Here is a 57,671-nt window from a genome sequence, read left to right as displayed (position 1 = left end):
GCGCAGGAAAGTACCGCGCAATGGCGCCAAGCATGGCGCGTTGCTGGTCTTCCAGGCTATGGCGCAATTTGCGCAGGTGGCGGTCATAGCCCCCGTGTTGCAGGTAATCGGCGATCGCGGCCTGGGCGGGCATCGAGGCGCACAGCGAGGTCATCAGCTTCAGGCGTTCTACTTTCTGTGCATAGCGCCCGGCGGCGACCCATCCCACCCGGTAACCGGGCGCGAGGCTCTTGGCGAACGAGCCGCAGTGCAGCACCAGACCCTCGGTATCAAACGCTTTCGCCGGCTTTGGCGCGTGCTGGCCGTAATACAGCTCGGCATAGACGTCATCCTCGATCAGTGGCACCTCATGTTTGCGCAGCAACTCCACCAGGTCCCGTTTGCGTGCCTCGGGCACCGTCGCGCCGGTGGGGTTCTGGAAACTGGTCATGCTCCAGCAGGCCTTGATTGGATAGCGTCGCAACGCCTGCTCCAGCACCTCCAGATCAATGCCGTGCTGCGGGTGCACGGGAATCTCCACGGCCTTGAGCTTCAGCCGCTCAAGCACTTGCAGGCAGGCGTAGAACGCCGGCGCTTCGATGGCCACCAGATCACCCGGCTCGGTGACCGCCTGCAGGCACAGGTTCAAGGCTTCCAGTGCGCCATTGGTGATAAGCAACTCTTCCATGGGCAGCATTTGCCCGGCAACCATGTAGCGCAGCGCGATCTGCCGGCGCAGGGACGGGTTGCCGGGCGAGAGGTCGCTCACCACCATGCGCGAGTCCATGTCGCGTGTTGCGCTGGAGAGGGAGCGGGCCAGTCGTTGTAAGGGAAACAGAGCTGGGCTGGGAAACGCCGAGCCAAACGGCACGGTGTCAGGGTTCTTGATGGATTCCAGCACCGAGAACACCAGCTCGCTGACATCCACCTCGGTGGACTCGCTCACCTGTGCCGCCACCGCCGGCCGCAGGTCAGGCTCCGGCGCACGGTCGCCCAGCCCGGCCAGACTGAAGGTATCGTTGACGAAATAGCCCGAACGCGGCCGTGCCCGGATCAAGCCTCGACGCTCCAGCAGGTAATACGCCTGGAACACGGTCGAGGGGCTGATGCCGTGGGTCTGGCTGGCGTAGCGCACCGAAGGCACACGCTGGCCGGCGGCGAGCACGCCGGAGCGGATCAGCTCGGCAATGTCATCGGCAAACTTTTCATAACGCTTCATGGACGGCTCGCGCAGGCCGGTGCAGCGGGGACAGGGTTGCGCCGGGAGGTCGGAATGGCCGGACTATGCGCGTGCGCGGCGAATTAGTACAGAAGCAGATTGGCGAGCAAAAAGAGGATCAGAGGCCGCGCACGCTGGACCGTGCCGCACTCCGCTCAACCGCCGCGGTCCATAGCCCACTGAAGTCGGACAAGGAACAAACGCTGATGAACGCCTGGTGGGAAGAAGTCGTGGAAACGCTGCAGTCCGAGTTCTCTGACATCACGGACGCCGGACAGATCACGCGCGTGACCATACGCCTGGTGATCGCCGCGCTGTTGGGCGGCATTCTGGGTTTCGAGCGCGAGCATAAGGGCAAGGCAGCGGGGGTGCGTACGCACATGCTGGTGTGTATGGGCGCCGCGCTGTTCGTGCTGGTGCCGCGCATGGCGGGCGCCGACGACGCTGCGTTGAGTCGAGTGGTGCAGGGCATTGTGGCGGGCATTGGCTTTCTGGGCGCAGGGACGATCCTCAAGGGCGGCGACCTCAACACCACTCAGGTCAAGGGGCTGACCACAGCGGCGGGCTTGTGGATGACCGCCGCTATCGGCATCGCCGCGGGCATGGGCCGTGAGATGACGGCGGTACTGAGCACCCTGCTGGCGCTGGGTATTTTCAGTTTGATGCCGCGCATCGTCAGGAAGTTTGAGTCCCCGGATGAGCGCGCCAAAGACCCTGCTCGCAGCACGGGAGGCGATGCGCAAGAGCCTTGAAAAGGGGTGTAGTGGGAGGCAGATCAGGATCAAAAGCTTCCCGGCTGAAGCCGGTCCCACGTGTTGCGCGCCGTTAGTGGGACCTGCTTCAGCCTGAAAGGGATGCGCATCCTGTGGACCGGCTCAGCCGCGAAGGTATGCGCAAACTGTGGGGCCTGCTTCAGCCTGAAGGAGATGCGCCTCCTGTGGGACCGGCTTTAGCCGGGAAGGGCTGGTTACTCAGCGAAGGTGTCGTTGAGGATCACAGGCGACTCCGGGCTGGGCGGGTCGCCCACCGGTGGTTCGATCACCGGGGGCATGACCGGCGAAGGCGGCTCTTCGGGCTTGGGCACCGGCAGCTCGGGGTCGTCGATATTCGGATCGGGGGTTTCGGCGGGTACGGGAATACTCATGGTGTCACCTTCCTTTGCAGAGTCGAGCATGCGAAGTCGAGAAGCGTGCCGAGCGGCTGTTCATTGCCACTGCACCACACGCAAGGTTGGACCGCTGCGCTCTGCCAATGATTCACTCAACCGGTCGGTGACCGTGCCGATCCAGCAGGCGCCATCCAAGCCGCAAGCCCCGCAATAGCGCACACCAAGTTGGTCAAGTGTCACACAAGCTCTTTGAACTTTTGCCTGCGGCTGGCGTTCGGAACCTATGCTGCCACGTCCGGATGCGTTGATCCCGTGGCTATCTCTTATGTGATGGACAATGACGCTGAAGCAATGGGCGCCCCCCAGCGGGCGTCCCTGGGCGTGAGGAGTGATGCTCGATGAATGTGACTGATGATCAGCCATACGGTCCGGATTCCCTGGCCAACGATGTTCTGCACTCTACCCACCCTATACCCCTGACCCAAGCCCTGCAGTTGCCGCGCATCGTTATCGAGGACACCCAGCCGGTGATCGATAACGGTCAGCTTGCGGCCAAGGCCGTTGTCGGTCAGCCGGTTACGGTTACCAGCAAAATCTACGCAGACGGCCACGACAAGATGGCGGTGCGCATTCTTTATCGCGCGGTGGATGAGCAAGAGTGGCAATCGGTGCCCATGCGTGAACTGGGCAACGACAGCTGGATCGGCGAATTCACACCGCCGACCTTCACCCGCTACGTCTACCGTCTGGAAGCCTGGATCGATCAGTTCGGCAGCTACCGCTACGAACTGGAAAAGAAGTACGCCGCGGGCGTGAGTATCGATCTGGAGCTCGAAGAAGGGCGCTTGCATCTTGTGCACGCCGCCGAGCGCAGCTCGATGGAGCTGCGTGGTCAGCTCGACAGCCTGATTAAGCGATTGGGTGAGGCCTCTGACAACGAGGCTAAAGTCTCTCTGCTGCTGAACAGCGAAACCGCCAGCGTAATGGCCAAGGCCGACAATCACGCATTCCTCAGTCGCAGCCTGGAATTTCCGCTGGACGTGGAGCGCGAGCTGGCGCAGTTCGCCAGTTGGTATGAACTGTTCCCGCGCTCGATCACCGACGACAAGAAACGCCACGGCACTTTTAAAGACGTTCACAGCCGCCTGCCGATGATCCGCGACATGGGCTTTGACGTGCTGTATTTCCCGCCAATTCATCCGATTGGCCGGGCCCACCGCAAAGGTCCGAACAACTCGTTGACCGCCGGGCCGGATGATCCGGGAAGCCCGTACGCGATCGGCAGCGCAGACGGCGGGCATGACGCCATTCACCCGCAACTCGGTTCCCGCGAAGACTTCCGCGAGCTGGTCGCGGCTGCAGCCGAACACGGCCTGGAAATCGCACTCGATTTCGCCATTCAGTGCTCGCAGGACCACCTGTGGCTCAAAGAACACCCGGGCTGGTTCTCGTGGCGCCCCGACGGCACCATCCGTTACGCGGAAAACCCGCCGAAGAAATACCAGGACATCGTCAACGTCGACTTTTATGCGCCGGATGCTATCCCGAGCCTGTGGACCGAACTGCGTGACGTGATCCTCGGCTGGGTGAAGGAGGGCGTGAAGATTTTCCGCGTCGACAACCCCCACACCAAACCGCTGCCGTTCTGGCAGTGGATGATCGCCGACGTGCGCAGCAAGCACCCGGAAGTGATGTTCCTGGCCGAAGCGTTCACCAAGCCGGCCATGATGGCGCGCCTGGGCAAGGTCGGCTACTCCCAGAGCTACACCTATTTCACCTGGCGCAACACCAAGGCCGAATTGAGCGAGTACTTCACCCAGCTCAATGAATCGCCATGGCGCGAATGCTACCGTCCGAACTTTTTTGTTAACACGCCGGACATCAACCCGCCGTTTCTGCATGACTCGGGTCGCCCGGGTTTTCTGATCCGCGCGGCGCTGGCAACCATGGGCTCGGGCCTGTGGGGCATGTATTCGGGCTTTGAACTGTGCGAATCGGCACCGGTGCCTGGCAAGGAAGAGTACCTGGACTCGGAGAAGTACGAGATCCGTCCTCGCGACTTTACCGCGCCCGGCAATATCATTGCCGAGATCGCCCAGCTCAACCGCATCCGTCGTCAGAACCCGGCGCTGCAAACCCACTTGGGCTTGAAGATCTACACCGCGTACAACGACAACATTCTGTACTTCGGCAAGCGCACGGCGGACGGCAGCAACTTCATCCTCGTCGCCGTGAACCTGGACCCGCGCAACGTGCAGGAAGGCCATTTTGAATTGCCGCTATGGGAAATGGGGTTGCCGGACGACGCTGCCACGCTGGGCGAAGACTTGATGACCGGCCACACCTGGACCTGGTATGGCAAAACCCAATGGACACGCCTGGACCCGTCCTACCAGCCTTTCGGCATCTGGCGCATCAAGGCCACAAACCAATAATTCAAAGGATGTGGTCATGGCAAAGAAACCTCGCAACGCTGCCTTTATCGAAGACCCGCTCTGGTACAAGGATGCGGTGATTTACCAGGTTCACGTGAAGTCGTATTTCGATTCCAACGACGATGGCATCGGTGACTTTCCGGGCCTGATCGCCAAGCTCGACTACATCGCCGCGCTGGGCGTCAACACCATCTGGCTGTTGCCGTTCTACCCGTCGCCACGGCGCGACGATGGCTATGACATCTCCGAGTACCGTGGCGTACATAGCGACTACGGCACCATGGCCGATGCGAAGAAATTCATCGCCGAGGCACACAAGCGCGGTTTGCGGGTGATCACTGAGCTGGTCATCAACCACACCTCGGACCAGCACGCCTGGTTCCAGCGCGCGCGTCATGCCAAGAAGGGCTCCAAGGCGCGGGATTTCTACGTCTGGTCCGATGACCCGCAGAAGTATGACGGCACCCGGATCATCTTTCTCGACACCGAGAAGTCCAACTGGACGTGGGACCCGGTCGCCGAGCAGTACTTCTGGCACCGTTTCTATTCCCACCAGCCTGACCTGAACTTCGACAACCCGCAGGTGATGAAGGCGGTCATCGAGGTCATGCGCTATTGGCTGGACATGGGCATCGACGGCCTGCGTCTGGACGCGATCCCTTACCTGATCGAGCGCGATGGCACCAACAACGAAAACCTGCCGGAGACCCATCAGGTCCTCAAGCAGATTCGTGCCGAGATCGACGCCAACTACCCGGACCGCATGCTGCTGGCCGAAGCCAACCAGTGGCCGGAAGACACGCAGATGTACTTCGGCGATCGTAAAGGGAAAGACGGCGACGAATGCCACATGGCCTTTCACTTCCCGCTGATGCCGCGCATGTACATGGCGGTGGCACAGGAAGACCGCTTCCCGATTACTGACATCCTGCGCCAGACCCCGGAAATTCCGGAGAACTGCCAGTGGGCGATATTCCTGCGTAACCACGATGAGTTGACGCTGGAAATGGTCACCGACCGCGAGCGTGATTACCTGTGGAATTACTACGCCTCAGACCGCCGCGCGCGGATCAACCTCGGCATTCGCCGTCGTCTGGCCCCGCTGCTGCAGCGTGATCGTCGCCGGGTCGAGCTGCTCAACAGCATGCTGCTGTCCATGCCCGGTACGCCGACGCTGTATTACGGCGACGAAATCGGCATGGGCGACAACATCTATCTGGGCGACCGCGACGGTGTGCGCACGCCGATGCAGTGGTCCATCGACCGCAACGGCGGCTTCTCCCGTGCCAACCCGGCGAGCCTGGTGCTGCCACCTATCATGGACCCGCTCTACGGCTATCAGTCGGTCAACGTCGAAGCCCAGGATCACGACCCGCATTCGCTGCTCAACTGGACCCGACGCATGCTTGCCGTGCGCAAGCAGCAGAAAGCCTTCGGCCGTGGCACCTTGAAAATGCTCTCGCCGAGCAACCGCCGGATCCTGGCGTACACCCGCGAATACACCGGCCCCGACGGCAAGACCGAAATCATCCTTTGTGTTGCCAACGTCTCGGCAGCCTCTCAGGCGGCCGAGCTTGAACTGTCGCCCTACGCCGGGACCGTTCCGGTCGAGATGCTTGGTGGCAGCGCCTTCCCACCTATTGGCCAGCTCAATTACCTGCTGACGTTGCCGCCTTACGGCTTCTTCTGGTTCTTGCTGGCCTCGGAGAATCAAATGCCCAGCTGGCACGTTGAACCGGCCCAGAGCCTGCCGGACTTCCCGACCCTCGTTCTCAAACAGCGCCTAGAAGAACTGCTCGAAGAGCCGCTGCGCCAGACCATGGAGCAGAACTCGCTGTCTGCCTACCTGCCCAAACGCCGCTGGTTTGCCGGCAAGGGCACGGCCATCGACAACATCCACATCGCCTATGCCGTGCGTTTCGGCACCACGGTACGTCCCGTGCTGCTGAGCGAAATCGAAGTCACCTCGGGCGGCGAAGTGGTGCGCTATCAGCTGCCATTCGGCCTGTTGCCCGAGGACGACATCAGCAGCGCCTTGCCGCAGCAGCTGGCGTTGTCGCGCGTGCGCCGTGGCCGTCAGGTCGGGCTGATCACCGATGCGTTCACCCTTGAGCCGTTCATTCGCAGCGTCATCAAAGGCATGCATGAAAACACCGTGCTGCCGACGCCGGACGGAGAGCTGCAGTTCCGCAGCACTTCCCAGCTGCCGCCGCTCGGGCTCAATGAGGATGCCGAAGTGCGCTACCTCTCGGCCGAGCAGTCCAACAGTTCGGTGGTGGTCGGCAAGAAGCTGGTGCTGAAAATGATCCGTCGTGTGGCGGCAGGCACTCACCCCGAGCTGGAAATGGGCGCTTACCTGACCGAAGCCGGTTACCCGCACATTTCTCCGTTGCTGGGTGCAGTGGTCCGCGTTGACGGCCAGGGCGAGGAAAATCTGCTGATGATTGCTCAGGGCTACCTGAGTAACCAGGGCGACGCCTGGGAATGGACGCAGAACAACCTGGAACGTGCCGTGCGTGACCACATGGCCCACGGGCAGTCCACCTCGGAGCAGCAGGCCAATGCGCTGATCGAACTGCATGACTTCGCCGGTCTGCTGGGCCAGCGTCTGGGTGAAATGCACGTGATCCTCGGCGCGCCCACCGACAATCCGGACTTCAAAACCGAAGTCACCAGCGTCAAGGACAGCGAAGCATCGGCCAAGAGCGTCTCGGCGCAGATCGAACGCGCGCTGCAGTTGCTTGAGCAGCACCGTGACTCCCTCGAAGCGCAGGATCAGCAACTGATTGCCGAGCTGCTGAGCAAACGCAAAGCGCTGCTGGCACAGGTCAAAACCCTGGCCAGACAATCGGTGGGCGGTCTGAGAATGCGCGTCCACGGTGACCTGCACCTGGGGCAGATGCTGGTGGTCAAGGGCGATGCCTACCTGATCGACTTTGAAGGCGAGCCGGCCCGTCCGCTGCAGGAACGTCGCGCCAAGTACAGCCCGTTCAAAGATGTCAGCGGCGTGTTGCGCTCCTTCGACTACGCTGCGGCGATGGCGCTGCGCAATGCGCAGGCGGCAGACACCTCGGAGCAGGCAGACGCTGCGCGTCGGCAAGTGGCCGAGACGTATCTGAAGCAGGCGCGAGAAGCCTTCCTCGACGGCTACCGCAAGGCGACCGTAGGCGTAGCCCACGATTGGAAAGATGCCAAAGGGGAGGCCGCCGCACTGGCGCTCTTCACCCTGGAAAAAGCCGCTTATGAAGTGGCCTACGAGGCCGAGAATCGGCCGACATGGTTGTCGGTTCCGCTTCAAGGCCTGCGCGGGCTTCTAGACCTGTCTGATGGAGAATGAAAATGAGTGCGTCTGACCAATTCGGTAACGGCAACCACGCCATATTGCCCAGCGCCGTCGATCTGGACGCGTTGATCCGAGCGGAGCACCGCGACCCGTTCTCGATGCTCGGCCCCCACAGCGATGGCGCCGAAGGGCAGGTGATCCGTGCCTACCTGCCCAATGCACTGGCCGTGCGCGTGCTCTCGCGCGACGGCGAGCGCGAACTGGGCGAGCTGGGCATGACTGACAAACCGGGCTTTTTCGCCGGCCACTTCCCGGTGCGTGAACCCTACCTGCTGAAAATCACCTGGGCCACGGGCGAGCAAATCACTGAAGACCCTTACAGCTTCGGCGAGCAGCTTGGCGAGATGGACTTGTATCTGTTTGCCGAGGGTAACCACCGCGACCTGAGCAGCGCCCTGGGTGCGCAGGTCAAGAACGTCGATGGCGTTGATGGCGTGCGCTTCTCGGTGTGGGCACCGAACGCCCGTCGTGTTTCGGTGGTGGGCGACTTCAACAGCTGGGACGGCCGTCGGCACCCGATGCGTGTGCGCTACCCGAGTGGCGTTTGGGAGATTTTCATCCCGCGCATCGGCCCGGGCGAGGCTTACAAGTACGAAATCCTCGGTCAGCACGGCATCCTGCCGTTGAAGGCCGACCCCATGGCACTGGCGACTCAATTGCCGCCTGCTACTGCTTCCAAAGTCGCGACGCCGCTGGCTTTTGAATGGCAGGACAGCGAATGGATGCAATCGCGTGGCGAAAAGCACGATATTCATCAGCCGCTGTCGATCTATGAGCTGCACGCCGGCTCGTGGAAGTGGCATCACGGCGGTGAAGATGAGGCGGACCGTCCGTACGACTGGCGCGAACTGGCCGAGAACCTGATTCCTTACATCAAGGATCTGGGGTTCACCCACATCGAACTGATGCCCATCATGGAACACCCGTTCGGCGGGTCCTGGGGTTATCAGGTGCTGTCGCAGTTTGCGCCGAGTGCCCGCTACGGCAAGCCTGAAGATTTCGCCGCCTTTGTCGATGCCTGCCACCGTAACGACATCGGCGTGATTCTTGACTGGGTGCCTGCGCATTTCCCGACCGATGTCCATGGTTTGGCCCAATTCGACGGCACTGCGCTGTATGAATACGCCAACCCCCATGAAGGTTTTCACCAGGACTGGAACACGCTGATCTACAACCTGGGTCGCACCGAAGTCCATGGCTTCATGATCGCCTCCGGGATTCACTGGCTGAAGAACTTCCACGTCGACGCACTGCGCGTGGATGCCGTAGCGTCCATGCTTTATCGCGATTACTCCCGCAACGCCGGCGAGTGGGTGCCGAACCGTTACGGCGGCCGCGAGAACCTGGAGGCCATTGATTTTCTCCGCCACCTCAACGACGTGGTCGCCATCGAAGCGCCTGGGGCATTGGTCATCGCCGAAGAATCGACCTCGTGGCCGGGCGTCTCGCAGCCGACCCAACAGGGCGGGCTGGGCTTCTCCTACAAATGGAACATGGGCTGGATGCATGACACGCTCAAGTACATTGAACAGGATCCGATCCATCGCCAGCACCACCATTCTCAGCTGAGCTTTGGTTTGGTGTATGCGTGGTCCGAGCGTTTCGTGCTGCCGATTTCCCACGACGAAGTGGTGCATGGCAAGCATTCCCTGATCGACAAAATGCCCGGCGATCGCTGGCAGAAATTTGCCAACCTGCGCGCGTACTTTTCGTTCATGTGGACGCACCCAGGCAAGAAGCTGCTGTTCATGGGCTGCGAGTTTGGCCAGTGGCGCGAGTGGAACCATGACACCGAGCTGGACTGGCATTTCTTGCAGTACGCCGATCACAAGGGCGTGCACACTCTCGTCAGCGACCTCAATCGGCTTTACCGGACCGAGAAAGCGCTACACGAGCAGGATTGCCAGCCTCAGGGCTTCCAGTGGGTGATCGGTGATGATGCCGGCAACAGCGTCTACGCTTACCTGCGCTGGAGCAAGGAGGGCGAGCCGCTGCTGGTGGTTGCCAACCTGACGCCTGTGCCGCGTGAAGCCTACCGTGTTGGCGTGCCATTCAGCGGCAAGTGGGTGGAAGTGCTCAACAGTGATGCCGAGGTCTACGGCGGCTCCAACTTCGGCAATGGCGGCGGTGTGCGCACGGACGAGATCAAGAGTCACGGCCAGGCGTTCTCGTTGTCTTTGAATCTGCCACCGCTGGGCGTGGTCATCTTCAAGCCGACCGTGGAGCAGCTGCAACACGAGGGGCAGGAGCATCACGAGCATCACGAGCATGAAGAACATCACGACCATCACGAACAGCATGGGCATCAGCAGGACTGATTGACCGTGCGATTGTCGCGATGCAGCGGTGGAACTGAGGTTTGGCTTTTCCACCCCTGCGTTGCGATGCAGACTGAAAACAGTGGGAGCGAGCTTGCTCGCGAATTGCCTTTTATCAACCGATTCGGTCGGGCGAGAACGGCATTCGCCAGTGGCTTAGCTCCCACTGTCGTTTCAGCAACCGACAAATGTTGTCGGACGTTTCTTAGACGAACGTAGCTCTTCGCCAATGAACCTCGCCTCATTTGCATGGTCTGTTGACCACTGCGCGCGCAGTACGCCCGGGTTATGCCCTGGGCTGTCCGGCTGAGTTTCGCCCGCGCCAGATGCCTTTTCCAGCAGTTACAGCGCGCTGTGCGTCGCTGTCCGACCAGGCTTTTACTTCTCGCATGCGGCCCACCCATCGGCCTTCTTTTTCATTTGTCGAAGATTATCCATGCCTATTCCTGCTTCCTACGCCTCCCTTCGCTTGAACACCCTGCCGGGCGCTCGACGCCGTCTGCTCAGCGCCGGCCTGTTGACTACTTTCCTGACCGCTGGCTTCGCCGCCGATGACGCCTTGGCCGAGTCGCCGGGCAAGGACCGTTGGGTCAGTGACACCCTCAGCACCTACGTCCGCAGCGGGCCCACCGACGGTTACCGTATCGTTGGCACCTTGAAGTCCGGTCAAAAAGTCGAGTTGATCAATACCCAGGGCGACTACAGCCAGGTGCGCGGAAGCGCCGGGGACAATGTGTGGATTCCAACGGCTGACTTGCAGGATGTCCCGGGCCAGGCCGAACGTTTACCGCAACTGACGCAGAAAGCTGCTGACCTGGGTGCGCAGTTGAAGACCATCGATGACGACTGGAAAACCAAGGTCCAGGGCATGCAGGAAACCCTCGATTCGCGCAAAAAGCTGGTGGACGAGCTGGAGGCCCGCACCAAGGACCTGAACGCGCAGCTGACCGATGCCCAGTCCGAACTGCGCGCGACTCAGGCCAAACTGGGTGATGAAAACAACCAGGTACTGATGCGCTACATGGTCTATGGCGGCAGTATCGCCGGTGCCGGGCTGTTGCTCGGCCTGATCCTCCCGGCCCTGACCAAAGGGCGCAAGCGTAACGACCGCTGGTTCTGATCCGCCCGGCGAAGCGCGCGTTCAGGCGGACCCAGAGCGCCGAGGCTGACCAGTCCGGCTGAACTGCAGCCGCATCAAGCCGGGCCAGGATCACCTGCAGGAGCGCGCTTGCCTGCGAACGTCGGTGGGTCAGGCAGACACGCATCGCGACGACCACCGCGTTCGCCAGCAAGCCGGCTCCTACAGGGATAATGTCCGCCCGGCAACGTCGGTGTTGGCCCCGGCCCGCCGCAAGCGACGTTGTTGGCCGGGCAACGCCGACTGCAAGCCGAGCCTCGACCATTTGTAGGAGCGCGCTTGCCCGCGAACACCGCCGCAAACGGCCAGGCTGACCGGGCAACATCGACCACAAGCCGGGCCTGGACCCATTGTAGGAGCGCGCTTGCCCGCGAACGTCGGTGGTTCAGGTGCCAGAGTCCTTGCAGCCGGCGCGGTCTGTAGGAGCCGGCTTGCTGGCGAACCGGGCTCGTCAATTGCCGGTCAATCCATGACACGGCGCGTCCAGCGATAGCCCGTTCCACTCCCGACTCATTTCGCGCCAGCCGATGAATCACTCTCTGACCTCCAATCTGCCACCCGCATCGACTGGCAACTTTCGCCGCATGCGCTAACTTAGTGCAGGGCACCGGTGCCCATCGCAATCCTCACCACCGCCACAGGGTCAGACGACCACAAAAGCCCCACGCGAACGAAACCGCCTCACCCCAACAAAAAAAGAGAGCCCGCCCATGAAGTTCGAACCCTTTGCGACCTCGCTGCTTGCGACCGCGCTCACCCTGACGATCTCCTGCGTTCATGCCGCCTCCGTCGCGCCGGCCGCTGCCGAAAACGGCATGGTGGTCACCGCCCAGCACCTGGCCACCCACGTGGGCGTCGATGTGTTGAAATCCGGTGGCAATGCTGTGGACGCGGCGGTCGCCGTCGGGTACGCGCTGGCAGTCGTCTATCCCGCAGCCGGCAACCTCGGGGGCGGGGGCTTCATGACTATCCAGCTGGCGGACGGGCGTAAGACCTTCCTCGATTTTCGCGAAAAAGCCCCGCTTGCGGCGACCGCCAATATGTACCTGGACAAAGACGGCAACGTCGTGCCCGACCTGAGCTCCAAAGGCCATCTGGCCGTCGGCGTGCCGGGCACTGTTTCGGGCATGGAGCTGGCACTCAGCAAATACGGCACCCGCAAGCGCGCCGAGGTCATTGCCCCGGCCATCAAACTGGCGGAACAGGGGTTCACCCTTGAGCAGGGCGATGTCGACCTGCTGGGCACCGCCACTGATCAGTTCAAGGCCGACGCCAAAGACCTCGGCACCATCTTCCTGGACAAGGGCCAGCCGCTGAAGGTGGGCGACACACTGGTGCAGAAGGACCTGGCGAAAACCCTCAAGGAAATCTCCGGCAAGGGCAGCGACGGTTTCTACAAGGGCTGGGTAGCCAAGGCTATCGTCGATTCCAGCCAGGCAGGGAAGGGCATCATCACCCAGGCGGACCTGGACAAATACCAGACCCGCGAACTGGCCCCCATCGAATGCGATTACCGTGGCTACCACGTGGTCTCTGCGCCGCCGCCGAGTTCGGGCGGGGTGGTGATCTGCGAGATCATGAATATTCTCGAAGGCTATCCGATGCAGGAGCTGGGCTACCACTCCGCCCAGGGTCTGCATTACCAGATCGAGGCCATGCGCCACGCCTATGTCGACCGTAACAGTTACCTGGGTGACCCGGATTTCGTCAAAAACCCGATCAGCCATTTGCTCAACCGTGACTACGCCGCCAAGTTGCGCGCCGCCATCGAACCGCAGAAAGCCGGCATCTCTCAGAACATCAAACCCGGGGTCGCGCCCCATGAAGGCAACAACACCACTCACTATTCCATCGTCGACAAGTGGGGCAACGCGGTCTCGGTGACCTACACCCTCAACGACTGGTTCGGCGCGGGCGTCATGGCGAGCAGCACCGGGGTGATTCTCAACGACGAAATGGACGACTTCACCTCCAAGGTCGGCGTGCCCAACATGTACGGGCTGATTCAGGGCGAGGCCAACGCCATCGCGCCGGGCAAGTCACCGCTGTCATCGATGAGCCCTACCATCGTCACCAAAGACGGCAAGACGGTGATGGTCGTCGGTACTCCGGGCGGCAGCCGCATCATTACCGCGACGCTGTTGACCATGCTCAACGTCATCGACTACGGCATGAATATTCAGGAGGCGGTCGATGCACCGCGCTTCCATCAGCAGTGGATGCCTGAAGCGACCAATCTGGAAACCTTCGCCGTCAGCCCTGATACCCGCAAAATCCTCGAAAGCTGGGGTCACACCTTTGCCGGTCCGCAGGACGCCAACCACCTGGCCGCGATCCTCGTGGGTGCGCCGTCGCTGGGCGGAGAGCCCGTAGGCAAGAACCGCTTCTACGGGGCGAACGATCCGCGTCGCAACACCGGGTTATCCCTGGGCTATTAACCGACCAGATCAGCCTTGGTCAAAGCCTCATCGGATGAGCGAATTATGAGCATCCGATGAGGCGCGCTGGTTGGCGTGCAGGCTGGGGGCGCGCGGGGCAGGATTTCCTCATGCGGCTGCAGCTTTAAGATGTTATGTTATAACCCGAACGCAGGCGACTGGCTCGCCTGCCGGTTATCGCATTTCAAGAGCCCACCGCGTATGCAAACCCTGGCTGTCCCGCTACCAGACACCGCTGTCACCGCCCCTCATTCACGCCGCCTGCACTCCATCGACGCGCTGCGTGGCCTGATTATCGTGTTCATGCTGCTGGACCATGTGCGTGAAACCTTCTTTCTGCACCATCAGGTCAGCGATCCCATGGACGTTGCCCACACCAGCGTCGAGTTGTTCATCAGCCGTACCCTGGCGCACTTCTGTGCGCCGCTGTTCGTGTTTCTCACAGGGCTGTCTGCCTGGCTGTACGGCGAACGGCACGGGGGCAGGGGCGCTGTCGCGGGTTTCCTGTTCAAGCGCGGTCTGGTGCTTATTACGCTTGAACTGACCCTGGTGAACTTTGCCTGGACGTTCCAGTTTCCCCCGACGGTGATTTACCTGCAGGTCATCTGGGCGATCGGCCTGAGCATGATTGCGCTGTCGGCACTGGTTGCACTGCCGCGCGGGGTGCTCGCGGCGTTGGGGCTGGCGATCATCGCCGGGCACAATCTGCTGGATGGCGTGCATTTCGCTGTGGGTTCGGCGCTGCACATTCCGTGGGCGGTGCTGCACGACCGCGGCTGGATCGAAGTGGGCGAGACCCTGCGTCTGCGCACTTCATACCCGGTGCTGCCCTGGATAGGAGTGATCGCTGTCGGCTACGCGGCCGGGCCGTGGTTTGGTCGAGAGGCGAGCCCTGAAAAGCGGGAAATCAACCTCATCGCCTGGGGCTTCGGGGCGCTGGCATTGTTTCTCGCGCTACGCGGCATCAACGGTTATGGGGAAAAGCCATGGGTGGCGGGCGAAACCACCACCGATACGCTGATGAGCGTCCTCAATGTCACAAAGTACCCGCCGTCTCTGCTGTTCATCAGCCTGACGCTGGGCATCGGCCTGCTGGTGCTCGCCTGGCTGGAGCGGCAGCAGGACCGGGCGTGGTTGCGGCCGCTGGTGATCTTCGGCGCTGCGCCGATGTTTTTCTATTTGCTGCACCTGTACGTGCTGAAGCTTTTGTACCAGGGCGCCGTGTCAATCTGGGGCAACACCCAAGGGCAATATTTCGGCTTCACCTCGGTGCTGGGCCTGTGGGGATGCGCTGCTGTGCTCACCGTGGTGCTGTTTCCGGCCGTGCGCTGGTTCGCGGCACTCAAGGCACGACGCCGGGACATCGCCTGGTTGAAGTACTTTTAGGCGAGCGTATCCCGATCGCCGCAAGCATTCAGGGCCTGTTGCGCAAGCTTCGCTCCATGCGCGCCAGGCCTTCCTCAAGCATCGGTCGGGGGCAGCCGAAGTTCAGACGAACGAACTGGCCGCAGTCGTCGCCGAACTCAAGGCCGTCGCTCAGTGCGACCCTGGCGTGATTCAGGAAAAACGCCTGCGGGTGTTCCAGTCCCAGGCCGGAGCAGTCCAGCCAGGCCAGGTAGGTGCTTTGCGGCAGGTTCATGGAGATACCCGGGAAGCGGGTCTTGATGGCGTCGGCCAGGTAATCACGGTTGTCCTGCAGATACGCCACCACGTGCTCCAGCCATTGGCTGCCCTCGCGATACGCCACTTCGGTGGCTTCCAGGCCCAGCGCGTTGACGCTGTCCACCAGTCCGAGCCGTCCATTGTTGAAACGCTGGCGCAGCTCCGGGTTTTGCACCACGGCAAAGGCGGTCTTCAGCCCGGCGATGTTCCAGGCCTTGCTCGCCGACATCAGCGTCACGCTGCGTGCTGCGATGACCGGGCTCAGAGAGGCGATGGGGATGTGCTGTCGCCCGTCGAACAGCAAGTCAGAGTGGATCTCGTCAGAGATGATCAACACGTTGCGCCGCTCACAGGCCTCACCGATGGCCCGCAGTTCGTCATGCTCGAAGACTTTGCCCAACGGGTTGTGCGGGTTACTCAGCAGCAGCGCACCGTTCTCCGGCAGGGCGTGTTCCAGTGCGGCGATGTCGGTGGGGTACCGGCCTTGGGCGTCGGCCTGGAAAGACAGGTCGACACGCGGCAAATTCCAGTTGGCCGGGGCTTGCAGCAGCGGGGAATAATTGGGCGTCTGCACCAGCACCGCAGCGGTCGGCGAAACCAGAGCATTCAACGCCATGTTCACGCCAGGTTCGACGCCGGGCAGGAACACCAGGTCTTCGGCTTCGATCTGCCAGTCATACCGTTGGGCCAAGTGCCTGACCAGCGTCTCGCGCAGCGCATGTTGAGGCACGGAGTAACCCAGCATCGGGTGCTCCAGCCGGTTTTTCAGCGCTTGTACGATGGGCGCCGCGACCGGGAAGTCCATGTCCGCTACCCACATTGGCAGCACATCTTCGGGGTACTGGCTCCACTTCTTGCTGCCGGTGTTCAAACGCTGAAAAACGGTGTTCAGATCCATGCTCTGGCCTGTCTTGATCAAAAAAAGAAGGATTGTGCCAGAGAACCTGTGACGAGGCTTATCGGCCGCTCCGGGGACCGTCTCGTTGCCCGGTGATCGCAGGCAACGTCAGATGCATGGGCACGTCAGCGTGGGCAAGTCGTTGCGCAGTTTCAAGCGATTCGTGCTCCGGCGGGGGCTCCGAGACCCGCTTGATAACTGGAGTACGTCCACGTGCGCAGTAAGCATTATCAAGTTGCGCAAGTTGCTGCTCAAAGTTCTAAGCCTTTCAGCAGGTTCAAAGCCTAACTGACTGAATGCAATCAGTCGGTCATGGCTGCTTCAAGTGCGAAGACCCATTGGCACACCCTTTGATGTGCATTCCTGATCGGAGACGGTCAACTAACGGCTGTTTAACTTCATGAATCCATATAGGAATAACCCTCAATGAAAGACATTATTCGCCTGGGCGACCTCACCACTCATGGCGGTGTTGTGCTTCAGGCATTCACGAATACCGAGCTCAACGGCAAGCCCATCGCAGGGGTAGGGCACAACGTCAGCTGTCCGCTGTGCAAAGGTATTTTCCCGATCGTCGAGGGCAGTAGCGTGTACACGGTGAACGGCACACCCGTTGCGCTAAACGGCATGAAAACCGCCTGCGGCGCAGGTCTGATTGCCAGTGGACCGAAGGCAGCCGTCCGCAGTTAGGCGGCGCGCCGCGCGTCTGCCGCAGAGAGCAGCATCCTGCTAACCCATGACAGCGGAACGAGTTTTCAAGCGGTAGCGCAACCCCGCCGTCTGTACGCCTTCTACTTCGAACCGCTGCCTGCGCCGTCGCCATTCTGCTTCGCAGTGACGCGCCGCTTATTAACGTTATACACGGCGCCGTTTGTCGGCCGACACCGACCTCCATTTAAACTTTTCAGGACAAACCTTTGGTCGGGTGCGTTCGCACTTCGCTGAATTTCAGCTTCATGGGTCTCTCTTTATATCTGTGCGCTCTGCTTAGTTGACCGAGCGACAAGCATAGAAAGCTGAACTTACTGTTCTAAACCCTGATACGAAATTAGCCTGAGAAGGGAGTAACACTATGTTCCTGCACAATAAGCGTCTCCAATACACTGTTCGCGTTGCCGAACCCAATCCGGGGCTGGCCAACTTGCTGCTTGAGCAGTTCGGCGGCGCCCAAGGCGAACTGGCTGCGGCCACTCGCTACTTCACCCAGGCACTGGCTGAAGAAGATCCAGGTCGTAAAGACCTGCTGATGGACATCGCCACCGAGGAGCTGAGCCACCTCGAAATCATCGGCTCGATCATCGTCATGCTCAACAAGGGCGGCAAAGGCAAGCTGGCCGAGGGCGTCCAGGCGGAGGGTGAGCTGTACCGTGACATCAACGGCGCCGGCAACGATTCGCACATCACCCAGATTCTCTACGGCGGCGGTGCGCCGCTGGTGAACTCGGCAGGCGTGCCATGGACCGCTGCGTATATCGACAGCATCACCGAGCCAACGGCCGACTTCCGTTCCAACATCGCTGCCGAGGCGCGGGCGAAGATCGTTTACGAGCGGCTGATCAACGTCACCACCGATCCAGGCATCAAGGACGCGTTGGGCTTCCTGATGACGCGAGAAATCGCGCACCAGATGTCTTTCGAGAAAGCGCTGCACTCGATGCAGCCGAACTTCCCGCAGGGCAAACTGCCGGGCATGCCAGAGTTCACACGGACGTATTTCAGCATGTCCAACGGCGAACCCAACGTGCGTGGCCCATGGAACAGCGATGCGGACTTCGAGTACGTCGAAAATCCACAGCCGGCAGTGGATGGCGGCGACGGGACTGCTACGGTGACGCTGAGCGAAGATGATTCAGTCACGCTGACCATGATGAAAGAACGCTTGAAGTCTGACTTGACCGCTGACCCGATGACCGGTGCCGACCTGGGTTCAGGCCTGGCGCAGGGTAAGGACGAGTAAGCGCTACCGAGTAAGCGATATTGATCAAGCGATCCAGCGAGGGTCGGCGGTGGTTCGAATAATACCGCTGGCCCGATACCGGCCCAGGTTGTCCAGGGGCAGGTTTCGCCGATGCACGCCGATTTCACTCATGCCTCAAACAGGGAGCATTGCTGATGAACACAGTCCTCGAAGACTTCACTGCCGTAGAGCCCACTGACGGGATCGATCGCGTCTTTCAGTCGGGTTACGCATCCTGCCTTGACCGGTTTGAGGCCGAAGCGACAACGCTGGAGCGCGGCTTTAAAACGGCTTTGTTTGTACAGCAGTTCAAGGCCGGGCTCTTGCTCAAGCCTGAGCGGGAAGGCCGGCGACTTCAGCAATGAATGGTGAAATACGCATGCCTGTGTGAAAGCCGCGCAGGTAGCGACCGCTCTGGCTTGTCTACCGGTTTGATTTCATAGCTTTTGCCCGCGAACAGCGGGCTTTTTTTGTTGGGCTGGACTGATCCGCGATAACCCGCCACTGTATCGCCCTTTACGCGGCAGCAATGCGCATCCAAGGGCCTGAGGGGCATCAGGAGAGGGAGCAGATTTGAATCAGCTAAAACGCCTTGAAAGCGGAATCAGAGGCTTTGACGCTTTGCTCAAGGGCGGTCTTGTCGCAGGCGCGTCCTATATCGTTCAAGGCAAGCCAGGCTCCGGGAAAACCATCCTGGCCAATCAACTGGGTTTCAATCATGTTCGGCACAATGGCCGCGTGCTGTTTGCCACGCTGCTTGCCGAGCCCCACGACCGACTGTTCCATTTTCTGTCGACGTTAAGTTTCTTCGACCGCAGCGCGGTCGGCCAAAGCATTCAGTTCGTCAGTGCGTTCGACACCCTCGAGAACGACGGCCTGGACGAAGTGGTCAAGCTGCTGCGCAGGGAGATCACTCGCCAGCAAACAAGTCTGCTGATACTCGACGGCCTGCTCAACGCACGCTCCAGGGCTGAAACGCCGCTGGACACCAAGCAGTTCATTTCCGAGCTGCAGGGACATGCTGCATTTGCCGGCTGCACCGTGATGTTTCTCACCAGCTCGCAGCTCGACGATGGCAGCCCTGAGCACACCATGGTTGATGGCGTGATCGAGATGGGCGAGGAAATCGTCGGCTCGCGGACGGTACGCCGTATCAAAATGCGCAAGACCCGGGGCAGCGGAGCGATTCCCGGAGCGCACGAATTCGAGATCAACGATCAGGGCATCTCGATCTACCCGCGCCTGGAAAGCATGCTGATCCGCGCCGATCTGCCGCTGGACGCCCCTCATATCCTGGTCAGCAGCGGCATCGATGCGCTCGACGCGCACATCGGCGGTGGTCTGGTGAGGACTTCCGTGACGTTGATCATGGGCCCTTCCGGTGCAGGCAAAACTTCGCTGGGCCTTCAGTTCCTGGGCCGCTGTTCCGCTGAAGAGCCCGGGTTGTATTTCGGATTCCATGAATCCCCGCAACGGGCCAAGGCCAAGGCGCGCTCACTGGGTCGCGATTTCGCTTCGCTGGAGGCGGCAGGCGCGGTGCATATCGATTGGAACCCGGCATCGGCAGGGCTGATCGATCGGCTGTGTTACGAACTGCTCGAGCGCGTCGAGCGGCAACAGGTCAAGCGCGTCTTCATCGACAGCATCAACGCCTTGAGCCGTACGGCGGCAGATCCGAGCAGGGTGCTGGATGTGCTCGAAACATTACTCGGGGAGCTTCGTGCGCGCGGCGTCACGGTGATGGCAGCCTGGGAGGCGCACCGTTTGATCGACAATCGTGCGGGTGTTCTGATGCCAGACATTTCGGGAGTGGTCGATAACCTGCTGCTCGTCCAGTTCGTGCAGCACCGGACTGAACTTCAACGCCAGGTTTCCATTCTGAAGATCAGAGACAACGCTTACGATCCCTCGCCACTTGAAGTCGTGATGAGCCGTGCTGGAATCACCATGAAGAAGGTCTGAGATATGCGATTCGCAACGGGGAGGTGGCAAAGCGTGAAGCGTCGCCTGACGGTCGCGGCATCATGGGAAGCATTCCTCTGATGGTGACCATTCTGATCGTCGACGACGAATACCTGATTGCCGATATTCTAAGCTTTGCGCTGGAAGACGAGGGTTTCATGACCGTCGTCGCTGGCAGTGGCAACAAGGCACTTGAGGTCCTCGACCGTGAACGGCCCGACCTGATCATTACCGACTTCATGATGCCGGGTATGACGGGGCTCGAACTGGCCGAGACAATCAAGGCCCGCGAGCTCTACGCACGGACGCCAATCATCCTGATGAGCGGGGCCCAGGCCTATCTGGGTGCGGAGCGGCCGGATCTGTTTGCCGAGATCATTGAGAAGCCGTTCGATATCGATCATGTCATCGGGAAAATTCAGGCGTTGTTTGATGACCGTACGTAAGCCCATTGCATAAATGGGTCCTGTATCGGCCTTCAGGGTTGAACGAATCGTTTCAGTGCAGGGTCGATACTGATAACGCTTACGAGACGAGCAGTGGCAATGAATACCTGGTACAGCAAATCATTAGGCGAGGGCACTGTTGTCTACCGTCGCCTTCGCGCACTGAACGAACTTCGCCATCAAGTGTGCCCTGACGCCGCGTCTCCCTATTCGCTGTACATGGACGCCGTCAGCGCGGAGACCATCGTGCTGTTTCATCCGGATCAGATAGTTCTCGCCACCGCGTTTGGTGCGTTGCCCTGTGCGCAACCGCAGATCAACGGCGTGCGCATGATTGATCTTGAATACCGCCCTCTGCCCGTGACACTTCAAAGTGCCCAGGTATTCAGCACTTCGCCAACCCGTGCGCAACCCGGCGTATTTGCAGAGCGGCCCGGTTTAGCGGCGGCTCACTAATAAACTGCGGCGCCACTCACTAGATCGGTCATGGGCGCCGAGGGAAGTTCAGGTCTAATCGCTAAAGGGAGAACAGCATGGCAGTGGCAGTGGTCCGACTTGAAGGTGACGATATTCCGCTGGAACACAGGCAGCCCGGGGTCACCGCTGTATTCCGCGTCAAGAATGATGAGGGTGACGTCGGTTATTTCGATGACGAGGTGGAGGCGGCCAAGTCTGCCGTTGAGTTAAGTAATGCCGAGCAGTCTTCCTGACCGCGAGTATTAATTTCTCGTTTTAACCGTGGTTCTTCCTGATCTTTTTTGAAGAGGTGGGGGTTCAGAGAGCTGCTGGATTTATGTGCTGTTCAAACATTCCCGGACAGGTTGATCACTGCATCGACCAAAGTGTCCGGCGCCTCCTGTGGCACATTGTGCCCTACGCCTTCAATCACCCTCCTGGTCACCTGTCCGCTGAAGCCCCGCACCGCAGACCTGTCATCACGCGGCGACGACACACCGTCATCGGCGCCCGACAAAATGATCGTCGGCACCACGATTGCGGGCCTGGATGCCAGCGCCTGCTCGATCTGCGCATATGCCGGATCGCCTGCCACCAGCCCGTAGCGGTGGCGATAGGAGTGCACCACCACCTCAACGAAGTCCGGATTGTCAAACGATGAGCAGGTGTTGGCGAACGTGGCTTCGGTGAATGCCCACGTCGGGGACCAGAGCGACCACAGCAGGTGGCAGAAATCGCCTCGGTTGGCGGCAAGGCCAGCGCGCCCGCGTTCTCCATGCAGGTAATACTGATACCAGAGCCGGCGTTCGGCGTCCGGCGAGGCGGGGGTATTGGCCTTGGCGATGTCCTGGATGTTGTAACCCGGGTCGCAGCTGACAAGCCCCGTTACCCGTTCCGGCCACAGCGCAGCTACCACACAGGCGGCGCGCCCACCCCAGTCGTACCCGGCAAGGATTGCCTTGCCAATGCCGAGAGCGTCCAGCAACGCCAGCAGGTCAGCACCGAGCGCAGCCTGTTCGCCAGAGCGAGGCGTCGCGGCGTCGATGAAGCGGGTTGGGCCATAACCTCTGAGATACGGCACGATGCAGCGGTAACCGGCATGTGAGAGGCGCGCCACGACATCGTCATATGCCCGGATGTCGTAGGGGAAGCCATGCAGCAGCACGACCACAGGGCCATCAACCGGTCCCTGGTCCAGGTAAGCGATATCCAGCACACCCGCGACGATATTCTTCACGCATTGGCTCCGGCAGAGTTTTGGCTGCGAGCCTCGACGAGGTCTGGCCCGGCAATGGTGATCGGATTAATGACTGAGCGTGAACATCAATTAAAAGGAAGTCAGCTTGATAAGCGCGTAATCACCGATGCAGCGCACTGGGCGCGTGCATCGGCCGATGGTCGACTGATCGAACAGGGCCAGTCCATGGCGCCGTTCAACCGGCGGCCAGATCAGGAAACCCAGGATTCCACGGTGTCGGAACCGTGCTCGGCTTTCCATTCTTTCAAGGTTTTGTGGTTGCCACCTTTGGTCTCTACCACTTCACCGGTGTGCGGGTTTTTGTAGACTTTGACAGCCCGGGCTTTGCGAGTGGTTTTCTCGGGGGCGCTGTTGTTCTTGCCCTGTTTGGACCCGGTGGAGTGGTCCATGATCGAAATGATGTCTTTCAGGCTTTTGTTGTATTCACCCAGCAGCGTACGCAATTTGCCTTCGAATTCGATTTCCTGCTCAAGGCCTTTATCGCCTTTCATGGCTTCCAGGGCAGCCAGTTGGTCGGCGAGGTGACGTTCGAGTTGGCGGTATTCAGCAAGTTTAGACATTGGAACTCCATGTTTCGGTTTGTTGATACTGACGTGCGGCGTTAGCACTGGCGAACATTGGAGCGCACGGTGGCTACTGATGTAACCGTCGACACTGTAGTGCGTGTGACTGCATGGATGCCAGTCCTGACGAGTAACTTTCACTATTTAATTTAGCGTTGGCGCGCCTTGAAACCGGCGTCATTGGAATGCAGCTCGTTCAGCGTTCAGGCAGCGCAAGCTGTTGCAGAGGTGCTATCGACGTCGCATTCAACGCCAGCCCGCCAAAAGAACTCGTGGGGTCTACATACCGCAGTGCAGATTTAATGTCCTTCCATCCAACATAATTCATCAGGCTTTTAATATCCCAGCCATTGGCTGATGCCCAAGTTGCAAATCCCCTGCGCATTGAGTGGCTGCTGTAGAGATCCTCGGGCAAGCCGGCATCCTTGAAAATGCGTCGCAGCATTGGCACCAGGCTATGTGAGTTGATCGCCTCGTCCGACAGATTGCCCCAGCGGTCGATGCGACGGAACACCGGGCCCTGTGTCAGGCCCGCCACGGTGATCCAGTTTATATAGGCATTCACCGGACACAGTGCTTTAAGGGCCGGGGTGCGGAAGGTAGTGCCTTCGTGCTGGCGGTCGCCCTTGGTGTACGGCAGATAGAAGGTGATGCCTTCGCCGGCCTGCGCTTCTGTGTTGCCCACCTCAAGCCTTGCCAGTTCATCCCCGCGAAAGCCGCGCCAGAATCCAATCAGCACCAGGGCGATGGAGCGACGGTGGCGCATCAGTGTGCTGTGATCCCCCCGCTGCCAGGCGGCGTCCGCTTCATGTTCAAGCCACTCGACCGCCTGCTGCAAATGGCGCAGCAGCAGCGGCGCGGCCTGCCGGGCACGGGCAGGGTGCACCACGCGGATGCCCTTGAGCAGCTGGCGCACGGTCGGCGTTTTGGTGGGGTCGGGGAAGCCCTGTGTGACATGCCACTGGGCGAGCGCGGCCAGGCGTTGCTTGAGTGTGCTGATGGCGTGCTGGTCTGCGTACTCGGCGAGGTAGCGGACGATGCCGTCGCCGGTCGTGGGCAAGTACCCGCCCCATACCACTTCGAAATGCTCAATCGCAGCGCGATAGCTGCGCCGCGTGTTGGCGCGCGTGCCGGCTGACAGGTAGCGATCGGCTTTTTCCACAAGCACCTCATGACGGCGACACGATTCTGCCAGCCTCGAAATGCGCATTGGGAAGGCTGGGATGCGATAAAGCACTATTATCGGCGGTCAGTTGAAACATTTCCATATGATATTTTTACTGTTAACGTAGCCTGTAATAACGTGTTACGTAACACGGTACGAAATTGTAGGAGATGACATGGCGCGCGGTGGAATCAACAAGGCAGTTGTCGAGCAAGCTCGGCAGGCGTTGCTCGGTAGAGGCGTGTACCCCAGCATCGACGCCGTGCGCGTCGAGCTCGGTAACACCGGCTCTAAAACCACCATTGCTCGCTGTCTCAAGGAGCTGGATACGCAAACACCGAGGGAGGCGACGTCCCGGGAGCGCATGAGTGGAGAGCTCAAAGCCTTGGTCGAGGGCCTGCTGGATCGGCTCGCGGAGGAGAGTGCCGAAGTGGTTGCTCAGGCACAGACAGAATTCGATCGTCAGCGGGCCGAGTGGGAGGCGCGACTGGAAGGCGCAGAGGCAGACCTCAAGTCGGCTCGTCTCCAGTGCGACTCACAACAGGCGGCGCTTGCCGAGCAAAGCGGTGTGTTGCAAACGACGCACTCGTCCTGGCAGACGGAGCTGACCCGTAACGCCAAGCTGAGCCAGCAATGTCAGGACCTCGAGAGGCGGGTTGAGGACAAGGAGCGGCAGATCCAGTCACTGGAGGAGAAGCATGTCCACGCCCGCGCAGCGCTGGAGCACTACCGCGAGGCAATGAAAACCCAGCGCGAACAGGATCAGCGCCGGCATGAGGCTCAGCTTCAGCAGATTCAGCTCGAGCAACGCAAACTGCAGGAGACGCTGGTTATCAAACAGGATGAATCCACGCGCCTGAACCGCGACAACGAGCGCTTGCTGGGCGAGTTGCGCCAGCAGGCGCGCGCGCTGACCGATCAACAAGAGCAGGCGCAACGGCTCGCCACCGAGCTTCGCGCTGCGCAGATGTCCAGCGCGAAGGCGGATGGCGTTCGCGAACAGCTGCTTGAGCAAGTCACTGCCGCAAAAGCCGACAACCTGTCTCTGCAGCAAGCCGTATCCGCGGCACGGGAGCAACTTTCGCAGGCCCATCAGCACGCTGCTGCGCTGAGCGACGAGCTAAAAGCACTTCGCGACGAGACCCTTCGCGCCAAGTCGCAAGCCACTCAAGAAGCCACTGCAGCAGCGCCGCCGGACAGCGCGTAAGCAATGCCAGTGGCCAGGGCGCCGCGCCTGCGATCCGGTCAAACGGATGTGGTGCCGCGTCGCTCATCATTGCCAGCCCTCCGCCGATATAGACGTTAGCGACCGACGCGTCTTGAATTCTGCGGAATACCATGTCAATTCAACCCTCCACACACAACGCCTCAACCAACAGCCCATCGACCGTGGCGCTTGCCCGAGGCTCGCTGTTCAAATTCGTTTTTCTGCTGGCGGGGGTCTTTTTGCTGGCGGCTTACTTGTTGGTGTTTCTCGCCAATGATCTGGACCACACAGAAGAGGTCGAAAGCGCGTTCTACACCGAAAAGGCCGTGCGCTCGCTGGAAAAGTCCCTGACTGTCACGGTCAAGGACTACGCATTCTGGGGCGATGCTTACCGCTACCTGCACCTCAGGGTCGATCCGGACTGGGCGTTCGTGCGCCAGAATGTCGGGCCCACGCTGTACAGCGATTTCGGCTTTCAGGGCTTGTTTGTCGTCGATGAGGCCGGGCAGACGGTGTATGCGGTGGTGGAAGGCGAGCTGGAGAAAGTGAGTGCCGACACGTGGCTGGGGCAGGCCAAGGCGCAGATCCTGGCCAAGGCGCGGGAGGGCGCGGAAACCGAAACGCCGGTAACGATGTTCATCGACCTGAACGGGACCCCTGCGGTGGTGGCCGCTGCGGCGATTACCCCCGGCACTGATCCCACCGTGGAGCTCGACGGCCGCGCGCCTTCGGTGCTGATCTTCGTTGACGTGCTGGATGACACCAAGCTGGCGGCGCTGGGCAAGGAATACGGCGTCGATGGCCTGCACGTCGCCACGCCGGATGAACGCCCACAGGTGTCCATTTTCCCGCTGGGCGAGGGCGGCCACGCCGGTGCGCTGCACTGGACGCCGCCCAAGCCGGGTGAGCGCTTGATGGCCATGGGTTTGCCGCTGATTGGCCTGGCTGCCGTTCTGGTGTGCCTGATGACGTGGGCCATTCTGCGTCGCACCACCGCCGCCGCGCGGTTTCTTGATGACAGTTATGCTTCGTTGCAAAAGAGCGAGAGCGCGCTGGCCACCAGCGAAGCGCGTTTTCGCGATGTGGTGGAGGCCAGCTCGGACTGGGTCTGGGAGATCGACAGCGAGGGACGATTCACCTATCTGTCCGACCGCTTTGAAAGCGTGACCGGCCTGAACCGGTCGCAATGGATCGGCGCCTTGATGGATGACCTGTTGCAGACCGAGCTGGGCAAGGTGTCGCAATGGCTGGCGATTCCCAACCGCCGCCCTGACATCACCATCCAGTGCCGCTACCTGGAAACCTGCGGCCGCGAACGGGTCAGTCGTCTCTCCGCGCGCGCTATGAGCGCTGGCGGCTTTCGCGGCACCGCGACGGACGTGACGGAAGAAGTCGAAGCCCGCCGGCGTATCGAATTCCTGTCTCAGCACGACGCCCTGACCGGTTTGCCCAACCGGGTACGGCTGCAGGAGTTTCTGGACGGCAAGCTCAAGGCATTGCCAACCCTCGACCAGCCGCTGGTCATGCTCAGCCTTGACCTGGATCGCTTCAAACCGGTCAATGACCTGCTCGGCCATGCGGCCGGAGATCGCGTGCTCAACGACGTGTCGGCTCGGCTGTCGGACTGCGTGCGCCACGGTGACTTGGTGGCGCGGGTCGGCGGTGACGAATTTGTGCTCATCCTCAGTGACACCCGCACTCAAGATGAAGTCGAGTCGCTGTGCCGGCGCTTGATCGAGTCTATTGAGCGACCCGTACTGCTCGACGATCAGGAAATCTTCGTCAGCGCCAGTATCGGCATCGCCATGGCGCCCACCGATGCCCGCGAAGCCGCCGAGTTGTTGCGCTATGCCGACATCGCACTGTATGAAGCCAAAGCCAGCGGTCGCGGCACTTGGCGGTTTTATGCCGGGGACATGAACGCCAGGATCATCGAACGGCGACGACTGGAAAGCGACCTGCGTTATGCGATCAAACACAACGAGCTGCGCCTGCACTTCCAGCCGCGCTTTCGCATCTCCGACGGCGAGATGGTCGGTGCCGAAGCGCTGGTGCGCTGGCAGCATCCGCAACGCGGCCTGATTGCGCCCGACACGTTTATCCCGATTGCCGAGGAAACCGGCCTGATCATTCCCCTGAGCGACTGGGTCATGACCCAGGCGTGCAGCGAGGCCGCGCGCTGGCCCGAGCACCTTTTCATCTCCATCAACCTCTCGCCTGCCGAGTTCAAGCGCGGCAACCTGCCGGCGCGGATTCAGTTCGCCCTCAAAGCCACTGGCATCGCGCCTTCGCGGGTCGAATTCGAGATCACCGAAGGGGTGATGATCGAAGACGCCGTTGGCGCGCTGGAGGTCATGCTCACCCTCAAGCAACTGGGCGTGCGCATCGCCATGGATGACTTCGGCACCGGGTACTCGTCGTTGAGTTACCTGCGCACGTTCCCGTTCGACGGCTTGAAGATAGACCGCAGCTTCCTGACCCGGCTCAGCGAAAACGAGAGCGACCGCTCAATCGTGCAAGCCATTATCGGGCTCGGTCAGGCGCTCTCGCTGACCGTAACGGCCGAGGGCATCGAGACCGCCGAGCATTTGCAGCTGCTCAAGGCGGTGGAGTGTGAAGAGGGGCAAGGGTATTTCCTGAGTCGTCCGCTGACCACCACTGACTTTCACGCGCTGCTGGCCACGAGAATGACGGCAGAGGTCGATACAAACGTTTAAAGTGCGCCCCGGCGGCGCCCGGTCAGGACGGCGCACGCGTTCAACCCCCTGCGCCTTGCCGCCGTTTCTTTCTGGAGCTCCCATGACCCACCCGCGCGCTGTTTTCACCGAAGGCTCGGTGGCCCGGCACGTGATGGTGATGTCGAGCACCAGCGCCTTGAGCCTGCTGGCGGTGTTTCTGGTGGACATCTTCACGCTGCTTTACGTCTCAATGCTGCACGACCCGCTGCTGCTGGCCGCGACCGGTGTGGCCAAGGTGCTGATCTTCCTCAACAGCGCGGTGTCCAGCGGTCTGATCATCGCTGCGGCGACGGTGCTCTCCGAGCGCATTGGCCATCGTGCGTCCAAGGCGTCATCGCGACTGGTCACGCACTTGATGCTAATGGTGGTCATCGCGTCGGGGGCGACGGCCGCGTTGCAACTGGCCTTGCTGGAACCGCTGACCCATTGGATGGGCGCGGATGGCAACACCTACGAAGCCGCGCGCGTGTTCATCTGGCTGACCCTGCCGTTCAGCGTGTTGCAATCGGCCATGCAAATGGCTGCGCAAATCCTGCGAACCGCGGGCGACAGTCGCCGCGCATTGTGCGTCGTGTTGTCCGGCGCCGCCGTGCTGGCGGTGGCCGACCCGCTGTTCATTTTCGGTTTGGGCCTGGGCCTTGAAGGCGCGGGGATCTCCTATGCATTGTCCGCGCTGGTTTCCCTCGGCCTGGGCCTTTACTGGCTGCGGGCCCGCCTGGCAATGCCGTTTACCCTGCGCGCGAGGCTGTTGCGCCTGCACACCGGCAAGGTCATGCAGGTCGGCCTGCCGGCGATGGTCGCCAATCTGGCGACGCCTGTTGGCCTGACCTATCTGGTGTCTTCGATTGGCGCCTACGGCACCTCGGCCCTGGCGGCGATGTCGGTGATGGACCGCATCATGCAGTTTGCCTACTGCGTTTTTTTCTCGTTGCCCGCCGCACTCGCGCCTGTGCTCGGGCAGAACATCGGTGCCCATCGACAACAGCGGGTCGCCTCGGCCATTGGTTTCAGCCGCAAGCTGGTCATTGTGTACGGGCTGATGGTCTGGGGCGTGTTGCTGCTGGTAGCTAATCCGCTGGCCGATGCCTATGAACTGGAGGGCGCGGGGCGAGCAATCTTTCTAGCCTTCTGCCACGTCGGCGGCGGCCTTTGGGCCGTCATGGGGCTGGATTTCGTCGCCATCGCCATGTTCGTCACCATGGGACGGCCGTGGCTGGTGGCGATGTTCGCCTGGCTGCGTGCCAGCCTGGGCACGGTGCCGTTCATCATTGGCGGAATTCACCTGTTCGGCGCAGCCGGCGCCTTTCCGGCCATGCTCACCGGCAACGCGTTGATTGCCCTGACTTCGATTACAATCGCGTCCGTCACGGCCAGGCGGTTTCTGCGCCGGCGTGTCGAAGCGCAGGCGCAGGTTTAACGTGCTCAGGCTTTTTTCGAATCATCGAGACAAGGGTTTATGACAGACGAATCAGGGAACGACTCGCCCGAGGTGGCTTTGCCCAAGCGCCGCCGCGCGCCGAAGGGCGAAATGCGCCGGGCCGCGTTGCTCGATGCGGCGACCGCGATCTTCGCTCGGGACGGCTATTCGGGTGCATCGATGAAAGACGTCGCCCAGCTTGCCGGCATAACCACCGTGGGCCTGCTGCATCACTTTCCGAACAAGGAAGCGCTGCTCAACGCACTGCTGGAGCGGCGGGATGAGCGCGTAGTGTCGCGGTTCAGTGAGCTGACCATGGAGATGACGCTGGAGGGGTTTGTCCGCTTTTTGCGGCAGAGCATGAGCTTCAGCGTGGAGAGTGCCGCAGAGTGCCAGGCTGCCATGGTGCTGAACACGGAGAGCCTGTCCAGGCTGCACCCGGCGTACGCTTGGTACAAAGAACGCTTCCACATCACCCACCATCACGCGCAGGGACACCTCCAGGCCTTGATCCAGGCGAACGAGATTCGCGCCGACATCCAGGCGAAAGCCCTGGCCCAGGAGATTTTTTCAGTGATGGATGGCTTGCAGATTCAGTGGCTGAGGGCACCCGAAGAGGTGGACGTGATGGCCGTCTTCGATATCTACCTGCAGCGGTTGAAAGCAGACATTCAAGCTCGTCCCTGAGCTTGAAAGAGGGGCTTAGTAGGTCTGTGCAGCGCTGACCTGGACTGCCTTGCGCAGCGGTGACGGCAGCGGATTGCTGTCGCGGGTGGTCAGGTGTTCCGGGAACAGGGTGATCAAGGTGCGATCCAGCGGCAGGTCCTCGGAATCCGGGCCTACGAGGATCTTGAACTTGCCGGCGTCCACATCCCAGCTGTCGGTCTTCTCAACGTAGTACGCAAGCGAGCGTGAGTCGATCGGGATGCTCACAGTCTTGCTCTCGCCCGGCTGCAGATACACCTTGGTGAAGCCCTTCAGCTCTTTTTCCGGACGGTCGACTGCCGGGTTGGCAGGGTGAACATACAACTGCGCAACTTCAAAACCTGCCTGGGAGCCGGTGTTGGTCACGGTGAATTTCACATCAACCGTGCTGCCCGGCGCCATCACGTTGGTCGACAGCTTCAGGTCGCTGTAATCGAACGTGGTGTAGGACAGACCGTAGCCAAACGGATACAGCGGCTTGGCGTGCTTCTTGTCATAACCGCGATAGCCCAGGTAGATGCCTTCGCTGTAGTTCATTTCGGTCAGCGCATTGTCACCCAGGTACTGCTTGGGATCGGAATACGACGGGTAGCTCGGGTTGTCTTCGATCTTCTTGTCGATGGTGATCGGCAATTTGCCCGATGGATTGACCTTGCCATAGAGGATCTCGGCCAGGGCCTGACCGCCTTGTTGACCAGGGAACCAGGCGTGCAGGCTGGCGCCCACTTTGTTCGCCCACGGCTGCATGTCCAGCGCGCCGCCACTGTGCAAAACCACCACGGTGTTGGGGTTGGCTTTGGTGGCGTAGGTGATCAGGTCAGACTGATATTCAGGCAGCGCGTAGTCGTGGTCATTGGACTCGCCTTCGTACTCGTAGTTGGTACCCGCGGCAATGACCACGGCGTCGTACTTCGAGAGATCCTTCGGTGGACGCAGCGAGGCCCAGCTCATCTGAACCCCGGCCAGGCCACCCAGTACCGGCGTGAAATTGCCCTGCAGGCGACGGTACTCGAGCTTGACGGTGTATTCCTTGCCCGCTTGCAGCCGTGCGGTTTTGCCGGAAGTGACCAGTGCGTTGATCAGGTCGAAAGACTTCTGGGTGCCGTCGTTCTCGAGGACCAACTCATCATTGACCCACACTTTGAACGCGCCGTCGGCACGCACCTTGAAGACCTGCTCGCCAGAGATGGTCGGCTTGATCTTCGCGGTGAAGCGTGCGGAAAACGCGCCCGGTGTGGTGTTGAAGCCCGACACTGCGGTGACGCCGTTGTCGGTGGTGTTGCTGTTGGCGATCCAGTCGAGGTTGACGCCAGGCTCGACGCGAGTCAGCGCCGGAGAACCCGACAGCTGGGTATTGGAGAAGTACTCGGCCTTCACACCGGTGTTGCTGATCCCGTTCTGGCCTGTGGCCGGCTGATACCAGACCGAAGCCTTGGGGTTCAGGCTCATCTCACGCAGGTATTCGACGTTGGCGCCTTCTGAGGCCAACTGCTGCAAGCCGCTGAGTTCGGTGACGTAGGTATTGGGCGGCGAGTTGGGCGTGCCGAACGGCGAGGTCGGCGGTTGCAGCGCCAGATCGCCGATCACGGCAATTTTCGCGTCGCGGGCCAGCGGCAGCAACGGCTTGCCGGCCGAGGTCTTCTCGTTGCGCAGCAGCACGATCGATTCACGGGCCATGTTCAGCGACGCGCGCTGACCATATTCCGGGTGCTCAAGGGGCTGAGCCTTGTTCAGTTGCTTGTCGAAGCCGTAGCTCACCAGGGCACGCAGGTTGCGCTTGACCTTGTCGTCGATGACGTTCTGGGTCAGCTGGCCGCTCCACAGGTAGGGCAGCAGCTTGGCTTCGGTGAATTGCAGGCCTGACGGCATGTCGATGTCGGTCCCGGCCCACGCGCCTTTGAACGCATCCTGGACCGAGTTGAAGTCACTCATCACGTTGCCCTGATAGCCCCATTCGCCTTTCAGGACCTCGGTCAGGAAGTGATGGTTCTCGCAGGCGTAGTCGCCGTTGATCTTGTTGTAACCGCACATGATCGACGCGACGTTGGCGTTCTTCACCAGCGATTCGAACCCCGGCAGGTACAGCTCACGCAAGGTGCGCTCATCGGCCTTGATGTTCACGTAGTGACGGTTGGCTTCCTGCTCGTTGGCCAGGAAATGCTTACCCGCCGCCTGGATGCCCTGCGCCTGAATGCCGTTGGCGATAGCCGGGCCCATGACGGCACCAAGGAACGGGTCTTCGCCGCTCACGTACTCGGCCGAACGCCCGCCAAACGGGGTGCGGTAGAGGTTGACGCCAGGCGAGAGCATTTGTTGGCCGCCGGAAATGCGCGTCTCGTAGCCGATGGCCAGGCCGAACTCCTTGGCGCGATTAATGCTCCAGGTCGCGGCAAGTGCGGACTGCGCCGGGTACTGCGCGCCGAAGGTTGCGTTGTTGACGTGTACGCCCATGGATGAGTCGTAGGCAATCGTGCCCTCCATGCCCCATTTCGGCAGGCGAGGGATCATGTGGCCGTCGTCAACGCGGGTGAAGTTGATCTTCTCCGAGATGTTCATGTTGTCCAGCACGGCGCCGACGCGCGCTTCGACATCGTTGCCGGTCATGGGCGTTGCCGCTTGAACGAGCGATGCCTGAGCGATGCTGATCGCCAGCAGGCTCAGCGCCATGGTGTGTTTGAAGGCTGACAAGGGGAACGTCCTCGCGGGAAGGTGATGGTCTGTCGTCATGTGAAGGCGGTCATTCATGGCTTCTGCACCAGGGCAGGCGCGTCACCGGTATCAACCGGGGCATCGAGCACGGTTGAAGAGGTCCGGGCAGCCGGCACGGCCACCTGGTCGACGCCGGAAATCTGCTCGCGTTGCTTTTCAACCTGGACGCGAAGTGTTTCCGTCGAGTTTGAAGTTTGTTGATGGGTTGAGTCCGCAGCAACGGCCGCAAAACTGCAGGCGCCAAACAGCACGACGCTGCAAACAGACAGCAGGGTTCTATTCATCGATTGTTTCTCGATTGAGGGGGGTGGAAATAAGTACAGCGCGCAAACCGGGCTCGATGAGTTCGAGGCGCTCGTTAAGTCTGGGGAATCTACTATTAAGTTCAGAGTTTGCAAGATTATTTTTTTGCGCCCGACCGGTGATCGAAAAAGCGCTGAGTCAAACCGCTAACAGCACGCGCACTGGCCACGGCATTCACAAGAAAAGCCCTTATCTCGCAATAAATAGCTATATAACAGCTATTAAACGGCACAAAACGCCGATAAACGACGTTCTAGCGGTCAATCCTAGCGAACTGGAAAACCTAATTGCTATTAGGTTTAGCTTGCTGGTAATCTCTCTCGGCGCTGAATAACCCATGGAAAATCAGACGACCGCATAACTGCCTTAGTTGCCGAAGTTCATCGTGTGACTTCGGTGGTTTATAGCGCTCGCGCGTTTATTTATATCTTGCGTTAAGCACCATCAACTTAACTTTTACAATACAAAGCCGTTGGTCAAACAGGCCTGGGCATATAACGGGTGGGCGGCGCTTTAAGTAAGGGCTGTCCTGTTATTCGCCGGCCCTCCCAATGCAGTTATTCACCCAGACGTTTAAACCCCATGCCGCCAAGCCCCCTCGATGCCAGACAGCTGCAGATCCCGGATGCCGAACAGGTCTGCGCCTGGCTGTCGGCGCACGCCGGGCTCAAAGCGTCCGATCTGGAGCGGGCACGCCGTTTGATGGCCGATTCCGAGGGCGCCGGGCTGCTGACGTTGCTGACCCGGCTGGGCCTGGTGTCGGAGACGGAAATGGCCCGGGCCTGGGCGGCGCTGCTTGACGTCCCGCTGCTGGCGCTGGACACGGCTGCCGACCTGATTGACCCGTTACCGGCCTTGACCGAGCGCTTCCTGCGGCATTTCCAAGTGGTACCGCTGGCATGGCGTGAAGACGGTCTGCACGTGGCCTCCGCCAACCCGGGCGACGCCTACGCCTTCGAAGCCATCGCTTACTGCTGCCAGGTGCCGGTGTGGTTGTCGATCGGCACGCGCAACGACGTGGATGCCCTCATCGAGCGCTATTACGGGCAGGGCCGCAGCGCCATCGGCACGCTGATCGAGTCGCTGGACGACCACAACGGCTCGCCCGAAGACATTGAACACCTCAAGGACCTGGCCTCCGAAGCTCCGGTCATCCGGCTGGTGAATCTGATCCTGCAACGCGCCGTCGAGCAGCGTGCATCGGACATTCACATCGAGCCATTCGAGAGCCAGCTCAAGGTGCGCTATCGCATCGATGGCGTGTTGCACGAAGCCGAGGCGCCGCCTTCCAGCTCTTCAGCCGCAGTTATTTCCCGGCTCAAAATCATGGCGCGTCTGGACATCGCCGAACGGCGTTTGCCCCAGGACGGCCGCATCATGCTGCGCATTCAGGGCAAGGAGCTCGACCTGCGGGTCAGCACCGTGCCCACCAGCTTCGGTGAATCGGTGGTGATGCGTTTGCTGGACCGACAAACCATCCATTTTGATTTCCCCAGCCTGGGTTTTGACGGCGAGCGCCTTGATGCCTTCCTCGCCGTGCTGGAAAGACCCCACGGCATTCTGCTGGTCACCGGCCCGACAGGCTCGGGCAAAACCACCACCCTGTACACCGCGCTGTCACGCCTCAACACCGCCGAGCGCAAGATCATCACGGTCGAAGATCCCGTGGAGTACCAGCTCGAAGGCATCAACCAGATTCAGGTCAAGCCGGCCATCGGCCTCGATTTCGCGGGTGCGCTGCGCTCCATCGTGCGTCAGGACCCGGACGTGATCATGATCGGCGAAATGCGCGACCTGGAAACCTGCCGCATCGCCATTCAATCCTCGCTGACCGGACACCTGGTGCTCTCGACCCTGCACACCAACAGCGCAGCCGCCAGCATCACGCGGCTGCTGGACATGGGCGTCGAAAGCTACCTGATTGCTTCCACCGTCAACGGTATCCTCGCCCAGCGCCTGGTGCGCCGGCTTGACCCGCTCACCCGCGAAGCCTTCGAAGCCCCACAGGCGCTGATCGACGAACACGAACTGGAGCGCTTCACCGATCAACGCCCGATCCTGTTGTATCGCCCGCGCAGCGACGCCCCCGGCGGCGGGTATCGAGGCCGCAGCGCCATCACCGAACTGCTGGTGATGAACGAAGAGCTGCGCAGCTTGCTGATGAGCCGCGCCGACGCCTCGACGCTCGAACAAGCGGCCCGCCGCGCCGGGTTGCGCACGCTGCACGAAGAGGGGCTGCGTCAGGCCGTGGCCGGGATCACCTCCCTGGAAGAAGTGCTGCGCGTGACCCGAGGCGAATGACATGAGTGCGTTCAAATACCGCGCGCTGGATGGCCAGGGCGCTGAACAACAGGGCTTGCTGGACGCGCCCGACCGTGATCAGGCCGTGGCGCTGTTGCACACGCGCGGCTGGATGGTGCTGCAGATCGACGCATCGAGCTTGGGCGGCCTGCACCAGGCACTCGGCCGAGGCGCACTGAGCGGCGCGGCGCTGATGAGCTTTACCCAGCAACTGGCAACGCTGCTGGGCGCCGGCCAACCCCTCGAACGGTCGCTGACCATTTTGCTGCGCCAACCGGGCCAGTCCCGAAAGCAGGTTCAGACCCGCGCGCTGATCGAGCGCATTCGCGAGCAGGTCAAGGCCGGCAAGCCGTTGTCCGTTGCTCTGGAAGAAGAGGGCCGACAGTTCTCGCCGCTGTACATCAGCATGGTTCGCGCGGGCGAGGCGGGCGGGGCGCTGGAAAACACCTTGCGTCAGCTCAGCGAATACCTGGAACGCAGCCAGATGCTGCGCGGCGAAGTGATCAATGCGCTGATCTACCCGGCGTTTCTGGTGGTCGGCGTGCTCGGCTCGCTGGCGCTGTTGCTGGCGTACGTGGTGCCGCAATTCGTGCCGATCTTCCGCGACCTGGGCGTGCCGATTCCCTTCATCACCCAAGCCATTCTCTGGCTGGGACAGTTCCTCGCCGATGACGGGCTGATGCTGCTCGGCGGCGTTGTTGCTTTGATCTGGACGGTTGTGCTGCGTTCGCGCGATCCGCTGCGTCGCCTGAGACGTGACCGGCGCTTGTTGCGCCTGCGCGTGATCGGGCCATTGCTGCAACGCATCGAAGCCGCGCGGCTGGCGCGCACGCTGGGCACGTTGCTGAGCAACGGCGTGGCGTTGTTGCAGGCGCTGGTCATCGCTCGCCAGGTTTGCAGCAACCGCGCCTTGCAACAACAGGTCGAGCAGGCCAGTGAGTCAGTCAAGGGCGGCGGCACCCTGGCCAGCGCTTTTGGCGAGCAGCCGCTGTTGCCGGACCTGGCCTTGCAAATGATCGAAGTCGGCGAACAGGCCGGCGAACTCGACACCATGCTGCTCAAGGTCGCGGACGTGTTCGACATTGAGGCCAAACGTGGCATCGACCGCATGCTTGCCGCGCTGGTGCCGACCCTGACCGTGGTCATGGCGGCGCTAGTGGCAGTGATCATGCTGGCCATCATGCTGCCGCTGATGAGCCTGACCAGCAACATTTGAACCCTGAGGATTGAACCGATGCGCCGTCTGCCGTTTACCGTTGCAAATCGCCGCCAGCGCGGCTTCACGCTGTTGGAAATGCTCGCCGTGATCGTGCTGCTGGGGATCGTCGCGACCATCGTCGTGCGCCAGGTCGGCGGTAACGTCGACAAAGGCAAATACGGCGCCGGCAAAGCTCAGCTGGCGAGCCTGAGCATGAAGATCGAAAGCTACGGGCTGGACGTGGGCTCGCCGCCAAAAGACCTGCAGCAGATGCTCGCCAGGCCCGCCAACGCCTCGGGCTGGGCCGGGCCTTACGCCAAGCCGTCGGATCTGAAAGACCCGTTTGGTCATGCCTTCGGCTACCGCTTTCCAGGTCAGCATGGTGCGTTCGATCTGATCTTCTTCGGTCAGGATGGCCAGCCCGGCGGCGACGGCTACAACGCTGACCTCGGCAACTGGGAGTAACCGGCGAGCATGAACGCGCCCGGAGCAAGCCGTGGTTTTACCCTGCTGGAGATGCTGGTGGTCATCGTGCTGATGAGCATCGGCATCACCGTGGTCGGGTTCGGCTTGAACAAAGGTTTGCAGCAGGCCGCCGAACGTCAGTTGCTCGGGCAGATGGTCCAGGCCCTGCGGGCGACGCGCAGTGCAGCGATCATCAGCGGGCAGCCTCGCGAAACCCGTTTCGACCTGGACCGCCGCACCTTCCAGGCGCCAGGCCAACCGCCCCGGCAGTGGCCGGCGAACATGGGCGTGCAGCTGAACACCGCAGCGGATCTGGACGCAGCGTTCGCCTTCTACCCGGACGGCAGTTCAAGCGGCGGCAACCTGGTGGTTTTTCAGGGTGAGCGGCGTTCGCGCATCGACATTGGCTGGCTCACCGGTAGCGTCAAGAGCCGATCGCTGCCATGACCCTGCGCACGCGTCAGACCGGCTTCACGCTGCTGGAGATGCTTGCCGCACTGGTGATCATGGCGCTGTGCAGCGGCGTCTTGCTGTTGGCGTTCGGGCAGAGCGCGCGTGCGCTGCAACAGGTTGACCGCGCCGACCGGCTCAGCCAGGTCGCGCGCTCGGTGCTCGACGAGCAGGCTGTCGGGGTATTGCAGCCGGGTCGCAGCGACGGCGTCGTCGACGGGCGCATTGAGTGGGCCATGAACGTGGCGCCGTTACCCGCTGCTCCAGGACAGCCCCAGCTGTTGCGCATTGAACTGGCCGTCAGGGAAGGGCCGCATCAGGCGCGCTTCAGCACGCTGCGCCTGGTCAACCCGGCGCGAGCGGGCGCGCGATGAACAGGCGACAGGGCGGCTTCACTTTCTTGGAAATCCTGATCGTCCTCAGCCTGCTGGCGGTCTTGCTGACACTGGTGGGCGGCGCGCTGGTGGGGACCAACCGCGCAGTGATGAAGGCCGATCGTTACGCCACGCGGCTGGACGAGCGGCGGGCAGCCCAGGGCTTCTTGCGTCAGGCCATCAGCCAGGCGCTGCCGCTGGACCTCGCCGACAACGGCGCTTCCGGTGCCGGGTTGTTCGTCGGTTCATCGCAGCGCTTGCAGTTCGTCGCGACCCTGCCGGGCAATCTCGGCGGCGGCATTCAGTTGCACACAATTGAGCTGGCAGGGCCGCCAGCGCAGCAATGGATGCAGATTGCGTTTGCTCAGGTGCAGGACGACGTGTTGCGCGCGTGGGGCGAGCCACAGGTGCTGCTGCATGGGGTCCGAGGCCTGGCACTGAGCTATCGCGGCGCAACGCCGGAAGGGAAACCCACCGGCTGGCTCGATGCGTGGCCCTGGCCCAACCGCTTGCCGGGCACCGTGCGCGTCAAGGTGCAACTGGACGGCGCGGTGGGCTGGCCTGAAGAAGTCATCGCCTTGCGTCTTGATCTGTCGGGCGGCGGCTCGGGTTCAGTCACGGGTGAGGGCAAATGAGGGCGCAGCGCGGGGTCGCACTGCTGCTGGTGCTCTGGACCTTGGCCACGCTGAGCCTGCTGCTTGGCGGGCTGGCCGGCTGGGTTCAACTGGAGAATCGTCAGGCCGCCTGGCAGCGCCAGCATACCCAGGCGCTGCTGGCGGCCCAGGCCGGCGTGAGTCTCGCGTTGCAAGCAGTGCTGGATACCCGTCACCGCCCGCGCTGGATGGCCGATGGCCGCGTCGTCCCGTTGGCATTCGACGATGCGCAGCTGGAGGTCAGTGTGAGCAGCGAACGCGGCAAGCTGGACCTGAACGCTGCCAGCGCCGAGGACGTCAGCCGCGTGGCGCAGGCCTGTGGGGCCGAGCGTGGTCAGGCGCTGCGCCTGAGCCGGGCGTTGCAGGCGCGGCTGGCAAATGGCGCTACCCCGCTGCGGGTCATCGAGGAATTGCGCCAGCTGCCGGGCATGACTCAGACCCTGTACGGGTGCATGGCCCCCCACGTCACGCTGTGGAGCGGCCTGTCGCGCCCGGACGCCGCGTTTGCTTCGTACTTGCTGCGCGGCGCGCTGGGCCTGCCATTGCAAACAAACCCGGGCGGCCATGACGCCGATGCCGGCAGTGTGCTGAGCATCGACAGCCGTGCGCAACTGCCGGGCGGCGTGGTCGCCCGTCTTCAAACCACCGTTCTACTGTCCCCATCGGAGGGTAACGCTCAGCCTTATCGGGTGTTGCGTTGGCAAGAATGAACTCATTACTTTCACCCTCGGCACGGGTCCGGGATTGCCTGGCAACGGTTGAACGCCGCTGGCGCGGCAGCAGGGCACAACGCGCGTGGCAGCTGTGGCTGGACGAGTTGCGCCAGTGCCTGCCGTCAGGCCTGCGCCATCGGCTCGGCGCGCCGCCACAGGTGCAGCGCCACCGCTGGCCTTTCGACGCGGCAGCGTCTGAGGCTCAGCCTGGCGCCCGACAGGTGCTCTTGCTGCCGGCGACGACGGTGATGATCCACCGTCTGCAACTGCCCGCAGCTGCGGCGCGAGACCTCACGGCGGTGGTCGGCTACGAGCTGGACAAGTACACGCCATACCCGCGCGACCATCTGCATTACGTCGTACGCCAGGACGGTCGCAGCGGTGGATGGTTGCAGATCACCCTGGTTGCGATTGCCCGGGAGCGGCTGCAGGGCATTCTGGCGGACTGCGCCGTCCGGGGTCTGACGCCGGAGTGTGTGGACGTCTGCGCGCAAGACGGCACGCCCTTGGGCGTCGATCTGCTCCCGGCATCGGCACGTCCGTTGAACCCACACCCCGGCACCGGTCGGCGCCGCGTACTGGTGGCCGCCTGTGGTGTGTTGCTGATCACGCTGATGGCGGCGTGGGTCAACGACCGTCAGCAACGGCTGGCTGCCATGCGTGACACGGTGCATGCGCAAAAAGCTCAGGTGCCCGAGGTTCAGCAACTGCGCCAGCAGCTGGCTAACACGCAGGGCGCTGCTGACTACCTGAGTCGCCGCAAGCGCGCGCAGACAACCCTGGCCGCGCTGTTGAGCGAGCTGACCGCCTGCCTGCCCGATGACACCTGGCTCGATCAAGTCGAAGTCGATGCCGCCGACGTGTCGATGTCTGGCCAGAGCGCCCGGGCCAGTGCCTTGATCGGCCGTGCAAAGGCTTGCCGCAGCCTGGAAAACCCTCAGTTTCAAGGCGTCATTCAGCCTGACCCCGATACCGGCAAAGACCGGTTTGCGCTCCACGCCCGTTTGCACCAGGAGGCCGCCGATGCGCCGCACGCTGACACCCCGTGAACGCCGCGGCGCGGCCCTGATCATCCTCGCGCTGGTAATCGGCGCTGGTTACTGGCTGCTCATCGACAGCTGGTTCACCGGCCCGCTGCGGGACATCGCCGAAGAAACCCGCCAGCTGAGGTCCCAACAGCAGCGCTACGCCGCTCTGCTGTTGCAGCGTGAACCTTTGCACGCCGCCTTGCAGACCGCCGAGGAAGATCCGGCCAATGGCGCAAGCCTGCTCCCCGGCGCCGACCCGAGCGCCGTTGCCGCCGACCTGATGCAGCACGTCGCGGACGTAATTGCTGCCCAGAAGACGAGCGGCCCCGGCTGTCAGTTGACCCAGCGCATGCCGATCACACCGGAACAGGACGCCAGCGAGCCGTTTCGTCAGATCAAGGTCAGCGTCACGCTGGAGTGCGCCATTGAGCCACTGATGAGTGTCTTGCACGCGCTGGAGTACCAGCGCCCGCTGCTGTTCATCGATCACATGGGCATACGCCGCGCTACCGCTGCGCCTGGCAAAGGCGGGGCAGGGCGACTGACGGTGCAACTGCTGATCCGTGGCTATCTGCAGCCCGTTGCCCTTGAGCCCGCAGCTGCGCAGGTCACGCCATGAAAAACACTCTGAAACGTGTCGACGGCCTGCTCCTGGGCATTGCGCTAGTGTTGCTGACATTGATTGGTCTGGTGCTGGACGGCACGTGGCGCGCCGTCGACTGGTTGCCTGCGCAAACGGCTTCGCGTCCATTGATCGTGGCAACCGCGACGGTGTTGCCGCGCCCGGTGCTGTCCAGCCTGGCCAATGCCTGGCAGGCGCCGCTGTTCAGCCCTGACCGTCACCCCGACAACGCCGGGCTATCCAACCCGGCGGCGTCCAGCCTCAACGGCCTGACCCTGACCGGCGTGTTGTACAACGCCGATGTGCAGCTGGCGTTCATCAAACCCGCCAATGGGCCGGCACTGAAAGTGCGCCTCAACGGGCAGTTGCCAAGTGGCTGGACGCTCGACGCCATCACCCCGACCAGCGCGACGTTCAGCCTCGGCGAGCGCCACGAAACATTGACGGTCCAGCGCCCGAGATTGCCTGCGCCTTCATCCCGACCTCCGCTTTCCCTTTCCCGTGAAGACCTCCATGACTCTGCCCCGTAATCCCTCCCTGCGTCGCCTCCGGCATTCCAACCCTGGCGCCACATTGCGTTCCCCCATGTTGTGCCTGGCGGCGGCGGTCGCGCTGGCGGGCTGTACGACATCCCCCACCACGCTGGAAGCGGACAACGGCATGCTGCGCGAGGCCCTGGACGGCACCGGCACCCAGCGTGCGCCGATCGATCCGCGTATCGAAGCGGGCAGCGAGCCAATAGCCGCGCAGCCGCAGGCAGGTCAAACGGGGGCATCAACTGCCAGCACCGGCACTCGCCAGATCATCAGGGGCACACAACGTTTTGTGAAAACACCCACGTCCGCGGCTGCAGTGCCCCAGGCCGCCGCGGGCGACATCGTGTTCAACTTCGCCAACCAGCCCATCGAAGCGGTGGTCAACAGCATTCTTGGCGACATGCTTCACGAGAGCTACACGACTGCCCAAGGGGTGAAAGGCGAGGTGAGCTTTTCCACATCGCGGCCGGTAAACCCGCAGCAGGCGCTGTCGATTCTGGAGACGCTGCTGTCCTGGACCGACAACGCAATGATTCGCCAGGGCAACCGCTACGTGATTCTGCCCGCCAGCCAGGCCATCGCCGGCAAGCTGGTCCCGGAAATGGCCGTGGCTCAGCCCTCGGCCGGGTTGTCGGCGCGGCTGTTCCCGCTGCGCTATATCTCTGCCACTGAAATGCAAAAGCTGCTCAAGCCGTTCGCCCGGGAGAATGCTTTTCTGCTGGTCGACCCGGCGCGCAACGTATTGAGCCTGGCCGGCACCTCCGAGGAACTGGCCAACTATCAGCAGACCATCGACACCTTCGACGTTGACTGGCTCAAGGGCATGTCGGTTGGCGTGTTTGGCCTGCAACGCGCGTCGGTGAGCGAGTTGATGCCCCAGCTGCAAAAGCTGTTCGGACCGGACAGCGGCATGCCGCTGGCGGGGATGGTGCGGTTTCTGCCGATCGAGCGGACCAATTCGGTGGTGGCATTCTCGTCCCAGCCGGAATACCTGAACGAGGTGGGGACGTGGATTCGTACCATCGATGAGGGTGGCGGCAACGAACCGCAGCTTTACGTCTACGACGTGCGCAACATGAAGGCCACTGACCTGGCCAGGTACCTCAAGCAGATTTATGGCACTGGGGCCGTCAGGGAGGAAGCGGCTGCCAAAGTGGCGCCGGGCCTGCGCACCCGGTCGATGTCGTCCTTGACGGGGGGCACGTCAGGCGGCGTCGGGGCGGGAACGGGAATGAGTTCGGGCACCGGGCTGAGCGGCGGCGCCCAGGGTGGCATGGCCCAGAACGGGATGTCTCAAAACAGCATGGCTCAGGGCACGACGAGTGCGGACGATGAGCCAGAGCAAGATGCTGACGCGAGCAGCGATGCCGGCTCAGACGACAACTCGGCCTCGGGCTCGGCGAGCGACGCCACGGGCACCGCACAAAAGGGCCTGGATGCCACGACGCGCATCTCTGCGCAGAAAAGCAGTAACCAACTGTTGGTGCGTACCCGCCCGGCGCAGTGGAAAGAGATCGAAGCCGCTATCAAACGCCTGGATAACGCGCCACTGCAGGTGCAGATCGAGACGCGAATCCTGGAGGTCAAGCTGACCGGCGAGCTCGACCAAGGGGTTCAGTGGTACCTCGGCCGTCTGGCTGGCAATTCCACCAGCACCACGGTGGCCAATACCCCCGGCAGTCAAGGCGCGCTGGGCAGAGGTGGTGCCGGGCTCGGGGCCACCGATTCGCTGTTCTATTCTTTCGTCAGCACTAACCTGCAAGTGGCGATTCACGCGCTGGAAACCAATGGCCGCACTCAGGTCTTGTCGGCGCCGTCGCTGGTGGTGATGAACAACGAGAACGCGCAGATTCAGGTTGGCGACAACATTCCCATCAGCCAGACAACGGTCAACACCGGCGTTTCCAACACCACCCTGAGCAGCGTCGAATACCTGCAGACCGGGGTGATCCTCAATGTGGTACCGCGCATCAACCCGGGCGGTCTGGTGTACATGGACATTCAGCAGCAGGTCAGCGATGCCGACGACACGGTGACCGTCAATGGCAACCCGCGTATCTCCACGCGCTCGGTGTCGACTCAGGTCGCTGCGCAAAGCGGGCAGACCGTGTTGCTCGGCGGGCTGATCAAACAAGACAACAGCGAGAGCGTCAGCGCCGTGCCGTATCTGGGCCGTGTGCCGGGGCTGGGCTGGTTGTTCGGTAATCGCAGCAAGTCCAAGGATCGCACCGAGTTGCTGGTGCTGATCACGCCGCGGGTGATCAACAGCAGCAGCCAGGCACGGCAGGTCACTGATGACTACCGTCAGCAGATGCAGTTGCTGAACGCCAGCGGTGCCCCACAAACGGCGCGCTAGACGCTTGCGCGCCTGTAACAAAGTGTTCCGGGTTGACCGCTGTCGGCGTTAATATGGCCGAGAACACGTGGCGTAACGGGCCGACGTACGTCGCCGGCATCGCGCACTTCCAACTCGGGCTCTGACACGGGCGACAACACGGAACAACAACAATGATTTTGAGAGTGACTGGCGTGGTGATGGCGATATTTGCCATTGCCCTGTTGTACATGGGCGCGCAACTGGTGGCCGTTGGGGGATCGGCGGCGTATTCGATTATTGCGCTGGCAATACTCGCCTCAGGGGTGCTGCTGTTTCTGAAGAAGAAATCCGCGCTGACCGTTTATGCCCTGTTGATGTGGGGGATTCTGATCTGGATTCTGTACGAAGTCGGCTTCGACAAATGGCAGTGGATTCCGCGCGGCGACTTGTTCGCACTGCTGGGTTTGTGGCTGGCGTTGCCATGGGTGGTACGCCCGCTTTATCAAGCGCAGCAGCCGGGTGACAGCCGCCGCTTTCATCCGTTTCTGGGCGGCACCGTGGGCGTGATGATGCTGATCGTCCTGGCGGTGATGTTCTACGACCCGTACCCGGTCGCCGGCAAAATCGAAAACCCTGTGGCCACTCGCAGCAGCGATGAAGCCGGCAATGACTGGGTGGCTTACGGCGGTACCAGCAACGGACAGCGGTTTTCCAGCCTCGATCAGATCAACACGGGCAACGTTAAAAAGCTCTCGGTGGCCTGGGAATACCACACCGGCGACCTGCGCGATGCGGCCAAGGATGCGGGCGAGTACACCTTTGAAGCCACGCCGCTGAAGGTCAACAACCGAGTGTACGTCTGCACGGCGCACAACGAGGTGCACGCGCTCAACCCGGAAACCGGCAAGCCGGACTGGACGTGGGTGCCGGAGAAGAACCGCTCGTATCTGCAGCAGCATCAGACGTGCCGCGGCGTCAGCTACTACTCGGCTGCGGCAGCGAGCACGGCCGACGCAGCGCCTGCAGCGTGTGCCAAGCGCATTCTGACTGCCACGACGGACGCCAGGCTGGTGGCGCTGGACGCTGACACCGGCAAGCTGTGCGCCGATTTTGGCAGCAATGGCGTTGTCGATCTCAGTGCGAACATGGGCGAGATTCGTCCCCACGCGCTGATGCAGACCGCCGCGCCGCTCGTTGCCGGTGACCTGGTCATCGTCGGCGGCTCGGTGATGGACAACGGCTTCAATGACGGCAACCCGTCGGGCGTCATTCGCGCCTACAACGCGGTGACCGGCAAGCTGGTGTGGAATTTCGACCCGGCGCACCCGGAAGCGACCCAGCCGATTGCGGCGGATCAGACCTACCCTCAAGACACGCCAGTGGCGTGGGGCACATTGAGCGCCGACTTGAAAAATGGCCTGGTGTTTGTGCCCTTCGGCAACGCCTCGCCGGACGAACTGGGCATCAACCGTGACCCGAACAGCAACACTGAGAAATTCCGCGACACGCTGGTGGCGCTGGACCTCACCACCGGTGCGTTCAAGTGGAAGTTCCAGTCCTCGAACAACGACCTGTGGGACCGCGATAATCCTTCGCAACCGACCTTGATGGACGTTGGCAAGGACGGCAACAAGCAGCCCGCGCTGATTCTGCCAACCAAAGTGGGCAACATCTTTGTGCTGAACCGGCTGACCGGCGCTCCGATCATCCCGGTTGATCAGGTCAAGGTGTCGACCGAGGGGGGCGTGGCAGGTGAGCACTTCGCGCCGACGCAGCCGGTTTCCAAGATCAACTTCATCCCGGAGCCGCTGAGCGAAAAATCGATGTGGGGCCTGACGCCGTTCGATCAGATGTCCTGCCGCACCACCTACAACAAGCTGCGCTATGACGGCAATCCGTGGACGCCGAGCACCGAACAGGGCTCGCTGATTTTTCCGGGCAACATCGGGGCGTTCAACTGGGGTTCGGTGGCGGTTGATCCGGATCGCCAGATACTGATCGCCGCACCGGTGCGTCTGGCCTATACCTACAACCTGATCAAGCGCACCCCGGAAACCGCCGAGAAGCGGCTGTTCACCCAGGACGGCACGCCGTACTGGAACGAGAACTTCAAAGGTGACTACGCGATTCGCATCAAGCAGTTCGCCTCGGAGCTGGGCGTGCCCTGCATCGCGCCGCCGTGGGGCCGTATGGTCGGGGTTGACCTGACCACCGGCAAAACCGAATGGATGCGTCGCACCGGCACCACCAAAAACCTGAAGACGACGTTCCTGCCGGGCCGCTTCCCGATCGGCTTCCCGATGGGCATGGTCGCCCACGGTGGCCCGCTGGTCACCGCCGGCGGAATCGTGTTCCACGGCGCCACGGCAGACAACTTCATCCGCGCGTACGACATCAACACCGGTGCCGTCCTCTGGGAGAAAGAACTGCCGGCCGGCGGCCAGGCTACGCCGTCGACCTATATGGGCAGTGACGGCAAGCAATACGTCGTCATCTCCGCCGGCGGACACGGCTCGCTCGGCACCACCTTAGGCGACAGCGTGATCGCGTTCCGTCTGGATTGACCTGATAGGCGCTGAACCCGGGCCGTGACGCAGAAATGCGTCACGGCCTTTTTTGTAATGGCATCCCGCACATTCGAGGGTGCTCACACCGGCCTTTTCCCGGCTGAAGCCGGGTCCCACTATGGATATGCGGCCACCCTGTAGGACTGGCTTTAGCCGGGAAGGCTCCGGATGTCACACCGCTGAATATGTGCCGCTCACACTGGCCTCTTCCCGGCTAAAGCCGGTCCTACCATGCTGCATATGTCGCATCACCGAGCAGCGGCGCTGCCGCAATGCAGCCGCATTCAGCCCTAAAAAACGATGTTCCGGTAGAACGTTTTCAGCGTATCAACGAATTCTTCGGAGAGCTTCGTGCGTGCCTGCGCCGAGGCCCACATGACGTAGGTGGGAAACAGGATTTGCGGCACAAACGGGCGGATGACGATGTCCCGGTGCCGATAGTCGCGGGCCACCAGCGGGTGGGCGAGGGTGATGCCCATGCCCAGGGCCACCATCTCGCAGTTGATCGCGCTGTACTGCGCCTCCACCGTCATCACCCGTTCGACGCCTGCCTGTTCGAACAAGCCGTCCACCAGCGCTCGCGTGCCGTCGCCGTGGCACAGCGACACAAAGGTTTCACCCTCCAGGTCGGTGAAGGTGATCTGTTTGCGGCGGGCCAGCGGATGCGCCGCAGGCAGCACGCAAACGGCCGCCACTTCACTGAGCAACTCAATCTGATCGCTGTCGACATCGCCCGGATGCACCACGATACCGACGTCGCAAAACTGCGACTTCACCCACTGCTCCACGGTGGGCGAGGAATTCACATGCAGCGACACGGTCAGCTCCGGGCGCGATTCGGTAAAGGTCTTCAGCACCTGCGGGATCATGCTCAGTCCCGTCGAGGGCACCGCCGCCACCCGCAAACGACCCGTGCCCAGATTGCGGATGTTCTTTGCTGACAGCTTGAGGCTGTCCAGCCCGACGTAGGCCCGCTCCACCTCCTGAAAGAACGCCTGACCCTCCTGAGTCGGAATCAGCCGCACGCCGGCGCGCTTGAACAGGGTCAACCCGGTGCTCAGCTCAAGCTGGGCAATCAATCGGCTGATGTTCGGCTGCGAGGTAAACAACACCTCGGCGGCAGCGGTCATGGAACCCAGGCGCATGACGCTGCGAAAGGCTTCGATCTGTCTCAGGTTCATGCTGCGCTCCATATCAAATATGAATAACTAAGGCGGATATCCGTATTTGACCACATGGATGAGCTGTCGCAATACTCGAACCAGCCACCCATAGCGCACATGAAGATGCGCCACCCCGCGACGGATTTCGCCGGGAGCATGCCCAGCGCATGCATGGCTTCGGGTCACGCCGAAGCGACTGACGCATTGTTCGATCTGCCCCATGCACTTCGGAGATAGTCTGTGAAAAGCCTTGATCATTCCCTCGCAGCACGACCGTTTCGTCCCTTCCATCGCAGCGCAGTGGCCATTGCCCTGACGCTGGCCGGCCTGAGCAGCACGCCGGCCTTCGCCGAGACCACGCTGTATGTGGCCGGTGTTGGCGGCTCTACCGAGCAGATGTACAAAAACCGTGTCATCCCCGCGTTTGAAAAACAGCACAACGTCAAGGTGGTGTACGTCGCCGGCAATTCGACGGAAACCCTGGCCAAGTTGCAGGCGCAGAAGGGTCGGCAGCAAATCAACGTGGCGATGATGGACGACGGCCCGATGTATCAGGCGTTGCAGATGGGACTCTGCGAAAAACTCACCGACGCGCCCATCTACAAGGATCTCTATCCGCTGGCACGGTTGAGCCCAGAAGCCACCGGTATTGGCGTAGTGGCGACCGGCATCGGCTACAACGAAGAGGCGTTCAAGAAGCGCGGCTGGGCAGCGCCGGATTCCTGGGAAAACCTCACCGATCCTCGCTTCAAACAACTGCTCGGCATGCCGCCGGTGACCAACACCTACGGCTTGCACACCTTAGTGGAGATGGCCCGGCTGCGAGGCGGCGGGGAGAAGAACATCGACCCTGGCTTCAAGGCGCTCAAAGACGAAATCGGCCCTAACGTGCTGGCGTGGGTGTCGGCGCCGGGCGAGATGGACGGCATGATGCAGAACGGCGACATCGTCATGGCGGTGTACGGCAGCGGTCGGGCCGTGGCGTTGCAGGGCACCGGGTTTCCCTTGAAATTCATTTACCCCAAAGAAGGCGGCATCGCCCTGCAAGTCGCTGCCTGCAGCGTCACCCCCAATGCGCAGTCCGAACTCGCCCAGGCGTTCATTCAATATGTGCTGTCGCCTGAAGTGCAGGAGATCCAGGCCCGCGAGAATGGCTTCGCGCCGGTGAATCAGACCGTCAAGCTGCCAGACGATGTTGCCGCCCGCATGCCGTACGGGCCGGACAAGGTCAACGCGCTGATCAAGGTGGATTGGGACACCATCAACCAACAGCGCGGCGAGTGGACCACACGCTGGAACCGCACCGTCGAGCGCTAACGGTCGTTCCATCGTCGCGGTCATTCATTCGATCTTTCCAAGCATCCTTCCGGAGACGCAGGTTCGCCTGCGTGGCACGCCCATGGCATTTCTCACCCTTGAAGGCATCGTCAAGACCTACGGCTCGTTCAGGGCCATTGACGGTTTGAACCTGGAAGTCCGCCACGGCGAGTTCATCGCCTTGCTCGGCCCGTCCGGGTGCGGCAAAACCACCACATTGCAATCGATTGCCGGCTTCGTTCAGCCCACCGAAGGCCGCATTGTCCTCGACGGCCGCGACATCACCCACGTGCGCCCGGAACAGCGCGGCCTGGGCATCGTCTTTCAGAGTTACGCACTGTTCCCGCACATGACCGTGGCACAGAACATCAGCTTCGGCCTGGAGATGCGCGGCGTGCCCAAGGCCGAGCGCAGCAAGCGGGTCGACGAAGCGCTGGCACTGGTGCGCCTGGCCGGGCTGGGCGAGCGTTACCCCAAAGCCCTGTCGGGTGGGCAGCGTCAGCGCGTGGCGATTGCCAGGGCATTGGCGATCCGTCCCAACCTGCTGCTGCTCGACGAGCCGATGTCCAACCTCGACGCCAAGCTGCGCGAAGAGATGCACATTGAGCTTCGGGCCATTCAACGCGAGCTGGGCATTACCACCATCCTGGTGACCCACGATCAGGTCGAAGCGATGACCATGAGCGACCGCATCGCGGTGATGCAGAAGGGCCGTATCGTGCAGATCGACACCCCGTACGAGGCCTACGAGCGCCCGCATTCGCCGTTCGCGTCGGCGTTTCTGGGCAAGACCAACGCGTTCGCCGGCGCCGTCCAGCTGCGCAACGATCGCTGCTGCCATGTGCAGGTGCAGGACACCCTGATGCACGTGCCCCACGAAGACCGCGCGCTGGGCAATGACGTCAATGTCTACATCCGCCCGGAAAAAATCCGCCTGGTGGCCGTGGGCAGCGGGCGTCTGGCGGGGCGTGTCAGGCTGCGGGTGTTCCTCGGCAATCTCTGGCTGATGGCGGTGGAGAGCCGTCTGGGGCTGGTACACATGACCCAGCCGAACCTGGGCACGCCGCCGCCGGAGGAGGGCAGCGAGGTCGGGCTGGACTGGGCGGACGATGATCTGCGTCTGCTGGATCGGGAGGTCGCCCATGGCCACGTATGACGCCGAACGGGTGGGCGTGGCGCCGTGGCTGCTCAGCGGGCCGGCGCTGCTGGTGTTCGTCGCGCTGCTGTTGGCGCCGCTGTTGCTGACCGCCGTGCTCTCGCTGAACCTGTTCAGGGACACCGAAGGTGTGATGCCTGCCTACAGCCTCGGCAACTACGTTGAGGTGTTCAAGGACGATTATTTCCACGAGATCTTCCTGCGCACAGGTGGCATGGCCCTGGCGGTCACGTTGCTGTGCGTACTGCTGGGCATTCCGGAAACCATCATTATTGCGCGCATGGCCCCGCGCTGGCGCTCGCTGTTCTTGCTGGTGGTGTTGGGCCCGCTGCTGATTTCAGTGGTGGTGCGCACCCTCGGCTGGGCCATCCTGCTGGGCAACAACGGCCTGATCAACGATGCGCTGCAAGCCCTGGGCATCACTGATCAACCAGTGAAAATGCTGTTTACCCAAGTCGGAGTGATCATCGCGCTGACCCACGTGCTGGTGCCGTTCATGGTCATCGCGGTGTGGGCGACATTGCAGCGCCTGGACTTGCAGGTGGAATGGGCGGGGCTCTCCCTCGGCGCGTCTCGGCTGACGGTGTTCCGTCGCATCATCCTGCCGCAGATCATGCCCGGCGTGCTGTCCGGCTCGATCATCGTCTTCGCCTTGGCAGCTTCTGCCTTTGCCACCCCGGCGATCATCGGTGGGCGACGCCTCAAAGTGGTTGCCACGGCCGCCTACGACGAGTTCCTCGGCACCCTCAACTGGCCCCTCGGCGCGGCCATCGCGATGCTGTTGCTGCTGGCCAACCTGATCATCATTCTGGGTTGCAGCAAGCTGGCCGAGCGCCGCTTCAAGCAAGTTTTCGAGTAGCCGACCATGCACAAGAACGGAATTTTCTCGCTGCTGTTCCATGCCCTGTTCGTGATCTTCATCGTGGCACCACTGGTGGTGGTGATGGCGATGGCGTTCACCAGCAAGGGTTACCTGTCGCTGCCCATCGAGGGCTTGTCGCTGCGCTGGTTCAGGGCGCTGGCCGACAACCAGGAGATGCTCGATGCCTTCGCGCTGTCGATCAAGCTGGGCCTGGCCTCGGCGACCATTGCCGCGCTGCTGGCGATTCCCGCTGCACTGGCGATCAGTCGTTATGACTTTCCCGGGCGGGGCGCGGTAACCGGCTTTCTGCTGTCGCCGTTGATGATTCCGTCGGTGGTACTCGGCATTGCCTTTCTGCGCTTCTTCTCCCTGGCGCAAATCGGCGGCTCGTTCTGGGCGCTGACCCTGACCCACGTCATCGTCGTGCTGCCCTACGCATTGCGTCTGACGCTGGCCTCGACCATCGGCCTGGAGCGCGACATTGAACAGGCTGCGCTGTCGCTGGGCGCCAGCCGCTGGACGGCGTTTTACCGCGTGGTGCTGCCGAGGATCCGCACCGGCGTGGTCGGCGGCTGGATGCTGGCGTTCATTCAAAGCTTTGACGAACTGACCATGACCGTGTTCGTCGCCACACCCGGCACCACAACGTTGCCGGTGGCCATGTACAACCAGATTTCCCAGACCATCGATCCGTTGATCACCGCAGTGTCGACGGTGCTGATCGTCGGCACGCTGCTGCTGATGTTGATATTGGACCGCATGGTCGGATTGGACCGGGTGTTGATTGGAGAAGGCAAATGAGCCAGAGCACACAACACGCCCCGCAGCATCGCGCACCGGGCGTCATCGAATCCGACGTGATCGTGATCGGTGGCGGGCTGGTGGGCACGGCGGTGGCCTACGGCCTGACACGAGAGGGCGCCGACACGGTGGTGCTCGATCAGGGCGACGACGCGTTTCGCGCGTCACGGGGTAATTTCGGGTTGGTCTGGGTGCAGGGCAAAGGCCACGACCTGCCGGATTACTCGCGCTGGACACGCTCGTCGGCCACGCGCTGGCCGGGCTTTGCCGAGGCGCTGATGGCCGACAGCGGGGTGGACGTGCAGCTCAGGCAGCCGGGTGGCTTTCATATGTGCTTCAGCGACGAAGAGATGCTCGAACGCCAGTCGCGCCTGCAAACGCTGCAGGACGCGCTGGGCGACTACCCGTTCCAGATGCTCGACGCTGCTGACCTCAAGGCGCGCCTGCCGTTGATCGGGCCCACCGTCGTCGGCGCCAGCTATACGCCTCAAGACGGGCACGTCAATCCGTTGAAGCTGCTGCGGGCGCTGCATACCTCGGCGCAAAACAAAGGTGCGCGCTTTTACAACGGAGTGCAGGTCGATCGTCTCGACGGCTCGGCGGGCGAGTTTTGCGTGAGCGCGGGCAGTCAGCGCTTCGTCGCGCCGCGTGTGGTCCTCGCCGCTGGCTTGGGCAACCCAGGGCTTGCCCGGCAAGTGGGCCTGCATGCGCCGGTGGCGCCGAATCGCGGCCAGGTGCTGGTCAGCGAGCGGGTGCGGCCGTTTCTCGATCACCCGACCATCAACGTACGGCAGACCGACGAAGGCACGGTGCAGCTGGGCGATTCGATGGAGGAGGTCGGTTTCGATGACAACACTTCGACCCACGTGCTGGAGGCCATTGCCCGACGCGGCGTGGCGACGTTTCCGCTGCTGCGTGACGTGCGCCTGATTCGTGCCTGGGCCGCGCTCCGGGTCATGAGCCCGGATGGTTTTCCGATTTATCAGCAATCGGCCACTCACCCGGGCGCTTTCGTCGTGACCTGCCACAGCGGTGTGACCCTGGCCGCCGCCCACGCCCTGCGCATTGCGCCATGGGTCATGGGCGGCGCGATGCCAGACGAGCTCGGGGTGTTTGCCGGCGAGCGGTTTTTGACTGACAAGGTGTTTTCCCATGCGCACTGATCCGCTGTTTCAACCGGTCATGAGTGAGGTCCGCTCGACGCGGACCGTCACCCTGAGCTTCAACGATCAAGCCCTCGAAGTGCCGGCGGGCATCAGTGTGGCGGCAGCGCTGCTGATGTCGGGCATCCATCGCTTTCGCGCCACGCCGGTCAGCGAATCCCCGCGCGCGCCGTATTGCATGATGGGGGTATGTTTTGAATGCCTGGTCGAAATCGACGGCGCGCCCAACCGGCAGAGCTGCCTCATCGAGGTGGCGGACGGTATGCGCATCCGCTCACAGGAAGGCGCCCGGGACCTGATTTTCCAGCCTGTCAGTGTTCAAGCCGTCGAGGTGCAGTCATGAGTCACTCTGCAGTGGATGTGGTGGTCGTTGGCGCAGGTGCCGCCGGCATGGCGGGCGCCGTTGCACTGGCCGGGCTGGGCCTGCAAGTGGTGTTGCTCGACGAGCAGGGCAGTCCGGGCGGGCAAATTTACCGCGGCATCACCCTGGCGCCGTTGTCGCGGCGCGACCTGCTGGGTCCGGACTACGCCCACGGGAACGTGCTGGCCCAGGCATTGGCGTCGTCGTCGGTGCGTTACGAAAAAGGCGCTGCGGTGTGGCAGGTCACGCGGGACCATCAGGTCAGTTACTTGCGCGACGGACGCCTTCATACCCTGCAAGCCAAAGCGGTTCTGTTGGCCACCGGCGCCATGGAGCGGCCATTCCCGATTCCGGGCTGGACCTTGCCCGGTGTCATGAGCGCGGGCGCTGCGCAGATTCTGTTGAAAAGCGCCGGCCTTGCACCGAGCGAGCCGGTGGTGCTGGCAGGCTGCGGCCCGCTGTTGTATTTGCTGGGCTGGCAATACCTGCGCGCAGGCGTGCCGATCAAGGCGCTGGTCGACACCACGCGGCCTGAGGACTACTGGCGCGCACGACGTCACCTGTTCGCGGCGCTGCGGGCCTGGCCGTATCTGCGCAAGGGACTGGAGTTGATGCGCAGCCTGAGCAGCGCGCGCATCCCTCACTACACAGCTGCCGAACAGCTGGCCGTGGAAGGCGACGAGGCTGCCACCGCGCTGACGTTCACCGTCGCGGGCAAGGCGCAGCGTATCGACAGCCGCTGCGTGCTGCTGCATCAAGGCGTGGTGCCGAACATCCAGTTCAGTCAGTCACTGCGCGCCCGGCATTACTGGGACGCGGATCAACTGTGCTTCAGCCCGGTGGTGGACGCATGGGGCGAGCTGGACGTGCCCGGTATTTTCGCCGCCGGTGACGGCGCCGGGATTGGCGGTGCGCAAGCCGCTGCGCTGCAGGGCGAACTGGCGGGGTTGGGGATTGCCCAGCGCCTGGGGGCCATTGAAGCGGGCCAGCGCGACCCGCGCGCGGCGACACTGCGCGAGCGGCTGGCGTTGAATCTGCGCATCCGCCCGTTTCTCGATGCGCTGTACCAGCCGCGGGAGGAGAATCGCATCCCCGCTGATAACGTCATGGTGTGCCGCTGCGAGGAGGTCACGGCCGGTGACCTGCGCAAGTTTGTCGCGCTGGGCTGTGCCGGGCCCAATCAGGCCAAGTCATTCGGCCGCTGTGGCATGGGGCCCTGTCAGGGCAGGATGTGCGGCCTGACGGTCACCGAAGTCATCGCCAAGGCCCGCGGCGTCACGGCCGAGGAGGTCGGGTACTACCGCATCCGTCCACCGATCAAGCCCATCACCCTGGGAGAACTGGCCGGTGACTGAAAAAGGCGGTCAACACAGCGACGTGCTGGTCATCGGCGGTGGCATCCACGGCCTGAGCACGGCCTTTCATCTGGCCCAAAGCGGCGTGGCGGTCACGGTGCTGGAAGCGGACTACTGCGGTCGCCACGCGTCGGGCGTCAATGCAGGGGGCGTGCGCACGCTTGGTCGCCACGACGCCGAAATCCCCCTGGCCCTGTCATCCCGTGCGCTGTGGCACGAGCTGGCGCAAACGCTGGGCGACGATGGCGGTTTTGTGCCCAGCGGCCAATTGAAACTGGCCGAGACGGCCGCCGAACTGGAAGAGTGCCGGCAGCGTGTCGCCCACCTGCAACGCCTCGGTTACACCCATGAAGTGCTGGTAGACGAGCAAGAGGTTTTCGACATCATCCCGACCGTTGCCCGGCATGTGGTGGGCGGGATCTGGGTCAAGGACGATGGCTACGCCGTGCCTTACAAAACCGTGACCAGCTTCCGCCGCGCGGCGCAGCGGCTCGGCGTGAAGGTGCTGGAAACCACGCCGGCGCAGCGCATCGAACAACGCGGCAGCCGCTGGCAGGTCAGTACGCCCGCAGGGGTATTCAGCGCCGAACATTTGGTCATCACCGCCGGTGCCTGGGCGCGCGAACTGGCCGAGCAGGTCGGCGAATCGGTGCCGGCTCACCCTGAGGGGCTGATGCTGATGGTCACTCATCGGGTCGCGCCGTTTTGTGCTCCGGTACTGGGCGCGACCGGTCGCTCACTGTCGTTTAAACAATTTGCCAACGGCACGGTGGTGATCGGCGGCAAACTGATCGGCACGGTGGATTTTCCGGGGCGTCACGGTGAAGTCGATCTCACCCGGCTGAGCATCAGCGCCCGTACGGTCACTGACCTGTTCCCCCATCTCAAACACTTGGGCGTCAACCGCATCTGGGCGGGCGTCGAGGCGTTCACGGCGGACGATTTGCCCGTCATCGGGGCCAGCCGCAAGGCCAGTAACCTGAGTTATTCCTTTGGTTTCTGCGGCAGTGGCTTTCAGATGGGCCCTGGCACCGGCAAGCGTCTGGCCCAGCAGATCCTCGGCGAGCACTCCGATATTTCGCTGGACGCCTTTGATGTCGGCCGTTTCGCTGCCATGCCCGAGCTGACTGATATAAGGAGTGCCCACCTCACTCACCCAACCGATATTTCCCTGTCATCCCACTAGGAGTTACCCATGCTGGACATCAACCGTATCGAAACCAATCAACGCATGAGCCGCGTCGTGCAGTGCAACGGCTTCACCTTCCTTGGCGGGCAGACCGCGACGGATCGCACGCTGGACATCAAGGGGCAAACAGCGCAAGTGCTGGAGAAAATCGATAACTACCTGGCAAAAGCCGGCTTGGACAAGACGCGGATTCTCACCGCCCAGGTCTGGCTTTCGGACATCGCGGCGAATTTCGCGGGCATGAATGAAGTGTGGGATGCCTGGGCGCCGGAAGGGCATGCTCCGGCGCGGGCGACCGTTGAATCACGACTGGCTGCACCGGATTTGCTGGTGGAAATTACCGTGGTAGCCGCAGGCTGAATCAGGCTTTCGTGCTGAATTGAACACTGCGCCGGGCCGGGGTTAGACCTGGGCCGGCGTCGTAACTTACGGGCTGACAGACGCTTCGGCGGAGTTGGTCACAAGATGGTTTTTGGTACTGCGTCGCTGTTGGGTCACGAGCACCTGCGGCACTGACGAACAGCGGTATCTGATGCCCTTCCTGGCGGGCATCATGGTAATGCTTTCGATGCATTCGGCGCGCGTCGAATAGGCGGTGGGCTGGTTCTCATCCAGGCAACCTTCCGCGCCGGAACACATGCTCATTACGACCATAAATATGCTCTTCATTGCTCACATTCCTTTCAGGCAAATCACGGCGAGGACAGCTCTTGTGGTGCCAAGTTTGAGGGCTGGTGCTGGCAGAAGGCAATGTGGTGGTCGTGCATTTCGTCGGGAATATGACGCTTTTTTGGATCCAGTGAAAATTCGGTCGCGCGAACCGTTGTTTATTTGACGCCAACTCCACTTAATCGTGCAGGTTGCCGTGCCAGGTTGCGTCTACTACGCGGGCGACAGCGCAGCCAACCCCGTATAGGGGGGAAGCGCAATCCCTGTAGCCGATACTCAGGCAGATGCTTGGCGGGTCTACTATCCGGCCTGTGAAGCGGGATTCGTCAGGTACGCTCTTTCATCGGCAGGCGCTTGACCGAGTACGCGCGTTTCTCGTCCTCGGAGTTGTAGTAGACGTTCTGCGTGGTGCTGAGGCTGTTGTGACGCAAATCCACCTGCAGGTCTTTCATGTCGCGGTGCGGCGCGTCGAAGGTTGCTGAGGTGTGGCGCAGCCAGTGCAACGACGCGGCGCGCAGGCGGCCCACGTCTTCGTCCGGCCAGTGTTCGGCCTGCATGCGCTGCAGCGCGCGATCAAATACTTGCTGCAACAGCACGCGGATATGCCGATCTGACAACCCCGCGCGACCCCGCTGAGTGGCAATCAGGGGCGTGCTTTCACGGAAGCCGGGCAGGGGAGACAGGCCCTGATGTAGCCGCCAGCGTTTGAGGTAGTTCTCGACATAATCGTCGCGCACGCTGATTTTGCCGGCCTTGTTGCCTTTGCCGACCACGTGATACCACCAATTGCCGGCGCCGTCCTTGCGCAGATCCCCCATGGTCGGCTTCCAGTTGTCTCGGCCGACCAGGTCGGAAACGCGCAGGTACATGGCAAAGATCGTCGCCACGATAAACAGGGTGCGCTCGTACCTCGGGTCCTCGGTAGCCAGCAGCTCGGCCGTCTCCAGCACGAAGTCCCACTGCAACGAGGTCAGGATGCGGGTGTCC

At 62.0% G+C, this 57,671-nt stretch carries 50 protein-coding genes (2 of these 50 cut by a window edge); 39 read left to right on the top strand and 11 right to left on the bottom strand.

Features of this window, described 5'->3' with window-relative positions:
* On the bottom strand, positions 1 to 1,198 hold the 5' portion of the coding sequence (gene mapR / locus LT42_RS04300) for a GntR family transcriptional regulator MpaR (protein ID WP_037010223.1). Its footprint begins 266 nt before the window's first position; the window shows 1,198 of its 1,464 coding nt (coding positions 1-1,198); it begins with the start codon at positions 1,196 to 1,198; its stop codon lies off the left edge, out of view.
* A 206-nt stretch (positions 1,199 to 1,404) separates the two neighbouring features.
* Between mapR and LT42_RS04295 the strand changes: the two genes are divergently transcribed.
* Complete coding sequence (locus LT42_RS04295; protein WP_037012939.1) at positions 1,405 to 1,950, top strand: MgtC/SapB family protein; 546 nt, start codon at positions 1,405 to 1,407, stop codon at positions 1,948 to 1,950.
* Positions 1,951 to 2,165: 215 nt separating this feature from the next.
* Here the strand turns inward: LT42_RS04295 and LT42_RS25995 are convergent, their stop codons facing one another.
* On the bottom strand, positions 2,166 to 2,342 hold the full coding sequence (locus LT42_RS25995) for a hypothetical protein (RefSeq protein ID WP_162835390.1): 177 nt from the start codon (positions 2,340 to 2,342) through the stop codon (positions 2,166 to 2,168).
* Between the two features lie 362 nt (positions 2,343 to 2,704).
* On the opposite strand from LT42_RS25995, the gene LT42_RS04285 reads away from it, so the two are divergent.
* From LT42_RS04285 to LT42_RS04260, 6 genes are all read left to right on the top strand, one after another.
* The gene (locus tag LT42_RS04285; protein ID WP_037010219.1) at positions 2,705 to 4,741 is read left to right on the top strand and encodes an alpha-1,4-glucan--maltose-1-phosphate maltosyltransferase; all 2,037 of its coding nucleotides are present in this window, start codon (positions 2,705 to 2,707) and stop codon (positions 4,739 to 4,741) included.
* A 16-nt stretch (positions 4,742 to 4,757) separates the two neighbouring features.
* Complete coding sequence (treS, locus tag LT42_RS04280; RefSeq protein ID WP_037010217.1) at positions 4,758 to 8,078, top strand: maltose alpha-D-glucosyltransferase; 3,321 nt, start codon at positions 4,758 to 4,760, stop codon at positions 8,076 to 8,078.
* 2 nt (positions 8,079 to 8,080) lie between these two features.
* Complete coding sequence (glgB, locus tag LT42_RS04275; RefSeq protein ID WP_081955309.1) at positions 8,081 to 10,402, top strand: 1,4-alpha-glucan branching protein GlgB; 2,322 nt, start codon at positions 8,081 to 8,083, stop codon at positions 10,400 to 10,402.
* Between the two features lie 436 nt (positions 10,403 to 10,838).
* Positions 10,839 to 11,522, top strand: a complete 684-nt coding sequence (locus LT42_RS04270; protein WP_052075064.1) for a TIGR04211 family SH3 domain-containing protein — start codon at positions 10,839 to 10,841, stop codon at positions 11,520 to 11,522.
* Positions 11,523 to 12,250: 728 nt separating this feature from the next.
* A complete protein-coding gene (ggt, locus tag LT42_RS04265; RefSeq protein ID WP_037010215.1) occupies positions 12,251 to 13,978 on the top strand; it encodes a gamma-glutamyltransferase in 1,728 nt (575 codons plus the stop codon).
* A gap of 201 nt (positions 13,979 to 14,179) precedes the next feature.
* Entirely contained in the window at positions 14,180 to 15,364 is a 1,185-nt protein-coding gene (locus LT42_RS04260) for an acetyltransferase domain-containing protein (RefSeq protein WP_037010212.1), read from the top strand.
* 28 nt (positions 15,365 to 15,392) lie between these two features.
* On the opposite strand, the gene LT42_RS04255 is transcribed toward LT42_RS04260, so the two are convergent.
* Positions 15,393 to 16,538 (bottom strand): MalY/PatB family protein, encoded by a 1,146-nt coding sequence (locus LT42_RS04255; RefSeq protein ID WP_037010210.1) that lies wholly within the window; start codon positions 16,536 to 16,538, stop codon positions 15,393 to 15,395.
* Between the two features lie 426 nt (positions 16,539 to 16,964).
* Here LT42_RS04255 and LT42_RS04250 point away from each other — a divergent pair, with 426 nt between their 5' ends.
* The 7 genes from LT42_RS04250 to LT42_RS25905 all read left to right on the top strand — a co-directional run bounded on the left by LT42_RS04250 (position 16,965) and on the right by LT42_RS25905 (position 21,613).
* On the top strand, positions 16,965 to 17,228 hold the full coding sequence (locus LT42_RS04250; protein WP_037010208.1) for a PAAR domain-containing protein: 264 nt from the start codon (positions 16,965 to 16,967) through the stop codon (positions 17,226 to 17,228).
* Positions 17,229 to 17,610: 382 nt separating this feature from the next.
* A complete protein-coding gene (locus LT42_RS04245) occupies positions 17,611 to 18,495 on the top strand; it encodes a manganese catalase family protein (protein WP_037010206.1) in 885 nt (294 codons plus the stop codon).
* Positions 18,496 to 18,650: 155 nt separating this feature from the next.
* Entirely contained in the window at positions 18,651 to 18,860 is a 210-nt protein-coding gene (locus LT42_RS04240; RefSeq protein ID WP_037010204.1) for a hypothetical protein, read from the top strand.
* Between the two features lie 208 nt (positions 18,861 to 19,068).
* Positions 19,069 to 20,457 (top strand): ATPase domain-containing protein, encoded by a 1,389-nt coding sequence (locus LT42_RS04235; protein ID WP_052075062.1) that lies wholly within the window; start codon positions 19,069 to 19,071, stop codon positions 20,455 to 20,457.
* Between the two features lie 80 nt (positions 20,458 to 20,537).
* Entirely contained in the window at positions 20,538 to 20,903 is a 366-nt protein-coding gene (locus LT42_RS04230) for a response regulator (RefSeq protein ID WP_037012935.1), read from the top strand.
* Between the two features lie 99 nt (positions 20,904 to 21,002).
* A complete protein-coding gene (locus tag LT42_RS04225; protein ID WP_037010202.1) occupies positions 21,003 to 21,359 on the top strand; it encodes a hypothetical protein in 357 nt (118 codons plus the stop codon).
* A 77-nt stretch (positions 21,360 to 21,436) separates the two neighbouring features.
* Positions 21,437 to 21,613: a hypothetical protein gene (locus LT42_RS25905; protein WP_160176711.1), complete on the top strand. Its 177-nt coding sequence runs from the start codon at positions 21,437 to 21,439 to the stop codon at positions 21,611 to 21,613.
* Between the two features lie 92 nt (positions 21,614 to 21,705).
* Here LT42_RS25905 and LT42_RS04220 read toward each other — a convergent pair whose 3' ends face one another.
* The 3 genes from LT42_RS04220 to LT42_RS04210 form a co-directional block, all read right to left on the bottom strand.
* Positions 21,706 to 22,596 carry an alpha/beta fold hydrolase gene (locus tag LT42_RS04220; RefSeq protein ID WP_037010200.1) on the bottom strand — a complete coding sequence of 297 codons (891 nt, stop codon included), beginning with the start codon at positions 22,594 to 22,596 and terminating at the stop codon, positions 21,706 to 21,708.
* A 212-nt stretch (positions 22,597 to 22,808) separates the two neighbouring features.
* Complete coding sequence (locus tag LT42_RS04215) at positions 22,809 to 23,177, bottom strand: histone-like nucleoid-structuring protein, MvaT/MvaU family (protein WP_037010199.1); 369 nt, start codon at positions 23,175 to 23,177, stop codon at positions 22,809 to 22,811.
* Between the two features lie 199 nt (positions 23,178 to 23,376).
* Positions 23,377 to 24,342, bottom strand: a complete 966-nt coding sequence (locus LT42_RS04210) for a tyrosine-type recombinase/integrase (protein WP_037010197.1) — start codon at positions 24,340 to 24,342, stop codon at positions 23,377 to 23,379.
* Positions 24,343 to 24,520: 178 nt separating this feature from the next.
* On the opposite strand from LT42_RS04210, the gene LT42_RS04205 reads away from it, so the two are divergent.
* The 4 genes from LT42_RS04205 (at position 24,521) to LT42_RS04190 (ending at position 30,394) form a co-directional block, all read left to right on the top strand.
* Positions 24,521 to 25,552 carry a DNA-binding protein gene (locus LT42_RS04205; RefSeq protein ID WP_037010195.1) on the top strand — a complete coding sequence of 344 codons (1,032 nt, stop codon included), beginning with the start codon at positions 24,521 to 24,523 and terminating at the stop codon, positions 25,550 to 25,552.
* A gap of 131 nt (positions 25,553 to 25,683) precedes the next feature.
* A complete protein-coding gene (locus LT42_RS04200; RefSeq protein ID WP_037010193.1) occupies positions 25,684 to 28,269 on the top strand; it encodes a bifunctional diguanylate cyclase/phosphodiesterase in 2,586 nt (861 codons plus the stop codon).
* A gap of 82 nt (positions 28,270 to 28,351) precedes the next feature.
* Entirely contained in the window at positions 28,352 to 29,707 is a 1,356-nt protein-coding gene (locus LT42_RS04195; RefSeq protein ID WP_037010191.1) for an MATE family efflux transporter, read from the top strand.
* A gap of 39 nt (positions 29,708 to 29,746) precedes the next feature.
* The gene (locus tag LT42_RS04190) at positions 29,747 to 30,394 is read left to right on the top strand and encodes a TetR/AcrR family transcriptional regulator (protein WP_037010190.1); all 648 of its coding nucleotides are present in this window, start codon (positions 29,747 to 29,749) and stop codon (positions 30,392 to 30,394) included.
* 15 nt (positions 30,395 to 30,409) lie between these two features.
* Here the strand turns inward: LT42_RS04190 and LT42_RS04185 are convergent, their stop codons facing one another.
* Positions 30,410 to 33,139: a beta-glucosidase gene (locus LT42_RS04185; RefSeq protein WP_052075249.1), complete on the bottom strand. Its 2,730-nt coding sequence runs from the start codon at positions 33,137 to 33,139 to the stop codon at positions 30,410 to 30,412.
* Between the two features lie 14 nt (positions 33,140 to 33,153).
* Positions 33,154 to 33,405: a hypothetical protein gene (locus tag LT42_RS04180; protein WP_420806876.1), complete on the bottom strand. Its 252-nt coding sequence runs from the start codon at positions 33,403 to 33,405 to the stop codon at positions 33,154 to 33,156.
* Between the two features lie 601 nt (positions 33,406 to 34,006).
* On the opposite strand from LT42_RS04180, the gene gspE reads away from it, so the two are divergent.
* From gspE to LT42_RS04120, 12 genes are all read left to right on the top strand, one after another.
* The gene (gene gspE / locus LT42_RS04175) at positions 34,007 to 35,725 is read left to right on the top strand and encodes a type II secretion system ATPase GspE (protein ID WP_037010187.1); all 1,719 of its coding nucleotides are present in this window, start codon (positions 34,007 to 34,009) and stop codon (positions 35,723 to 35,725) included.
* 1 nt (position 35,726) lies between these two features.
* Positions 35,727 to 36,941, top strand: coding sequence for a type II secretion system inner membrane protein GspF (gene gspF, locus LT42_RS04170; RefSeq protein ID WP_037010186.1), 1,215 nt, complete (start codon positions 35,727 to 35,729; stop codon positions 36,939 to 36,941).
* Between the two features lie 18 nt (positions 36,942 to 36,959).
* Positions 36,960 to 37,388 carry a type II secretion system major pseudopilin GspG gene (gene gspG, locus LT42_RS04165; protein WP_037010184.1) on the top strand — a complete coding sequence of 143 codons (429 nt, stop codon included), beginning with the start codon at positions 36,960 to 36,962 and terminating at the stop codon, positions 37,386 to 37,388.
* 9 nt (positions 37,389 to 37,397) lie between these two features.
* Positions 37,398 to 37,835, top strand: coding sequence for a prepilin-type N-terminal cleavage/methylation domain-containing protein (locus LT42_RS04160; protein ID WP_037010181.1), 438 nt, complete (start codon positions 37,398 to 37,400; stop codon positions 37,833 to 37,835).
* A 2-nt stretch (positions 37,836 to 37,837) separates the two neighbouring features.
* Positions 37,838 to 38,212, top strand: coding sequence for a type II secretion system protein (locus tag LT42_RS04155; protein ID WP_037012931.1), 375 nt, complete (start codon positions 37,838 to 37,840; stop codon positions 38,210 to 38,212).
* Positions 38,209 to 38,847, top strand: a complete 639-nt coding sequence (locus tag LT42_RS04150) for a prepilin-type N-terminal cleavage/methylation domain-containing protein (protein ID WP_037010180.1) — start codon at positions 38,209 to 38,211, stop codon at positions 38,845 to 38,847. Before LT42_RS04155 ends, LT42_RS04150 begins: the two co-directional genes overlap by 4 nt.
* Positions 38,844 to 39,575 (top strand): general secretion pathway protein GspK, encoded by a 732-nt coding sequence (locus LT42_RS04145; RefSeq protein WP_037010179.1) that lies wholly within the window; start codon positions 38,844 to 38,846, stop codon positions 39,573 to 39,575. The genes LT42_RS04150 and LT42_RS04145 overlap by 4 nt, the downstream gene beginning before the upstream one ends.
* Complete coding sequence (locus LT42_RS04140; protein WP_037010177.1) at positions 39,572 to 40,627, top strand: type II secretion system protein GspL; 1,056 nt, start codon at positions 39,572 to 39,574, stop codon at positions 40,625 to 40,627. The genes LT42_RS04145 and LT42_RS04140 overlap by 4 nt, the downstream gene beginning before the upstream one ends.
* Positions 40,602 to 41,225, top strand: coding sequence for a type II secretion system protein GspM (gene gspM, locus LT42_RS04135; protein WP_037010174.1), 624 nt, complete (start codon positions 40,602 to 40,604; stop codon positions 41,223 to 41,225). The genes LT42_RS04140 and gspM overlap by 26 nt, the downstream gene beginning before the upstream one ends.
* Positions 41,222 to 41,758, top strand: a complete 537-nt coding sequence (locus LT42_RS04130) for a hypothetical protein (RefSeq protein ID WP_037010173.1) — start codon at positions 41,222 to 41,224, stop codon at positions 41,756 to 41,758. The genes gspM and LT42_RS04130 overlap by 4 nt, the downstream gene beginning before the upstream one ends.
* Positions 41,742 to 44,120, top strand: a complete 2,379-nt coding sequence (gene gspD / locus LT42_RS04125; protein WP_160176710.1) for a type II secretion system secretin GspD — start codon at positions 41,742 to 41,744, stop codon at positions 44,118 to 44,120. The genes LT42_RS04130 and gspD overlap by 17 nt, the downstream gene beginning before the upstream one ends.
* Before the next feature lie 152 nt (positions 44,121 to 44,272).
* The gene (locus LT42_RS04120) at positions 44,273 to 46,645 is read left to right on the top strand and encodes a membrane-bound PQQ-dependent dehydrogenase, glucose/quinate/shikimate family (RefSeq protein ID WP_037010172.1); all 2,373 of its coding nucleotides are present in this window, start codon (positions 44,273 to 44,275) and stop codon (positions 46,643 to 46,645) included.
* 293 nt (positions 46,646 to 46,938) lie between these two features.
* Here the strand turns inward: LT42_RS04120 and LT42_RS04115 are convergent, their stop codons facing one another.
* Complete coding sequence (locus tag LT42_RS04115) at positions 46,939 to 47,829, bottom strand: LysR substrate-binding domain-containing protein (RefSeq protein ID WP_037010170.1); 891 nt, start codon at positions 47,827 to 47,829, stop codon at positions 46,939 to 46,941.
* 222 nt (positions 47,830 to 48,051) lie between these two features.
* Here LT42_RS04115 and LT42_RS04110 point away from each other — a divergent pair, with 222 nt between their 5' ends.
* The 9 genes from LT42_RS04110 to LT42_RS04070 all read left to right on the top strand — a co-directional run bounded on the left by LT42_RS04110 (position 48,052) and on the right by LT42_RS04070 (position 56,375).
* Entirely contained in the window at positions 48,052 to 49,128 is a 1,077-nt protein-coding gene (locus LT42_RS04110; protein ID WP_037010168.1) for an ABC transporter substrate-binding protein, read from the top strand.
* 82 nt (positions 49,129 to 49,210) lie between these two features.
* The gene (locus LT42_RS04105) at positions 49,211 to 50,284 is read left to right on the top strand and encodes an ABC transporter ATP-binding protein (protein ID WP_037010167.1); all 1,074 of its coding nucleotides are present in this window, start codon (positions 49,211 to 49,213) and stop codon (positions 50,282 to 50,284) included.
* A complete protein-coding gene (locus LT42_RS04100) occupies positions 50,271 to 51,143 on the top strand; it encodes an ABC transporter permease (RefSeq protein WP_037010164.1) in 873 nt (290 codons plus the stop codon). The genes LT42_RS04105 and LT42_RS04100 overlap by 14 nt, the downstream gene beginning before the upstream one ends.
* A 6-nt stretch (positions 51,144 to 51,149) precedes the next feature.
* Positions 51,150 to 51,947 carry an ABC transporter permease gene (locus tag LT42_RS04095; RefSeq protein WP_037010162.1) on the top strand — a complete coding sequence of 266 codons (798 nt, stop codon included), beginning with the start codon at positions 51,150 to 51,152 and terminating at the stop codon, positions 51,945 to 51,947.
* Positions 51,944 to 53,110 carry an NAD(P)/FAD-dependent oxidoreductase gene (locus tag LT42_RS04090; RefSeq protein ID WP_037010160.1) on the top strand — a complete coding sequence of 389 codons (1,167 nt, stop codon included), beginning with the start codon at positions 51,944 to 51,946 and terminating at the stop codon, positions 53,108 to 53,110. The genes LT42_RS04095 and LT42_RS04090 overlap by 4 nt, the downstream gene beginning before the upstream one ends.
* Positions 53,100 to 53,453 (top strand): (2Fe-2S)-binding protein, encoded by a 354-nt coding sequence (locus LT42_RS04085; protein ID WP_037010158.1) that lies wholly within the window; start codon positions 53,100 to 53,102, stop codon positions 53,451 to 53,453. Before LT42_RS04090 ends, LT42_RS04085 begins: the two co-directional genes overlap by 11 nt.
* A complete protein-coding gene (locus LT42_RS04080) occupies positions 53,450 to 54,826 on the top strand; it encodes an FAD/NAD(P)-dependent oxidoreductase (RefSeq protein WP_037010156.1) in 1,377 nt (458 codons plus the stop codon). The genes LT42_RS04085 and LT42_RS04080 overlap by 4 nt, the downstream gene beginning before the upstream one ends.
* Positions 54,819 to 56,012 carry an NAD(P)/FAD-dependent oxidoreductase gene (locus LT42_RS04075; protein WP_037010154.1) on the top strand — a complete coding sequence of 398 codons (1,194 nt, stop codon included), beginning with the start codon at positions 54,819 to 54,821 and terminating at the stop codon, positions 56,010 to 56,012. The genes LT42_RS04080 and LT42_RS04075 overlap by 8 nt, the downstream gene beginning before the upstream one ends.
* A 9-nt stretch (positions 56,013 to 56,021) precedes the next feature.
* Complete coding sequence (locus LT42_RS04070) at positions 56,022 to 56,375, top strand: RidA family protein (RefSeq protein WP_037010152.1); 354 nt, start codon at positions 56,022 to 56,024, stop codon at positions 56,373 to 56,375.
* 66 nt (positions 56,376 to 56,441) lie between these two features.
* On the opposite strand, the gene LT42_RS04065 is transcribed toward LT42_RS04070, so the two are convergent.
* Positions 56,442 to 56,684 carry a hypothetical protein gene (locus LT42_RS04065; protein ID WP_037010150.1) on the bottom strand — a complete coding sequence of 81 codons (243 nt, stop codon included), beginning with the start codon at positions 56,682 to 56,684 and terminating at the stop codon, positions 56,442 to 56,444.
* A gap of 326 nt (positions 56,685 to 57,010) precedes the next feature.
* Positions 57,011 to 57,671, bottom strand: partial view of a tyrosine-type recombinase/integrase gene (locus LT42_RS04060; protein ID WP_152597582.1) — the 3' portion only. The gene runs 644 nt beyond the window's last position; only the last 661 of its 1,305 coding nucleotides appear in the window; its start codon lies beyond the right edge, outside the window — the gene reads right to left on this strand; the stop codon is at positions 57,011 to 57,013.

Source organism: Pseudomonas lutea, assembly GCF_000759445.1.
Classification (GTDB): domain Bacteria; phylum Pseudomonadota; class Gammaproteobacteria; order Pseudomonadales; family Pseudomonadaceae; genus Aquipseudomonas; species Aquipseudomonas lutea.
Note: the sequence above shows the minus strand (reverse complement) of the source record. Positions and strands in the feature narration are given on the sequence as shown.

Coding starts and splice junctions, on each gene's coding strand:
- LT42_RS04080 (WP_037010156.1), top strand. CDS start 53,450: ATGAGTCACTCTGCAGTGGATGTGGTGGTCGTTGGCGCAGGTGCCGCC.
- LT42_RS04255 (WP_037010210.1), bottom strand. CDS start 16,538: ATGGATCTGAACACCGTTTTTCAGCGTTTGAACACCGGCAGCAAGAAG.
- LT42_RS04065 (WP_037010150.1), bottom strand. CDS start 56,684: ATGAAGAGCATATTTATGGTCGTAATGAGCATGTGTTCCGGCGCGGAA.
- LT42_RS04225 (WP_037010202.1), top strand. CDS start 21,003: ATGAATACCTGGTACAGCAAATCATTAGGCGAGGGCACTGTTGTCTAC.
- LT42_RS04120 (WP_037010172.1), top strand. CDS start 44,273: ATGATTTTGAGAGTGACTGGCGTGGTGATGGCGATATTTGCCATTGCC.
- LT42_RS04195 (WP_037010191.1), top strand. CDS start 28,352: ATGACCCACCCGCGCGCTGTTTTCACCGAAGGCTCGGTGGCCCGGCAC.
- LT42_RS04200 (WP_037010193.1), top strand. CDS start 25,684: ATGTCAATTCAACCCTCCACACACAACGCCTCAACCAACAGCCCATCG.
- LT42_RS04085 (WP_037010158.1), top strand. CDS start 53,100: ATGCGCACTGATCCGCTGTTTCAACCGGTCATGAGTGAGGTCCGCTCG.
- LT42_RS25905 (WP_160176711.1), top strand. CDS start 21,437: ATGGCAGTGGCAGTGGTCCGACTTGAAGGTGACGATATTCCGCTGGAA.
- gspF (WP_037010186.1), top strand. CDS start 35,727: ATGAGTGCGTTCAAATACCGCGCGCTGGATGGCCAGGGCGCTGAACAA.
- LT42_RS04145 (WP_037010179.1), top strand. CDS start 38,844: ATGAGGGCGCAGCGCGGGGTCGCACTGCTGCTGGTGCTCTGGACCTTG.
- gspE (WP_037010187.1), top strand. CDS start 34,007: ATGCCGCCAAGCCCCCTCGATGCCAGACAGCTGCAGATCCCGGATGCC.
- LT42_RS04095 (WP_037010162.1), top strand. CDS start 51,150: ATGCACAAGAACGGAATTTTCTCGCTGCTGTTCCATGCCCTGTTCGTG.
- LT42_RS25995 (WP_162835390.1), bottom strand. CDS start 2,342: ATGAGTATTCCCGTACCCGCCGAAACCCCCGATCCGAATATCGACGAC.
- glgB (WP_081955309.1), top strand. CDS start 8,081: ATGAGTGCGTCTGACCAATTCGGTAACGGCAACCACGCCATATTGCCC.
- LT42_RS04180 (WP_420806876.1), bottom strand. CDS start 33,405: ATGAATAGAACCCTGCTGTCTGTTTGCAGCGTCGTGCTGTTTGGCGCC.
- LT42_RS04240 (WP_037010204.1), top strand. CDS start 18,651: ATGAACACAGTCCTCGAAGACTTCACTGCCGTAGAGCCCACTGACGGG.
- LT42_RS04270 (WP_052075064.1), top strand. CDS start 10,839: ATGCCTATTCCTGCTTCCTACGCCTCCCTTCGCTTGAACACCCTGCCG.
- gspG (WP_037010184.1), top strand. CDS start 36,960: ATGCGCCGTCTGCCGTTTACCGTTGCAAATCGCCGCCAGCGCGGCTTC.
- LT42_RS04105 (WP_037010167.1), top strand. CDS start 49,211: ATGGCATTTCTCACCCTTGAAGGCATCGTCAAGACCTACGGCTCGTTC.
- LT42_RS04160 (WP_037010181.1), top strand. CDS start 37,398: ATGAACGCGCCCGGAGCAAGCCGTGGTTTTACCCTGCTGGAGATGCTG.
- LT42_RS04130 (WP_037010173.1), top strand. CDS start 41,222: ATGAAAAACACTCTGAAACGTGTCGACGGCCTGCTCCTGGGCATTGCG.
- LT42_RS04190 (WP_037010190.1), top strand. CDS start 29,747: ATGACAGACGAATCAGGGAACGACTCGCCCGAGGTGGCTTTGCCCAAG.
- LT42_RS04295 (WP_037012939.1), top strand. CDS start 1,405: ATGAACGCCTGGTGGGAAGAAGTCGTGGAAACGCTGCAGTCCGAGTTC.
- LT42_RS04100 (WP_037010164.1), top strand. CDS start 50,271: ATGGCCACGTATGACGCCGAACGGGTGGGCGTGGCGCCGTGGCTGCTC.
- LT42_RS04250 (WP_037010208.1), top strand. CDS start 16,965: ATGAAAGACATTATTCGCCTGGGCGACCTCACCACTCATGGCGGTGTT.
- LT42_RS04215 (WP_037010199.1), bottom strand. CDS start 23,177: ATGTCTAAACTTGCTGAATACCGCCAACTCGAACGTCACCTCGCCGAC.
- LT42_RS04285 (WP_037010219.1), top strand. CDS start 2,705: ATGAATGTGACTGATGATCAGCCATACGGTCCGGATTCCCTGGCCAAC.
- LT42_RS04230 (WP_037012935.1), top strand. CDS start 20,538: ATGGTGACCATTCTGATCGTCGACGACGAATACCTGATTGCCGATATT.
- LT42_RS04070 (WP_037010152.1), top strand. CDS start 56,022: ATGCTGGACATCAACCGTATCGAAACCAATCAACGCATGAGCCGCGTC.
- LT42_RS04140 (WP_037010177.1), top strand. CDS start 39,572: ATGAACTCATTACTTTCACCCTCGGCACGGGTCCGGGATTGCCTGGCA.
- LT42_RS04245 (WP_037010206.1), top strand. CDS start 17,611: ATGTTCCTGCACAATAAGCGTCTCCAATACACTGTTCGCGTTGCCGAA.
- LT42_RS04115 (WP_037010170.1), bottom strand. CDS start 47,829: ATGAACCTGAGACAGATCGAAGCCTTTCGCAGCGTCATGCGCCTGGGT.
- gspM (WP_037010174.1), top strand. CDS start 40,602: ATGCGCCGCACGCTGACACCCCGTGAACGCCGCGGCGCGGCCCTGATC.
- LT42_RS04205 (WP_037010195.1), top strand. CDS start 24,521: ATGGCGCGCGGTGGAATCAACAAGGCAGTTGTCGAGCAAGCTCGGCAG.
- LT42_RS04090 (WP_037010160.1), top strand. CDS start 51,944: ATGAGCCAGAGCACACAACACGCCCCGCAGCATCGCGCACCGGGCGTC.
- LT42_RS04260 (WP_037010212.1), top strand. CDS start 14,180: ATGCAAACCCTGGCTGTCCCGCTACCAGACACCGCTGTCACCGCCCCT.
- treS (WP_037010217.1), top strand. CDS start 4,758: ATGGCAAAGAAACCTCGCAACGCTGCCTTTATCGAAGACCCGCTCTGG.
- LT42_RS04185 (WP_052075249.1), bottom strand. CDS start 33,139: ATGACGACAGACCATCACCTTCCCGCGAGGACGTTCCCCTTGTCAGCC.
- ggt (WP_037010215.1), top strand. CDS start 12,251: ATGAAGTTCGAACCCTTTGCGACCTCGCTGCTTGCGACCGCGCTCACC.
- gspD (WP_160176710.1), top strand. CDS start 41,742: ATGACTCTGCCCCGTAATCCCTCCCTGCGTCGCCTCCGGCATTCCAAC.
- LT42_RS04150 (WP_037010180.1), top strand. CDS start 38,209: ATGAACAGGCGACAGGGCGGCTTCACTTTCTTGGAAATCCTGATCGTC.